The organism is Bradyrhizobium sp. 142, assembly GCF_023074015.1.
Lineage (GTDB): Bacteria > Pseudomonadota > Alphaproteobacteria > Rhizobiales > Xanthobacteraceae > Bradyrhizobium.
In genome coordinates this window covers 1-55,485 of record NZ_JADPKQ010000222.1, presented here as the reverse complement: position 1 = coordinate 55,485, position 55,485 = coordinate 1, and the positions used below count along the sequence as shown (strand labels likewise).

Genomic DNA, 55,485 nt, shown 5'->3' with positions numbered 1-55,485 from the left:
CCAAGTCCATCGAGCACACTGCCGCGCCGACCGCGGCACGGTCCGACGTCGGCAGCAAGGCCGTCTGAGCCAAAGGGTAGGCGGACGCGGGCGGTCCCGATCCCGTGTGGAGAGGATTGGGCCGGTCGCGGCTGGCCTGAACGGAAGACCTCATGTTCGACATCGGGTGGAGTGAACTGGTCCTCATCGGGGTCGTTGCCCTGATCGCCATCGGCCCGAAAGAGCTGCCGGGCGTGTTGCGCATGGTCGGACAATGGATGGGCAAGGCCCGCAAGATGGCCGCCGAATTCCAGGGCCAGTTCCAGGAAGCGATGCGCGAGGCCGAGATGGCCGACCTCAAGAAGAGCTTTGACGAGGTCAAGGAAGCGGCCACCGGCTTCGCCGGCAACAATCTGATGACCTCGCTCCAGAAGGATGTCAGCGACGCCTTGCGCGTCGATGCGCTCGACAAGCCCGCAGAGACTTCCGTGGCCGCCGCTGTCGAAGCGCCGGCGACTTCGAGCGAAGCGCCGGCGACTTCGAGCGAAGCGCTGGCAACTTCAACGGAAGCGCCGGTCATTCCAACGACTCCGGAAGCCCCGACGCCCGCGACATTCGTCGAGGCGGAGACACATGCGGCGGCGAGCGAACCGCTTACCATCACCCGCGAGGTCGAGCAGGCGCAGGTTACCCAGGACACCGCGCCAGCCGAGGCGATCAAGGACGCCAAAGCGTCATGAGCGACGCCGATATCGAGGCGAGCAAAGCCCCGCTCATGGACCATTTGATCGAGCTGCGCTCGCGGCTGATCAAAGCGCTGCTCGGCTTCGGCATCGCCTTCATCTTCTGCTTCTTCTTCGCCAAGCAGATCTACAACGTGCTGGTCTGGCCGTTCGTCTGGGTCGCAGGGCCGGAGAATTCGAAGTTCATCTACACGGCGCTGCTGGAATATTTCATCACCCAGCTCAAGCTCGCGCTGTTCGGCGCCGGATTCATCTCGTTCCCGATCATTGCGACGCAGATCTACAAGTTCGTGGCGCCGGGGCTCTACAAGCACGAGAAGCAGGCCTTCCTGCCCTATCTGGTGGCGACCCCGTTCTTCTTCGTGCTGGGCGCGGCACTGGTCTATTTCGTCGTGCTGCCGATGCTGGTCCGCTTCTCTCTCGGCATGCAGCAGGCCGGCAGCGACGAGACCGCGCAGATTCAATTGCTACCCAAGGTCGGCGAATATCTGTCGCTGATGATGTCGCTGATCTTTGCCTTCGGCATTGCCTTCCAGCTTCCGGTGATCCTGACGCTGCTGGGGCGCATCGGCATCATCACCGCGAAGATGCTGCGCGAGAAGCGCCGCTACTTCATCGTGGTCGCCTTTGTCATCGCGGCAGTGCTGACGCCGCCGGACGTGCTGAGCCAGTGCTCGCTCGCGATCCCCTTGCTCGCGCTCTACGAGGGCTCGATCATCGCGGTGGGTATGGTGGAGAAGAAGGCGGCGGCTTCGCAGGCTGCCGCCGGCACCGACGCGTCATCGAGCACCAATCCGGCGGAGTAGGGGCCGCACTCCCGGTGTCATTCCCCGCGAAGGCGGGGAATCCAGCACGCCGTGGTCCCTCGGAGAATCACCATCGTCTCTCGAATACTGGATCGCCCGCTTTCGCGGGCGATGACAGCCGTGCTAGGAGACGCGGCGGTGCAAAGCGTTGACATACAACGTTTGTCGTTGCACCCCGACGCAGGACCACCGCCATGCACGACATCAAATCGATCCGCGACAATCCGCAAGCTTTCGACGCCGGGCTTGTTCGGCGCGGCCTGAAGCCGTTGTCGGCCTTCCTGCTCGCGATCGACGAGAAGCGGCGCGCGGCGATCCTGGCCTTCGAGCAGGCACAGGCGCGGCGTAATGCCGCCTCGAAGGAGATCGGCGACGCCAAGAAGGCAAAGGACGAGGCGCGCGCGGCCAAGCTGATGGCCGAGGTGGCAGAGCTGAAAACCACGATGCCCCAGCTCGAGGCCGCCGCCAAGGCAGCCGACGAAGAGCTCACGAAAGAGCTCTCGGCGATCCCGAACCTGCCCTTCGACGAAGTGCCCGATGGCGTCGATGAGCACGGCAACGTGCAGCACCACGTGTTCGGCAACAAGCGCAATTACAGTTTCGCGCCGAAGCTGCACGACGATCTCGGCACGGCCCTCGGCTACATGGATTTCGAGGCGGCGGCAAAGCTCTCCGGTGCGCGCTTCGTCGTGCTGAAGAAGGGGCTCGCACGGCTCGAGCGCGCGATCGGCCAGTTCATGCTCGACCTTCACACCACCGAGCATGGCTATGCCGAGATTAATCCGCCGCTGCTGGTGCGCAACGAGGTGATGTTCGGCACCGGGCAGTTGCCGAAATTCGAGGACGATCAGTTCTGGGCGATCAGGGGCGAACTGCTGGAGGCGCCCGACCACATGCGGTTGCGCACCGAGCGCCTTGGCCTCATCCCGACTGCCGAAGTGTCGCTCACCAACCTCGTGCGCGAGTCCATTCTCGACGAGAAACAATTGCCGATGCGGCTGACCGCATTGACGCCGTGCTTCCGCGCCGAGGCCGGCGCTGCCGGGCGCGACACCCGCGGCATGATCCGCCAGCACCAGTTCACCAAGGTCGAACTGGTCTCGATCACGACGCCCGAGGCCAGCATGGACGAGCTGGAGCGGATGCTGGCTTGTGCCGAGGAGGTGCTGCGTCGGCTCGACCTGCACTACCGAGTGATGACGCTGTGCGCAGGAGATATGGGCTTTTCGGCGCAAAAAACCTACGACATCGAGGTCTGGATGCCCGGGCAGGGCGACGGCGGCGCGTTCCGCGAGATCTCGAGCTGCTCGGTCTGCGGCGATTTCCAGGCGCGGCGCATGGATGCGCGCTCGCGCGGACCGGACGGCAAGCCGCGCTTCGTGCATACGCTGAACGGCTCCGGCACCGCTGTCGGCCGCGCGCTGATCGCGGTGATGGAGACCTATCAGCAGGAGGACGGCTCGATCGCCGTGCCGGACGTGCTCCAGTCCTATATGGGCGGGCTGAAGGTGGTCGCGCGCGAATAGGGCGCAATTGCCCGGCCATAGCGCAGAACGGTTGGTTGCGAAGATCGGACGGCCGGTTATCTTGTCGGCCGTCCGGCAACTCGAAACCACCATTCATGGCCTTGCACCACGAGATCTTCTGGGTCGGCAGACAATGGGCGGTGACAGGTGCCGGCATCCAGGCCGTCGACCCGCGCCTGCGTGGCGTGCTCGATATCGAGATCGCGCGGCTCTGGGATGATGACCTGGTGCAGAGCCGGCGGGCCAAGCCAGGGGTCAACACCGAGGATTTTGACCGGGCATTGACGACGGCCCGCACGCGATTTCCACGTGAGCCGGCTCCCGTGGTGGCCGAACCGCTGCCGGCGCCGCCCGCTGCGATGGAGCCGCTCCCGGCCCGGCAGCCGGTTCCGCCGGCCTTCGCGCTGCGCGCGGAGGGCAGGCTTGCGCGATTCTTGCCACAGTGGCGGATTCGCCGCTGAGAGGCCCGATTGATCAGGGCCGCGCCAGTTTGCCTGATCGGTCATACCCGGATAAGACCAGCTTGAAGACGATCCACGGAATCGAGCTGGGATATGCGTATTCTCTGCACCAATGACGACGGCATCCACGCCCCCGGCCTCAAGGTCGTCGAGGAGATCGCACGGGCGCTGTCCGACGACGTCTGGGTGGTCGCGCCGGAGCTCGACCAGTCTGGTGTGTCGCATTCGCTGTCGCTGAACGATCCCCTGCGCCTGCGCGAAGTCGGCCCGCGGCACTTCGCCGTTCGCGGCACGCCGACCGACTGCGTGATCATGGGGGCGCGTCATATCCTCGGCGCCAAGCTGCCCGATGTCGTGCTGTCCGGCGTCAACAAGGGCCGTAACGTCGCCGAGGACGTTGTCTATTCCGGCACCATCGCCGGCGCGCTGGAGGGTACCATCCTGGGTCTGCCCTCGTTCGCGCTGTCGCAGGAGTTCAGCGTCGAGACGCGCGAGCGGCCGCCGTGGGATACCGCGCGCAAGTTCGGGCCTGACATCTTGCGCAAGGTGATCGCCGCAGGCATCCCGAAGGATACCGTCATCAACGTCAACTTCCCGTCGTGCGCGCCGGAGGATGTCCTGGGCATCCGCGTGACGCGGCAGGGCAAGCGCAATCTCGGCTTCCTCAGGATCGACGAGCGCAGGGACGGCCGCGGCAATCCCTATTTCTGGATCGGCTTCGAGCGCGCGGCGATGATGGACACGCCCGCCGACGGCACCGATCTCGCTGCGCTCCGCGACCGCTACGTCTCGGTCACGCCGCTCAGGCTCGATCGCACCGATGTTGCGTTTTCCGAAGCGCTGGGCGAGACGTTGAAGTAGGGACTGCTTGGAAGTAGGGACCGTTTGGAAGTAGCGGCTAGTCGCCGCGAAGCGCGGCTTCAATGGTCCTGCCGAGCGCGTCGAGCTGGAACGGCTTCTGGAGCGCCGGACGGTCGCGATATTGCTCGGGCAGGCCCGAGGAGCCGTAACCGGTCGCGAAGATGAAGGGGCAGCCCTTTGCCTTGATCAGGTCGGCAACGGGGGAGATGACCTTGCCGTTGACGTTGACGTCGAGGATGGCGATGTCGAATTCGGTCGCCTGGGCAAGCCGGATCGCTTCGGTGATATCGCCGGCTTCAGCTGCGACCTTGTAGCCGAGCTCTTCGAGCATGTCCGCGACCATCATCCTGATCATGACCTCGTCCTCGACGAGGAATACAGAACGGCCCGAAAGCCCTGTCGCAGTCATAATTGAGTCCTTGCCCGTGCCGTTAAACGTTCGCAGATAACGCCAGAGGACGCAATGTGCGTTTCGGCAAACGGAAACTGCGAATGATGATCGCGGCTGCTCCGTCGCAAGCCATTTTGTGGTCAAATGCTGCGCCGAAAGGCTATCATGGGTTCCTGAGCCGGAACAATATTCCGGCGCAGATATTTGCGCCGTAGAACTTCGATCCGGATCTCTGACCAGACGAATACCGACAGCTATGACCTCCGATCAGCACTCGCAGGAAAAGATGATGTTTCAGCTTACGCTGAGGCGTCGAGGCATTAGCGATCAAGCGGTGCTGCGCGCCATGGAGGCGGTGCCGCGCGAGCTGTTCGTCGACCAAGCCGATCGCGACGGCGCCTACCGCGACAGCGCGCTGCCGATCGCCTGCGGGCAGACCATCAGCCAGCCCTTCGTCGTCGCCTACATGACCGAGCAGCTCCAACTCCAGAAACGGCATCGCGTGCTCGAGATCGGCGCCGGCTCCGGCTATCAGGCCGCCGTGCTGTCACGGCTCGCAGGCCAGGTGTTGACGGTCGAGCGCTACCGCAAGCTCGCGGACGCCGCACGCGCCAGGCTCGAGAAGCTCGACTATCACAATGTCGAGGTGATGCTCGGCGACGGGCTCAACCTGCCCGCCAATATCGGGCCGTTTGACCGCATCATCGTCACGGCCGCGGTGGAGCAGATTCCGGACAACCTGGTCGAGCGGCTCGAGGTCGGCGGCATCCTGATCGCACCGGTCGGCCCCCATCAGGGCGTGCAGACGCTGGTCCGCCTCAGCCGCAGCGAAGCCGGGATCGAGCGCAAGGAACTCGTCGACGTTCGCTTCGTGCCAGCGCTGCCCGGCGTGGCGCGGGAGCTGTAAAATTCCGGATCGGCTGTGCTGCCAACATCTTATTGGGAGGGTTAAGCCGTTATTTACTCGGCGCGTGTTTACTTAAAACACCAGTTCTGTTGCGTACGAGTGAGTAACCATGTCCGCTGTCGCCGAGTTGCTTTACTCGCGCCGCGTACCGCAGGTCGCGGTGCTGGCGCTGATCTCCTTCAGCTTCGCAGGGTGCAGCGCCGACATGTCGTCGCGGCTGTCCCAGTCGAATTTTTCCAATCCCTTCGCGTCGGAATCGACCGGCTCGGTGCAGCCGGCGCCGCCGCCGCAGCGTGAGCTGCCGCAATATTCGCGGCCGCAGACGCAGCCTGGCTACTATCAGTCTCAGCCGCTTCCGCCGCCGGCAGTTTCCGCACCGCAATCCTATCCCGTTGCGGCGGGAGGTGGAGTGTCTGGAGGCGGTCGCGGCATGGGGTCCTATGCGCCCCCGGCGCAGCCGCATCTTGAGACCACGGCCACCGTGCCGCCGCGGTCGGTCGCAGCCACCCAGCCCGCTGGCGGGACCAAGATCATCGTCGGCACAAGCGACACGCTCGACGTGCTCGCCAAGCGCTATCGTGTCACGCCGCAGGCGATCATGGCCGCTAACGGTTACAAGGGGCCACGCACGCTCTCGCCCGGCCAGCAACTGATCATCCCGCATTCCGGCGTGACCGCCGCTGCACCCGCGCCAGCGATGGCTCCGGTCGCCGCTGCTCCGGCGACGGCGCCCGCCGCCAAGCCGCTTGCGGCCGTCGCCGCGCCGCCGAGCATGCACTTCGTCAATCGCGGCGACACGCTCGCCAGCATCGCGCGCAAGAACCATATCTCGCCGGCTGAGCTCGCCCGCGCCAATGGCCTTGAGCCGTCGGCAAAACTCAAGCTCGGCACCAAGCTGACCGTGCCCGGCGCAAAGACCGCAGCGCTCGCGGCGCCGGTTGCTCCGGTCACGGCCGCTCCTGTCGCGGGCACGCTGCAACCCGTTGCGGCCGCTCCCGCGCCCGCAACCAAGATGGCCGCCGTTGCCGCGCCGGTGCAGAGCGCCCGTCTGGCCCAGGCCACCGCCAATGTCGAAGAGAAGGCGGCCGAGACGCCGACGAAAGCTGCGGAAGTCACAAGCGCGCTGCCGACCTTCCGCTGGCCGGTGCGCGGCAAGGTGATCACGAGCTACGGCGCCAAGACCAACGGCAAGTCCAATGACGGCATCAATCTTGCGGTGCCCGAGGGTACGCCGGTCAAGGCGGCTGAAGATGGCGTCGTTGCCTACTCCGGCAACGAGCTGAAGGGTTACGGCAATCTGGTCCTAGTTCGGCACTCCAATGGCTACGTCACCGCATATGCCCATGCGAGTGAGCTAATGGTGAAGCGCGGCGATACCATCAAGCGCGGTCAGGTCATTGCCAAGTCGGGTCAATCCGGGGAGGTGGCATCGCCGCAGCTCCATTTCGAGATCCGTAAGGGGTCCAGTCCGGTTGATCCGCTTCAATTCCTGAACGGGGCGTGAGGCGCTCAACGCGCTGTCATCGCCCGGCTCGACCGTGCGATCCAGTACGCCGCGGCCTCTCGATGGATCACAATCGTCTCTGGAATACTTGATCGCCCGCTTTCGCGGGCGATGACACTTGAGAACGTGGCGACGTGCGACGCCTCACATCGCCGTCAACTTGACGCCAAGCCGTCCTGCAAGCTCCTGCACGAATTGCCAGGCGACGCGGCCCGAGCGCGAGCCTCGCGTCGTCGACCATTCCAGCGCCTCGCGTTCCAGCGCGGCGTCGTCGAGCTTGACGCCGAAATGGCTGCAATAGCCGCGCACCATGGCGAGATATTCGTCCTGGCTGCAACGATGGAAGCCGAGCCAGAGGCCGAAGCGGTCCGACAGCGAGACTTTCTCCTCGACCGCTTCGCCGGGATTGATCGCGGTAGAGCGCTCGTTCTCGATCATCTCGCGTGCGAGCAGGTGGCGGCGGTTGGAGGTGGCATACAGGATGACGTTCTCGGGCCGGCCCTCGATGCCGCCTTCGAGCACCGCCTTGAGCGATTTGTACGAGGCATCATTGCCGTCGAAGGAGAGGTCGTCGCAGAACACGATGAAGCGGAAGGAGGACGCCCGCAACTGCTCCATCAGCGCCGGCAGGGTCTCGATGTCCTCGCGGTGGATCTCGATCAGCTTGAGCTTGTCCGCAGGCTTGCGCTCCACATTGATGCTGGCATGGGCTGCCTTCACCAGCGACGACTTGCCCATGCCGCGCGCGCCCCAGAGCAGTGCGTTGTTGGCGGGCAGGCCGCCCGCGAAGCGCTCGGTGTTCTCGATCAGGATGTCGCGCACCCGGTCGACGCCCTTCAACAGGAACAGCTCGACGCGGCTGACCCGCGGCACCGCCGACAGGCGGCCGTCCGGGTGCCAGACAAAGGCATCCGCGCGCTCGAACGATTCGGACGCTGCGGCCGGCTTTCCCTGGGCGGACAGGTGCGCCGCAATGGTCTCCAGCGCGCGCACGATGCGCTCTTGGGAGAGGTCGCCGGGCGCTCCCGTGGGGCGTTTTGCCGCGACGCGGGCTGGCTCTCTGGCAGGTGTACGGGGGCCTTTGCCGGCCGGGCTTTTGCTTGATTTTCTGGGCATGTCCGAAGTTCCTGAGAATGCAGCCTTATCGGGCCGGAAGGCTCGCCGCAAGGTGGCCAAAAGGGCGGTCTGGCAGCGTTGCAATTGGGGCGGTGGCCGCTATAGTCCGCGCGAATTTGACCGAACCGGTCGCCCTGAGGGCCTGACCGGCTTTCCCCCGTTCTCACGAGGATTGTCCGAATGCTGATTACCCCTGCGTATGCCCAGGCTGCGGGCGCCGGCGACACCAACAGCATGTTGATGTCGCTGCTGCCGTTCGCCCTGATCTTCGTGATCATGTACTTCCTGATTCTGCGCCCGCAGCAGAAGAAGGTGAAGGATCACGCCGAACTCGTGAAGAACATCCGCCGCGGCGACACCGTGGTGACCTCTGGCGGCCTCGTCGGCAAGGTCACCAAGGTCGTCGACGACGACCAGATCGAGTTCGAGATTTCCGACGGTGTCCGCGTGCGGCAGATGCGCCAGATGATCTCCGGCGTCCGCGCCAAAGGCGAGCCGGCCAAAGAAAAAGAAAGCTCCAAGGAGAGCGCCAAGGACGACACCTCGGCGAGCTGATCGCTCGCGCGAGGATATCAAGTCTCCTGATCTGACAGGTCCAGTCGATGTTGTATTTCACGCGGTGGAGGGCGCTCGGGATTGTCCTGACGGCGCTGATCGTGTGCCTCTGCGCGGTCCCGAACTTCTTTCCCGAGGCTCAGGTGAAGACCTGGCCCGCCTGGGCGCAGCGCCGTCTCGTGCTCGGCCTCGACCTTCAGGGCGGCTCCTATCTGCTACTCGAAGTCGACGGCAATTACGTGAAGAAGGAGAGGCTCGACCAGATCCGCGACGAGGGTCGTCGGGTGCTGCGCGATAACAAGATCGGCTTTACCGGTGGCCTCACTGTGCGCAATGACGCGGTCGAGGTTCGCATTTCCAAGGAATCCGACGTGCCGACTGCGCTGTCCAAGCTGCGGGAGTTGGCCCAGCCGCTCGGCGGCCTCATAGGGTCCAGTGGCCAGCGCGACCTCGACGTAACCGATGCCGGCGGCGGCCTGATCCGTCTGAGCCCACCGCAGGCCGCGATGATCGAGCGCATGCGCAAGACCATCGAGCAGTCGATCCAGATCGTCGAACGCCGCGTCAACGAACTCGGCACCGTCGAGCCTGTGATCCAGCGCCAGGGCAACGACCGCATCCTGGTGCAGGTCCCCGGGCTTCAGGATCCGACCCGTCTGAAGGAATTGCTGGGCAAGACGGCGAAGATGGAATTTCGGATGGTCGACACGTCCGTACCGCCCGATCAGGCGCAGCAGGGCAGGCTGCCGCCGGAATCCGAACTGCTGATGAGCGCGTCGCCGCCGCCGACACCCTATGTGGTCAAGAAGCAGGTGCTGGTCGCGGGCGGCGATCTGACCGACGCCCAGGCCAGCTTCGACCAGCGCACGAACGAGCCGGTCGTCAGCTTCAAGTTCAATACGTCGGGTGCGCGCAAGTTCTCGCAGGCCACGCAGGAAAACGTCGGGCTGCCCTTTGCGATCGTCCTCGACAACAAGGTGATCTCGGCGCCCGTCATTCGCGAGCCGATCACCGGCGGTCAGGGCCAAATCTCCGGCAGCTTCACCGTGCAATCGGCCAACGATCTCGCGATCCTGCTGCGCGCCGGTGCGTTGCCGGCACCACTCACTGTGGTCGAAGAGCGCACGGTCGGGCCGGGGCTCGGCCAGGACTCGATCGAGAAGGGCGAGCTTGCCGCCTATGTCGGCTCGATCCTCGTCATCATCTTCATGCTGCTGACCTATCGGCTGTTCGGCGTGTTCGCCAACATCGCGGTGGCGATCAACGTGGCCATGATCTTTGGCCTGTTGTCGCTGCTTAATGCCACGCTGACGCTGCCCGGCATCGCCGGTATCGTGCTGACCGTCGGCATCGCGGTCGATTCCAACGTGCTGATCTACGAGCGCATCCGCGAGGAGCTGCGCGGCGGCCGCAATGCGATCTCGGCAATCGATGCCGGCTTCAAGCGGGCGCTGGCGACCATCCTCGATTCCAACATCACGACGTTCATTGCCGCTGCAGTGCTGTTCTACATCGGCACTGGTCCGGTGCGCGGCTTCGCCGTGACGCTCGGCATCGGCATCATCACCACGGTGTTCACCGCCTTCACGCTGACCCGGCTGATCGTGGCCGGGTGGGTGCGGTGGAAGCGGCCGCAGAGCGTGCCGATCTAGGAGCTAAGACCGTGACGCACTATGTTCTCATCGGGCTTGGCATTCTCATTGCCGTCCTCACCGTGGTGGCCGCGCTTGGCCTGCTGCCGTCGCTGCGCATCGTCCCGGACGATACGCATTTCGACTTCACGCGCTTCCGCCGCATCAGCTTTCCGATATCGGCGGCGCTGTCGATCGTCGCGATCACGCTGTTCTTCACCCATGGCCTGAATTTCGGCATCGACTTCCGCGGCGGCACGCTGCTCGAGGTGCAGGCCAAATCCGGCTCAGCCGATATTGCGGCAATGCGCACCGCGCTCGATGCGCTGCGTCTCGGCGAAGTCCAGTTGCAGCAGTTCGGCGGGCCGGCCGACGTCTTGATTCGGGTGGCGGAGCAGCCCGGCGGCGACGCCGCCCAGCAGGAGGCCGTGCAGAAGGTCCGCGGCGCGCTCGGCGATTCGGTCGAGTATCGCCGCGTCGAGGTGGTGGGCCCCCGTGTCTCCGGCGAGTTGCTGGCCTACGGCATGCTCGGCCTGATGCTGGCGATCGTCTCGATCCTGATCTATCTCTGGTTCCGCTTCGAGTGGCAGTTCGCGCTTGGCGCCATGATCGCCAACGTGCACGACATCGTGCTGACGATCGGATTCATGTCGATCAGCCAGGTTGATTTCGACCTGACCAGCATCGCCGCACTTCTGACCATCCTCGGCTATTCGCTCAACGACACCGTTGTCATCTACGACCGCATCCGTGAAATGCTGCGGCGCTACAAGAAGATGCCGATGCCGCAGCTCCTCAACGAGTCCATCAACTCGACGCTGTCACGCTCGATCATCACCCACTTCACGGTGACGCTGGCGCTGCTGGCTCTGCTGCTGTTCGGCGGTCATGCCATCCATAGCTTCACCGCGGTGATGATGTTCGGCGTGGTGCTGGTCGGCACCTATACCTCGATCTTCATCGCGGCGCCGGTCCTGATCTATCTCGGCGTCGGCGAGCATCGCGAAGATGCGGCGGAAGCCGCTACGCCGGCGAAGAAAAGCAAGGCATGATCCGAACCGCGTGCCCTCGCAGGCGTTTGCGAGGGCAAGAAGCCCATTCGGATGAAGCTCATGGCCGGCGATCCCAACGCACCGCATTTCCCACGCTCGGCGCCGATTGAAGCCTACGGCAAGGGCGGCTTTGCCTTTGCCGGCATGTCGCACCGGGGCTCGCTGCTCTGCCTGCCGGACGCGATCTGGGCCTGGGACGTGACGGATCCCACCAGGATCGACCGCTATTCGCTGGAGCGGGTCTTCACTTCTGCCAATAGCATCGACACGCTCCTGATCGGCACCGGAACCGGGGTCTGGCTGCCGCCGCCGGAACTGCGCCAGGCGCTGAAGGCCGTGAGGGTGGTGCTGGACACGATGCAGACCGGTCCCGCCGTGCGCACCTACAACATCATGATCGGCGAGCGGCGTCGCGTCGCGGCGGCGCTGATCGCCGTGCCATGAGTGACGCTGCACCGCCGTCCGATGCCGTTGCCTTCTGCGCTGATCTCGTGCGCAGCCATGATTTTCCGCGCTATGCGGCGACGCTGTTCGCGCCCGCCACCGAGCGCCGCGCGCTGCTGGCGCTCTATGCCTTCAACGTCGAGATCGTCCGCGTCCGCGATCAGGTGAGCCAGCCCTTGCCCGGCGAAATCCGCCTGCAATGGTGGACCGACATGCTCTCGGGCCATGTCCATGGCAGCGCCGAGGGCAATCCGGTCGCGGCCGAGCTGCTGCGCGCGATCCGCGATTTCGACCTGCCGACCGAGCCCTTGTCGGTGCTCGCCGACGAGCACCAGTTCGATCTCTACAATGATCCGATGCCGACAATGGCGGCGCTGGAAGGCTATCTGGACGCGACCTGTTCGGCGTTGTTTGCGCTTGCGGCCCGGATCATGGCGCCGCCTTCGCCTGCAATCGAGCATTTGGCAAGGCATGCCGGGCTGGCTCAAGGGATCGTGCAGGTCATCACGTATCTGCCGCGCGATGCCGCCCATCGGCAATTGTTCCTGCCGCAACAGCTTCTGACCAGCCATGGCTGCGGCATGGAGGATGTCTTTGCCGGCAAGGAGACGCCCAGCCTGCGAGCCGTGCTGGATCAGCTCTCGGGCGAAGCCCGGCAACATCTGGCTACGGCCTCATCGTTGCTCGCGGATGTGCCGGCACCGGCGCGATCCGCGTTTCTGCCGATGGGCCAGACGCGGGCCGACCTCAAGCGGTTGTCGCGACCGGGGCGCAATCCCTTCGCGCCGCAGCCGGCGTCGCGCTTACGCACTCTGTGGACGCTGTGGCGGGCCTCGCGGTCGCGGGAATTTACCAAATAGCGGCTGGCTTATCGCCTGTGCCGGTCAAATGCTCTATGTTGTCCTATGGCTGACTTGTCCCAAACTGCGTCCACCGATCTGGCCGGCTTTCCGGTCGTGCCGGCCGATATTCACGCAGCCGCCGATACGATCCGGGGCGCGGTTGTCGAGACCCCCTGTGGCTACAGTCGCACGCTGAGCAGTATCTGTGGCTGCGACATCTGGCTCAAATTCGAGAACCTCCAGTTCACGTCCTCGTTCAAGGAGCGGGGCGCTCTCAACCGGCTTACCGCGCTGTCGGCCGAGGAGCGTGCGCGCGGCGTGATCGCCATGTCGGCGGGAAACCACGCGCAGGGCGTCGCCTATCACGCCAAGCGGCTTGGCATTCCCGCCACCATCGTCATGCCGGTCGGCACGCCGATGGTGAAGGTCGAAAACACCAGGCACCACGGTGCCGAGGTGGTTGTCACAGGCGCGACTCTGGAAGAGGCGGCCGCGTTCGCACGAAGCCACGGCAAAGACCGCGGCATGATCTTTGTCCATCCCTACGACGATCCGCTCGTCATCGCCGGGCAGGGCACGGTTGGACTGGAGATGCTGAAGGCGGTGCCGGAGCTGGATACGCTGGTCGTTCCGATCGGCGGCGGCGGCCTGATCAGCGGCATCGCCATTGCGGCGAAATCGCTGAAGCCGTCGTTGCGGATAGTGGGTGTCGAAGCCTGGCTCTATCCTTCTATGTACAATGCCATCCACGGCAGCAACCTGCCGGCGCGCGGCGATACGCTGGCCGAAGGCATCGCGGTCAAATCTCCGGGCAAGATCACGACCGAGATCGTCCGCCGCCTCGTCGACGACATCGCGCTCGTCAACGAAGCCGAACTCGAGCGTGCGGTTGCGTCCCTGATCTCGATCGAGAAGACTGTCGTCGAGGGCGCCGGCGCCGCCGGCCTCGCCGCGCTGATGTCCGATCCCACCCGCTTTGCCGGCCAGAAGGTTGGCCTGATCCTGAGCGGCGGCAACATCGACACCAGGCTGATCGCGTCTGTCCTCACGCGAGAGCTCGCGCGCGAGGGGCGACTGACGCAGTTGTCGCTCGACATTCCCGACCGGCCGGGCCAGTTGGCTGCGGTTGCGGCGCTGCTGGCCGAGGCCGGTGCCAACATCATCGAGGTCTCGCATCAGCGGACGTTCTCCGAGCTTCCGGCCAAGGCGACGCTGCTGCAACTGGTCATCGAGACCCGCGATAGCGCGCATCTCGACGAGGTCATGGCCAGGCTCAGCGCATCCGGGTTGAGCGCGCGCTGCACATGACGCTTGCGCGCTGGTCGTTATCGCGGTGCCAAACCCGCGAGATGGCCGATCAACCGATCGATCTCGGCTTCCGTATTGTAGTAATGTGGGGAGGTGCGCACCACCGGCGGCAGCGAGCGAATCTCGGCATCGATGCGGGTACTCGACGGATCTGAGGCGCCGATCGTGATGCCGGCCGCGGATGCGCTGCGGACAATGGCTTCCGCCTCATACCCCTCCATCGTGAAGCTGATAATGGCGCCCGGAGCGCGTCCAAGGTCGCGAATTCTGATGCCCCGAATGGACGTGAGGCCGCCCCGGAGGCGGTCTGCCAGCATGCGGCAGCGCTGTTCGATGGGGCCTATTCCGATATCGATGGCGTAATTGACGGCAGCGCCCAGCCCAAGCCGGGCTGCGTAATTGTTCTCCCAGGTCTCGAAACGGCGCGCATCGTCGCGAAGCCGATATTCGTGTCGCGAGACCCAGGGCGCTGCGAAGTGGTCGATCATCGGCGGTTCGAGCTGTTGCAGCATCGCTCGTCGCACGTAGAGAAATCCGGCGCCGCGCGGGCCGCGGAGGAATTTGCGGCCGGTGGCTGACAGCATATCACAGCCGATAGCTTCGACGTCGACCGCCATCTGGCCGACCGCCTGGCAAGCGTCGAGCAGATAGGGAATGCCTCGCGCTCGCGCGATCTTGCCGACGGCCGCTGCTGGATTGACCAGCCCGCCATTGGTCGGAACCCAGGTGATCGCGATGAGCTTCACGCGCTCATCGACCATGCGCTCGAGCGCCTCAGTATCGAGCTCGCCCCTGGCATCACTTGGCACGACATCGATGATCGCGCCTGTTCTCTTGGCGACCTGGAGAAACGCGACATAGTTTGCGGCATATTCCGCCTCGGCGGTCAGAATGCGGTCGCCCCCGCAAAACCGGAGCGCGTAGAACGCCATTTGCCAGGCAACAGTTGCGTTCTCCGTGAGGGCTATTTCATCGGGTGCGGCATTCAGCAACCGGGCCACCGAGCCATAGACCGCCTCCAGGCGATCGGATTCCCGGTCGGCAGCGGCATAGCCTCCGATCTCACTCTCCAGATCGATATGCCGTTTCATGGTCTCCGCAACCGGTGTCGGCATGAGACCTGCTCCCGCATTGTGGAGATAAGCAAGCCGCGAGGCGGAAGGTGTGTCGGCACGTATTCGGTCGATGTCGATCAACAGCACCTCCGCCCTCGCGATCTCCGGCATGAATTAGACGCGTCCATGGATGCGGGCAAGACGGCCGGCAGCAATGCCTGGCTTCGCCTCAGATACAGAGGCCAAGCAGCTTGATGTGGCAGTTGCCGGATTTGGGCTTGCTTGCAGGAGTGGCCTCGCGTTTCACGGCCACCAGCGGCTCCTTGCCCTTCTTGCCCTTGCCCGGCTTGGGCTCGTAGTCGCCTGCGATCACCATCGCCCAATAAGTACGCTTGCCGCTGGCATTTTTGGCGTTCGCGATGCCGACGCGGGAGGCGTTGTGCAGCAGCAGGTTCTTGCGATGCCCGGAGGAGTCGATCCACTGGCCGAGGGTCTTCTCGAAATTGTCGTAGCCATAGGCGATGTTCTCGGCGGCGCGGCCCGCGCCAGCCGGTCCGACGCGGCGGTTGAACGGGCCGAGGGCGTCGTGACTGAGATCATCCTTGGCCGCCATTGCGCGCGCCTGGTCCATGGCGATGCGGTCGAGAGTGGCATCGCGCACGACGCGGACCTCACCGTGCTTGAGACGGAAGCTGGAGATCAGCTCGGCCGGGGATTCGGCTAGCGCCGGCGTGGCGGCTAGCAGCAGGCCGACCATCAGTCCGCCAGCCACACGATTTGTCATCGTCCCCCAGCTATTCATCGCCACGACGCCATCGAATATCGGGCCGCTTCTCCACCGGCAATGTGGATGCTTCAAGGCGCGGGTCCATGGTTAGCTCGCCGGCAGGTCCGCCTCGAAATTGAAGCGGTCGCGCAGGTTCTTGCGTTGCTCCAGGATGTCCTTGAGGAAGGCGCGGTCCTGGTCGTTCTTCATCATCGGCTCAATCAGGTCGAGCTGGTTCATGGCGACCAGTTGCAGGATCTCGGTGCGGGGCTTGCCGCTGGGATCGCGCGGCAGCGCATGCACGACCTGGATGTGCTCCGGTGGCTTTGGTCCCTTGGCTGCAGTCAGTTCGTTGCGAAGCTGGCCTTCGAGCGTAGCCTGATCGCCTTCAACGAACGCATAGAGCCCGACGCCCGAGCGACGGTCGGCAAACGCGACGATGGCGGTGTCGCGCACCGCCGGGTTCTTGCGGATCAGGTCGGCGAGCATCGGCGCGTCGTTGACGAGCCTGCGGCCGCCGCCTTCGCGGTCGGTGAAATTGAACAGGCCGCGGGTGATGGCGCGATAAACCTTCTTGCCGGTGGCGAGCCACAGGCTTGCGGCGAAGGATTTTTTGGCGAGGATTTTTCGTTCCCGCGGCGTCAACGCCTCCGGAGCATAGGAACGCTTGTGCTTGAGCAGATGCCGGAGGTCTTCGTAGGCCAGGATGCGATAGAGCCAGCCGCGGCGCTCGAAGCAGGCGGCGAGTTGGAAGTCGGTCACATAGGCGCGGCCGTTGCGGCCGACAAGCCAGTTCTGCTCCTTGGCGAGATCGTTGTGGCAGATGCCGGCGCGGCGCAGCCGGCGCAGCGCGGCCTTGGCCGAGCGGAAATAGGCGAGGTCGCCATGCGGCTTCGCCAGATGCAGCGTGACGCCGTCGACGAAGCCGCGGACCAACGCCCGGCGACCGGACCAGAGCAGTTCGGGACCAACATCGAGGCCTTTGGTCCAGGCCAGCGCACGCTTTTCGCGCGCGAACAGGTGGCTTGCCAGCAGGAACGACCACCACGGCACCTCGTCGAGCCGGCGCAGGACCGCGTCGACCTCGACGTTGTCACCACGGAAGCGGCCGCGCTCGACGGTTGAAAACACGTCGCGCTTGAGCAGCACGCCCTCGGTCCAGCGCGCCGAGAGCAGCGCGGCGTCGTTTTTGGGAAGATTCATCGAAAACTCACGCCGCGGCGGCAATGTTCAGGTGATCGGCGATCCAGCGATCGAGATCGGCGAGCGCCCGTGCACTCATCGCCTGCTTCTTGGCTACCGTCTTCTCGTTGCCGCGCAGCCGGCTGCCGTCGGGCTTTTTCGTCGGCGCGCTGGCGAGCGGCGGGAACAGGCCGAAATTGATGTTCATCGGCTGGAACGACCGCGTGCCTGGCTCGATAGTCTCGATGTGACCACCGGTGATGTGGCCAAGCAGCGATCCCAGGGCCGTCGTGGCAGGCGGGCTTGCGAGCCGCTCGCCGCGCACGTCAGCTGCCGCATAAAGGCCGGCAATCAGGCCAACGCTAGCGGATTCCACATAGCCTTCGCAGCCCGTCATCTGGCCGGCAAAGCGCAATCGAGGCTGCGCACGCAGGCGCAACTGGGTGTCGAGCAGTTTTGGCGAGTTGAGAAAGGTGTTGCGGTGCAGGCCGCCGAGCCGGGCGAATTCGGCTTTCTCCAGACCCGGAATGGTGCGGAAGATGCGCTGCTGCTCGCCGTATTTCAGTTTCGTCTGAAAGCCGACGATGTTGTAGAGCGTGCCGAGCTTGTTGTCCTGGCGCAGCTGCACGATTGCATAGGCTTTCGTCGCAGGATCGTGCGGGTTGGTGAGACCGACCGGCTTCATCGGGCCGTGACGCAGCGTTTCGGGCCCGCGCTCCGCCATCACTTCGATCGGAAGGCAGCCGTCGAAATAGGGCGTGTTGGTCTCCCACTCCTTGAATTCGGTCTTCTCGCCGGCGATGAGCGCAGCGACGAAGCCGTCGTACTGCTCCTTGGTCATCGGGCAGTTGATGTAATCGGCGCCGTTGCCGCCGGGACCGACCTTGTCGTAGCGCGACTGGAACCAGGCTACCGACATGTCGATGGACTCGCGGTGCACGATCGGTGCAATCGCGTCGAAGAAGGCGAGCGCGCCCTCGTCGGTCAGTTCGCGGATGGCCTCGGCGAGAGGCGCGGAGGTGAGGGGACCGGTGGCAACGATGACGTTGCTCCAGTCGGTCGGTGGCAGGCCCGCGACCTCGTTGCGGGCGATCTCGATCAGCGGGTGCTCGTTGAGTGCCTTGGTGACGGCGGCGGAAAACCCCTCGCGATCGACCGCCAGCGCGCCGCCAGCAGGCACCTGGTTGGCGTCGGCCGCGTGCATGATCAGCGAGCCGAGTCGACGCATCTCCGCATGCAACAGGCCTACGGCATTGTTGGCGGCATCATCCGAGCGGAATGAATTGGAGCAGACCAGCTCGGCGAGGCCGTCGGTGCGGTGCGCCTCCGTCATGCGCGTCGGCCGCATCTCGTGCAGCACCACAGGAACGCCTGATCTGGCCACCTGCCAGGCAGCTTCGGAGCCGGCAAGGCCTGCGCCGATCACGTGCACAATGTTGGATTGGGGTCCTGTCATGGGGGGACAGGTAGCGCTTTTCGGCGGCGAGTGGAATCACCGAGATCGAGTTTTCTGCCTTCAGATACGACAGCGCCCGCGCGAGGCGGGCGTTATCGTATCGTCCGGTGAGGGCTGAACGAAGTCAGCCCTGATATTCACCGGCGGCAACGCGCGGGATGTCCGAGCGATCGAGGCCGATATCGGCCAATTCGCGATCGCTGAGCTGGGACAGCTCGGCAACATTGCGCTGATAGTCCCGGAAAGCCTGGATCATGCGGATGAGCGAGAGCAGCATTGGTAGTCTCCTGTAGTTCGATTCAGCCCTTGCCCGGGCCTCATCGTTGAAATGAATATAGATGGGAGTGGTGCAGTGCGGAAGTTCCGATGTTGCGATGCAGCTAAGCGGAGGGTGCATGGCACAGATAACGGACGATTAACCTGGCGGCAGACCCGCTCAATAGCTGGGCGAAAGCAGCCGCAATTGCTTATAAACACCCGGAAAATCACGGGTTTATTAAGTTCCACTTGTGGCCGGAATAGGTTGCGTTGCTGTCATCTGCAAGAGAATCAGCAGCGTCTATGCCCAAGCCCTGCATGCGCGATTCGCATGTGTCGGGAAGGCGTAGATATGAATATAAGTTCATATCGGATTGGAGGGCGAGCACACTTCAAGCGCGTCTGACAACGCAGGTCTGCAGGTGTAATGAAAATCAGTGTCCTAAGGGGCGTGCGCGAGCTGGGTGGCGAAATAGGCGACCGTCTTGGAATAGACCTCGCTCTTGTTCCACTGCTGGAGCACCGTGAAGTTCGAGCTGCCCGGCTGCCAATCCTTGCCGCGCTGCCAGCCATAGCCGGCGAGATAGTTGGCGGTGGACGCGAGGACGTCCGGCGCGCTGTGCAGGAGATCGCGCTTGCCATTGGCATCGAAGTCGACGGCGTATTTCATCCAGGACGATGGCATAAACTGGGTCTGGCCGAGTTCGCCGGCCCAGGCGCCGCGCATGTCGCCGGGTGCAAGATCGCCGCGCTGGACGATGCGTAAGGCATCCATCAGTTCGGCGCGAAACTGCTCGGCGCGCCGGCAGTCATAGGCCAGCGTCGCAAGCGAGCGGATGGTTGCGAACTTGCCGGTGTTGACGCCGAAATCGGTTTCGAGCCCCCAGATCGCGACCAGAACCTCCCCCTGCACGCCGTAAGTTTGCTCGATGCGCGACAGCACCGAGCCATACTGCTTCATCATGTTGGAGCCGCGCTGCATGCGCGGCGGCACCATGCGGCCGGAAAATTCCTCAAAGGTCTGGTTGAAGACCTTTTGCGAGCGGTCGCGATTAAGCACGGCCTGATCCAGCGTTACGCCGGCAAGCCCCGATGCAATGGCCTGCTGCGAGATGCCTTTGGCCGCAGCTTCGGTTTTGAAGTCCGCAAGCCAGGCGTCGAAATTGCCCGAACCGCAGGCAACGGCGGCGAGCGCGGGCTCGGCGGACATGATTGACACGGAGAGGGCGAAAGCTGCGAGGGCGAGACGAGAAATCGTCGGAGTCATTCGACTAAATTGAGTCCATAAATTGGCATGACCGGCGGCTGCAATCTCGATTGAAACCGCGGCCAAAGCAAGGCGTATGGCATCATCCGGTCCTGCCCGGACCCGAGCAGGATCGGATGTCGCGATATCGTCAGACGTCCGGCCGATTCCGCCACGGGAAGAGGTTGGCGGGGAAGTCTGCGGCCGGCTTGCGCGGACGATGCGGCGGAGGCGGCACTGGCTGCGCGCCGGCATCGGCGACGATCACCTTGCGATAAAGATGCCAGGTGGCGTGGCCGAGCAGGGGGATGACGATCGCGAGGCCGAGGAAGGCCGGAATCGTGCCGAGCGCCAGCAGCACCGCGACGATCAGGCCCCAGGCTGCCATCGGCACGGGATTCCTGGCGACGACGCGGAGCGAGGTGACCATCGCGTCGAACGCACCGGCGTGCCGGTCAAGCATCAGGGGAAACGACACGGCGCTGAGACACAGCGCGGCCAGTGCGAACAGGAAGCCTGCGCCGCAGCCGACCACGATCAGCCACCAGCCCTGTGGCGTCGTCAGCACGCGGGTCAGAAAATCCGAGATGCCGGTCGCACCCTCATAGCCGAAGGCTGCGACGTAAATTGCCTGCGCCGTCGCGACCCAGGTCACGAACAACGCGAGCAGCAGCGTGCCGAGGCCGAGCATGGCGCCGAAGGAGCGCGAACGCAGCACTTCTATGGCGTCCCAGGCGCTGGCCTCTTCATGGCGTTCGCGCCGGCTGGAGAGTTCATAGAGGCCGAGTGCGGCGAACGGGCCGATCAGAGCGAAGCCCGCAGCGAGCGGAAACAACAGCGGCAGCACTGAGTAGCCCAGCACCGCGCGGGCGAGCACGAGGCCCAGCACCGGATAGATCACGCAGAGGATGATGGCATGGCTCGGCACCGCCTTGAAATCTTCCCAGCCGCGGCGGAGTGCGTCGTGCAGGTCGGACAGATGGATGGTCCGGATGGTTGGTCCAGTCGCATCGGACTGGGCTATCGTGGGCACATTGCCCTGATAGAGAGAGGCCATCGTTGCTTGCTCCCCTTGGCGGCCGAATCCGGCGCCGCCAAACGACGCAAGCGGCCGCTTTTCTTGGATGATCGCGATCCCGACCTGACGCGAATTCCGGATGGCATCGCGAGCTGAACAGGAATCGTACTCCCAATTCTCCGTCCTGTCCCTCACGCTTGGGTGAGATTCGATGTCGCGGTGCAACCTCGATGATGTCGTTCGGCCGTCATTTCGCCGCAGATAAGCTGATGCTGCTTGCCGGTTCGCAGAACTCTGCGGGCGCAACACAGAAACTTCGTTTATAAGTGCCACTCAAGGTCCAACGGATCCTTTTCGGGGAGCAGATATGAGCATTTTCGGTAAAATCATGGGCGCGATCTTCGGCAGCCATCCGGCTTCCGTCGCGCCCGCCGGTGGCGCAGCTTCGGGCAGCGCGCCTGCAGGGGCCGCTCCCGGCAATTCGGCGCCGGCAGGGGCGCCGATGGCAACCGTCGACGTCGCGGCGATCGTCGACGCGGCCGTCGCTGCGCACAAGGGCGAGAAGCTGGAATGGCGCACCTCGATCGTCGACCTCATGAAGGCGCTCGACATCGATTCCAGCCTTGCAGCTCGCAAGGACCTCGCCAAGGAGCTCGGCTACAGCGGCGACACTAACGATTCGGCGAGCATGAATGTCTGGCTGCACAAGCAGGTGATGTCCAAGCTCGCCGCCAATGGTGGCAAGCTGCCGCCTGAGATCAAGCACTGACCGATCGCCCGGTCGCTGCAAGGGCCCGCGATTTCGCGGGCCCTCTGTTTCAGGCAACCAGATCCGCGTCCTCTGGATGCTTGTCGAGATAGTCCACGACGAAGCCGCAGCCGGCGATTACTTTCCTGCCATCGCGGCGGATCAATTCAAGTGCGCCCTTGACCAGCTCCGAGGCGATGCCGCGGCCGCGCAGCGCACGCGGCGTCTCGGTGTGGGTGATGATCACAGCGGAGGGCGTCAGCCGGTAATTGGCGAAGGCGATCTCGCTGCCGACGTAGAGCTCGAAGCGGCTCCTGTCCTTGTTGTCGCGCACCGATGCCGCCATGCCAAATCCTTCCGAGTTGTCGTCCGTCGACTGATCTAGGCGCCTGCCCCCGACCTTGCCAAGATGCGACCAAAAGAAGTCGGCCGCAGGGGAGACATCTGCAAAATGCGTGTCCTACTCAGCCTCATGGCCGTTGCTCGCCGCGCTGCTCTCGACGGCGCCGATTCCGGATGGGCCTCATTGGCGAACAACATTGGTGGTCTTGCAATCGCGCGCCGGTTCCCTACGTATTGTTTCAGGACATACGCCCGAATGCGGCCGGCATGGTCGCCAGACGTTCGGAGTGTCTGATCGCCAGCCGCAGACGTATGCCTCTTTTGGAGGAGGGTACGATGTCGGACTTTGGTTTCTTGAATACTCATCGAACATGGGAAGACTGGTGCGGGATGCTGCTCGGTGCGCTGATTGCTGCATCGCCGTGGTTTCCCATCCAGGATCAGTCGGGGATCGTCGGACGCGAGATCATGGTCCTGAACGCGGTCGCGATCGGCCTCGTCATATTTGGGCTCAGCCAGCTCGAATATGTCGCCTTGCAGCGATGGCAGGAGGTGGCGACAATCGTGATTGGGCTGTGGCTCATGGTCTCGCCCTACGTGCTCGGCTATTCCGGTGAAGGTTTTCTCCGGGTCTACCATACAAGTCTGGGAGCTGTGGCGGTGGTCCTCGGCGTCCTCCAACTGTGGCAGGACTGGGATCTGAGTGACCAGGATATGCTGAAGCACGGGCAATAGGCCGGTAGATGTCAGCAGGCCCGCTGCAAGATCGGCGGGCCTGCTCTCGCTCATCTTTTTACCAGATCCTGATAGTCCGGGTGCTTCTCGATCCACGCTTTCACGAATGGGCATTGCGGGATCAGTTTCAATCCGGCCGCGCGGACCTGGTCGAGTGCGCCTTGCACTAGCTTTGAGCCGACGCCCTTGCCCCCAAGTTCCTTCGGCACGTCGGTATGCTCGAATGTGATGACGCTGCCATCGAGCTTGTAATGTTCGGTCGCAAGATGGCCTTCCATCTCCAGCTCGAAACGGTGATGGGCCTTGTTGTCGATGACGTCGCTCATGGTGTCTCCGGTCAGCTCTTTAGCGAGTCCGTCAGCATCTTGCGGATCGACCAGACCTCGCCCTCCGACGAGCCCTTGATGTCGTCGATCTTCCAGCTGCCAGCCTCGCGCACGAAATCATAACGCACGACCTGGTCGGCGGGTTTGCGGTCAATGAGGTGGTCGGCGATGGTCGCCTTGTCGGCCCGGTCTTCTCGGCGTCAACCTTGACCGATCTCACGTCCGGTTCCTGCGACTTGGTGACGGGATCGAAATCGAACGACCCGACGTCGCCCTTGGGCGTGTATCTCTGTAGACCGATATGCGGGGCGGTTCGGTTCAATCGGTCGTTTTGGCGAGCCGTGAATCCTCCGGCTGTTGCTGCAGGCGCAGGCAGCCCTGGCAGATGACCAGCGAGCGGTTGACCCTGGCCTCCTGCTCGACCTCGACGCCGTCCTGCGCCTGCCACCATTCCTTCGAATAGGGCTGGACCGCTTGCGACCTGTTGCGCTCGGATCGGGCCGCGGTCCGTCTCGGCTCGGAGCCAGCACGTGGATGGTTGGGATCCTCGCCGGCGCCATCCCAGGCGTAGCGCGCAGGCTTGAAGGCGGGATCCGAGGCCAAATGGGCTTGCGGTCCCATGGCACATCCGGCAAGCGCCAGCGACAACAGGAGGAGGGCGGGCGCTTTGACCATGATGCGGCACTCTGTACGCGAGAACTGCCCGAGGTTGCGCCGATCGGGTTTAAAATTTCCTGAACGACCGCCGCTCTGCCGACGACCGAGGCGAATGCGTCACGTAACTCTCCTGCTCACACTGCACGCAATCCCGCGCGGCCGGCGGCCTTGCGGGGGCGCGGGCGATGGCGATAAATGGGCTGCAAGGAGCGGGCGGCCAGCGCGCCGTCCGCCGTCGAAGAGGAAGCCCCATGCAGCCCCTGCGCATGTCCCGCCGCGTCATGAATCTTGCTTACATGCTGACCCAGAACGCGCGGCGGCATGGATCGCGCCCAGGCTTCGTCTGGGGTGACAAGTCCTGGAGCTGGAGCGAGATCGATAAGCAGGTCTCGGCGCTGGCTGCCGCGCTCGCCGTGCGTGGCATCAAGAAAGGAGATCGCATCCTCGTTCATTCCAAGAACGGCGACGAGATGTTCTTTTCGATGTTTGCCGCGTTCAGGCTCGGCGCGATCTGGGTTCCCACCAATTTCCGTCTGATGCCCGACGAGGTCACCTATCTCGCGCAGGCCTCCGGGGCGAAGGCGTTTTTGTGCCACGCCGATTTTCCCGAGCACGCTGCGGCCGTCAGCGGCGGCGCGCTGGAGTTCACCTGGAGCATCGACGGCAAGGCGTCGTTCGGCGAGACGTCGGTCGCGGATGCCATCGCCTCGCAGGCAGGCGCCGCAGTCGAGCACGTCGCAGTCGAGCACGACGATCCCTGCTGGTTCTTCTTCACCTCCGGCACCACGGGTCGCTCCAAGGCCGCGGTGCTGACCCACGGCCAGATGGGTTTTGTGATCACCAATCATCTCGCCGATCTCACGCCCGGCACGACGGAAGCCGATGCATCGCTGGTGGTGGCGCCGCTCTCGCACGGCGCCGGCGTGCACCAGCTGATGCAGACTGCGCGCGGCGCACGCACAGTGCTGTTGCCGACCGAGAGGTTCGACATCAACGAGGCGTTCCGCCTGATCGAGGCGCATCGCGTCAGCAATCTCTTCGTGGTGCCGACCATCCTGAAGATGATGGTCGAGCATCCCGCGGTCGACAAGTACGACCATTCCTCGCTGCGCCAGGTAATCTATGCCGGCGCACCGATGTATCGCGAGGACCAGAAGACCGCGCTGAAGAAGCTCGGCAAGGTCATCGTGCAATATTTCGGCCTTGGCGAGGTCACCGGCAACATCACCGTGCTGCCGGCGGCGCTGCACGATGCCGAGGACGGTCCGCATGTGAAGCTCGGCACCTGCGGCTTCGAGCGCACCGGCATGCAGGTCTCGATCCAGGACGACGAGGGCCGTGAGCTGGGCGCCAACCAGAGCGGCGAGATCTGCGTGATCGGCCCCGCAGTGTTCGCCGGCTATTACAACAACCCCGAGGCCAACGCGAAGGCGTTCCGCAACGGCTGGTTCCGCACCGGCGATCTCGGTCACATGGACGAGGAGGGGTTCGTCTATATCACCGGCCGCGCCTCCGACATGTACATCTCGGGCGGCTCCAACATCTATCCGCGCGAGATCGAGGAGAAGATCCTGACCCATCCGTGCGTCGGAGAGGTCGCCGTGCTCGGCGTGCCCGATCCGACCTGGGGCGAGGTCGGCGTCGCCGTCTGCGTTGCGCGCGAAGGCGAGAAGCCCGTGAGCGAAGCGGAGATGGCGGCGTTCCTTTCGCCGAAGGTGCCGCGCTACAAGATGCCGAAGCGATTCTTTTTCTGGGACGCCTTGCCGAAGTCCGGATATGGCAAAATCCCAAAACGCATGGTGCGCGACGAGCTCGAGGCACGCGGGCTGCTCGATCTCGACAAGACGAAAGCGGGCTGAGCGGTCGTCATGCGCAGCATCAAGCAGCCGGGCACGCCGATTCCCGAGCGCATCCAATGGGTGGAGGCGAGGGGACGTGCCTTCTCGTTCACGCTTCAACCAGGTTTGCCGCTGCTGGAGGCTGCGCGCCGCGGCTTTGCGGCAGAGGGATTTGCCGGCGGCGTGCTGAACTTTGGCAGCGGCGCGCTCGGGCCGTTCGCCTATGTGATGCCGGCGCTGTCCAAGACCGGTGAGAACGCCGCGTTCTACAGCGACACGTTTCGGCCCGCGGGCGTGACGCGCACGAAGCTCGGCAGCATGACGCTCGGCACACGGGACGGCGCGCCGTTCTTTCATTGCCACGGGCTCTGGACCGAGGCCGATGGCAAGGCGAGCGGCGGCCACATGCTGCCGGACGCGACGATCGTCGCCGAGCCGTTTTTGGTCGAGGCTTTTGGGATTGACGGAGCGACGTTCACTGCTGAGGCGGATTCTGAGACGAACTTCAAGCTGTTCGGACCGGTCGTAGCGGCAAGCGGTGGCGCACGTACGACGAGTCGCGCTTTCGCGCTGCGGCTGCGCCCCAACCAAGATTTTGCCGGCTGCCTCGAAGGCTTCTGCCGTGCGCAGGGCATATCGCGAGCGAAGCTCCATGGCGGCGTCGGCTCGACCATCGGCGCACGCTTCACCCAGGGCGGCATCACCGAGCCATTCGCCACTGAGCTCGCCATCATGGCCGGCACGATAGCGCCCGGGAGCTCTGGCGCTCTGGAAGCGACCCTCGATATCGCATTGATCGACTACACCGGTGGAATCGCCGAGGGACGCTTGGTTCGCGGCGACAATCCCGTGCTGATGACCATGGAGTTGGTGCTGGAGGCGCTGGGCTAGGCCTCGACCGGTGCTGGCAGTAGTGCTCGAATGCCACTTCCATGAAATGATTGTTCCTGATACGTTCCTGGTGTGAATTTTAGCGGGGACAGGAACATGGGCCGGAAAGGACGCCGTCAGACCACGTTGCGAGCGCCGTATCTCAAGCGTGTCTGGCTCGATCGTTCGCAGGTCGAGGATTGGGAGGCCTATCCGTTCTGTCTTCCCGTATTTAGGGACGAGTTCGATCTGAGCTTCGATACCGCCGTGACGATCATCGTCGGCGAGAACGGGACCGGCAAATCGACCATCCTCGAAGGCATCGCGGGGATGGCCGGATTTGCCAGCACCGGCGGCCGCAAGGGCTTTCAGGAGATCGATGGCGGCATGGAAGTCACCGGCGTAGAGCTGTCTGCCGCCTTGAAGGCTGCCTGGGTGCCGAAGGTAACCGACGGCTGGTTCTTCCGGGCCGAGACATTCTTTTCTGTTGGGCGCTATCTGGATCGCTCGGCCGGGAGTGCTGCGCAACTCATGGAAGGTGTGTTTGGCGCGAGCGTTGAGGAAGCGCCGGACTATCTCTCCTTTTCCCACGGGGAGGGCTTTCTGGTTTTTCGAGGAACGCTGCCAGAAGCAGGGCATCTATATCTTCGATGAGCCGGAATCAGCATTGTCGCCGGCGCGGCAGATGGACTTCCTCAACCTCCTGCATCGGATGGATCGCTCCGGCAATTGCCAGGTCATCATGGCGACCCATGCGCCTCTGCTGATGGCTTATCCAAATGCGCAGCTGCTTCGGCTCGGGAAATACGGCCTGGAGCCGACGACGGTGGAGCAAACCGATCATTACCGGGTGATGCGCGAATTCTGTGACGATCCGCGGGGGTTCGTCGAGGCGACGTTGACGGAGTAGGGGAGCCGGTTGACGGTCGCTCTGTCGTCATTGCGAGGAGCTCTTGCGACGAAGCAATCCAGAATCTTTCCGGGGAGGCACTCTGGATTGCTCCGCTGCGCTCGCAATGACGGTGTATGCGGCATCGGCTCAGTACCGATTGAGGTTCAAGTCCGGAGACAGCTTCGCATCCTCCTATTCGATAATCAGAAATGCGGATAAGGAGAAATATCTCTGCTTGCAGTCGTAGACCTTCCCATGGGTGTTTTGCCCGCCGAGCCACGCAACACGTTGTGGCCTGCGCGAACGCTCCGCCGCAGCGACACCACGAACAGGTCTCCCCCCGGCCCCAAAATGCGCTACGATGATCGGAGCGCGCTTCGAAGTCGCGCACGATCAACGAGACGCATGAGGAAACGAGATGAGGGTGACGATTGGACGGCGCACGGCCGTGGCTGCGGCGCTGGCGGCGGTGGGAGCGGCGGCATTGACTGCGGCTTTTACACCGGCCTGGGCCCATGGGCCGACCCGGCAGAAGGTGCGGGAATCCATCGAGATCAACGCAGCCCCGGCCAAGGTGTGGGCCGCGATCGGAAACTTCCAGGACATGAGCTGGCTACCGCCCGTCACCAAGACTGAGGGCGAGAAAGGCAATGAGATCGGCGCGACGCGCCGTCTGACGCTGACCGGCGGCGCCACCGTCGACGAGGAGCTCTACAAGTTCGAGGCCGCAGGGATGACCTATTCCTACCGCATCACCACCGTCGATGTGAAGGTGCTACCGGTGACCAACTATTCCTCGACGCTGACGGTGGCGCCGAGCGCCGACGGCAAAGGCTCGACGCTGGAATGGACCGGCGCGTTCTACCGCGGCTTTCCCAACAACGATCCGCCGCCGGAGCTGAGCGACGAGGCCGCCGTCAAAGCGGTGAAGGGGCTTTATCAGGCCGGGCTCGAGTCGCTGAAGAAGAAGATCGAAAGCGGAAGCTGAGCGTGCGGGCTCTGGTTCTGGCGGCGCTTGCCGCCAGCATCGCGCATGCGTCCGCTGAAGAGGCCTTCGTCACCAACCAGCTCAGCGACGACCTGATGGTCGTGGACCTCGCCACCGCACGTGCGGTGGCAACCATCCCGATCGGCGGCAAGCCGGCCGGCGTAGCCGTCAGCGCGGATGGGCGCTTTGCCTATGTGACGAGCCCGGATGCCAAGGCCGTGACGGTGGTGGACGCAGCAACGCGGAAGGTCGCCGGCCGGATCGAGGTCGGCGGTGGGCCGCTCGGCATCGCCGTCGCGCCTGATGGCAAGACGATCTACGTCGCCGACTGGTACGCCGCCGCGGTGCGCGTGATCGATGCGGCGACGCGCAGCGTCACGGCCAGCGTCGCGGTCGGTGCTTCGCCGTCGGGCCTCGCCGTGACGCCCGACGGCCGCTGGCTGCTTTCGGCGGACCGCGACGACGACAGTCTCTCAGTGGTCGATACCGCGACACGCGAGCGCAAGGCGAGCATCAAGGTCGGCACGCGTCCTTTCGGCGTCACCATCGACGCCGATGGCAGGCGCGCCTACACCGCCAATGTGGGCTCGAACGACGTCTCCGTGATCGACATCGCGGCGGGCGGCGAGATCGGCCGCGTGCCGGTCGGGATGCGGCCCTATGCGGTGGCGCTGGCGCAAGGGCGCGGCTTCGTTACCGACCAATATGGCGGCACTGTCAGCGTGTTCGATCTGGCGACGCTGAAGCCGGTGAAACGCATCACCGTCGGCGACTACCCGGAAGGTATCGCCGCCACCGCGGACGGCAAGCGCATCATCGTGGCCAATTGGGAGAGCAACACGCTCAGTATCATCGATGCGGCCGAACTGAAGGTCGTGGGCGAGGTCAAGACCGGCGACGGCCCGCGGGCGTTCGGGACGTTTTTGCGGAGGACGGAGTAGGGCGGGTTGCGCACCAATGCCTCCGCGCCAACTTACGATCTCCGGTCGTCTCCCGGACGCGGTTGCCGCTTCTGCTGATGTTCGGATGAGTGCTCGTCTCGGATCGCCTTTGCAATCATCTCGTCCTTGTCCCGCGCGATATCCGTCTCACGACCACTATCAGCAAGGTCGAAGACGGCGGAAATATCTGCTTTCAGTTTTGAGGCGGCCGGCATGGTCGCTTCTCCGTCACGCGAACCCCGCTTTAAACAGGTGTGCAGGATATCTTCAATTTGGTGAAAGAGAAAATCCGGTTCGCGCGCCCGCAGCGCCGCCGGTGCGGCGTAACCCCAGCACACGGCGCCGCAGGCAATCCCGACAGCCCGCGCCGCCTCGATGTCGCGTACCTCGTCGCCGATCGCAATCACGTGGCTTGGGTCCACGCCGGCGCGCCGGATGACACGGCGGAATTTCGCGGGCTTGCCGAACAGCGACGCGGCGCAGTCGAAATGTGAAAACAGCGCCGCGGCTTTGCCGAGCTTCTCGCGCGCATTGGCCTCGCTGTCCGATGTCACCAGCGCAAGCTGCACGCCATCCTCAGTCAACGCCCGCAACATCGCCTCGACGCCCGCAAACAGCGGAATCTCCGCCGCCGCCTCCGCTTTCAGCCGCCGCGCATGCCGCGCGATCGCCGGCAGCTTCCACAAGGGCACCTCGAGCCGGCTGAGGATCTCGCGCGTTGAGGCATGCCGCAGCCCCTCGACATCCTCATCCGCAACGCGGCGGAAGCCGAAGCGGTCGGCGACATCGTTGATGGTGCGCAGGAACCACGGAAAGCTGTCGGCCAGCGTGCCGTCGAGATCGAAGATGGCGAGGGAGTAGGGCATGTATGCAGGAATGACCGTCGAGTTAAAATGATGGGCGACCAGGGCCTCAATTAGGTAGTCTTGCCAACTATCGTTGTGAATTCGAATTTCCGGGTATCTAGAGCGATCGTCTCCTGCAGCAGCGCAAAGAGAATACCAACGGCAAATAGCAAGCTATGGTATTCTTCATAAAAGCGAGATTTCACGTCATCTTCATCGGCTCGAAACGCTGAGCGGATCTGTCGATCACCGTGGATCATCCGCGAACGGAAATTGTATACGTCCGAAATCCATTTATGCAGCCACTTAGAGCTGCCCCTTGATTGAAAGATGGCAGTCAATTTGTCCTTTAGCTGCCCAACTGAAGATCGCCCGCCCTCGACTAGAAGTGCCTCAATTCCGGCAACTGCCCATACAAAGTCTGAAAGTTCATCGTTGCGGTAGTCAGTGACAAATAGCCTAGTAAAGAAATTCAGGGAACGCGAAGCAGGTGAGTCACTGTAGCCATCAAAAATGCCATTGTTCCTAAATATCCAATTGATTGTCGTCTCCGGCTTAACGTCATTTCTTAGTTCAAACTTTTCTTCATACAGAAATTCAAGAGCCTCGTTGATATGAGACTTATAGTATTTCCGGTAACGGTGCGGGCTTGCCTCCGAGCCACCACGCGTTGTCGATGGGGCGCACAGACCCGGGAAAAGCAAAGGTCAGGGAAAACAGATAGGACTGGATTGAAAGGTCGAGCTCAACCGGCAGAATATCCGCCCAAATTGCTTTGAGCTCGCTGGCGGACATTTTGACGAGCCTGCCGGAGTGATCTCTCTTCCCAAACCGCTTGGCGCCAGGGAATTTGAACGAGCCTGAGAATTCCAACGTCCATCGAACGGGGATGATGAATTTGAGGTTCAGATATTTTTCCTCTGTTCGTGTCAGCTTCCTGCTTCGTACGAACAGTTTTTCGCCGTCATCGACGTATCCCCTCGGATCCTCATTTCGCGCCCGGGTTGGAGATACTCAATTAAATTCTTGATATGCTCGCGCGAAATGTCCGAGTCGGTCGCGAACGGGGCGACGATTTGGTAGACCGACTTGACCTTCATTGAGGAGGCGTCATGGAGGAGTGGCTCTTAGCGCTGCTGCGCGTCGTTGACAGACCTCACTCCGCCGCCTCGCTCGCCGTCCTTCGCCGCTTCGGCTTCCTTGCCTTCGCCAGCACCGGCGCCAGAAACTTCCCCGTATAGCTCCGCGGCGCTTTCGCGATGTCTTCCGGCGGGCCCCAGGCGACGATCTCGCCGCCGCCGTCGCCGCCTTCGGGGCCTAAGTCGATGACCCAGTCGGCGGTCTTGATGACTTCCAGATTGTGCTCGATCACGACGACCGTGTTGCCCTGCGCGACCAGCTCGTGCAGCACCTCCAGCAGCTTCTTGACGTCGTGGAAGTGCAGGCCGGTGGTCGGCTCGTCCAGGATGTAGAGCGTGCGGCCGGTGGCGCGCTTCGAGAGTTCTTTCGCCAGCTTGACGCGCTGGGCTTCACCGCCCGACAGGGTCGTCGCCTGCTGGCCGACGTGGATGTAATCGAGGCCGACGCGGTGCAGGGTCTGAAAGGTCTCGCGCACGCGCGGCACCGCCTTGAAGAACTCGGCAGCTTCCTCGACGGTCATGTCGAGGACGTCGGCGATGCTCTTGCCTTTGAAGAGCACTTCGAGCGTCTCGCGGTTGTAGCGCTTACCCTTGCAGACGTCGCAGGTGACGTAGACGTCGGGCAGGAAGTGCATCTCGATCTTGATGACGCCGTCGCCCTGGCAGGCTTCGCAGCGGCCGCCCTTGACGTTGAACGAGAAACGGCCGGGCTCGTAGCCGCGCGCCTTGGATTCGGGCAAGCCGGCGAACCACTCGCGGATCGGCGTGAAGGCGCCGGTGTAGGTCGCAGGATTCGAGCGCGGGGTGCGGCCGATCGGCGACTGGTCGATGTCGATGATCTTGTCGATGTGCTCGAGGCCTTCGATGCGATCGTGGGGCGCGGCGCCTTCGCTGGCGTTGTTCAGTTTGCGGGCGATGGCGCGGTACAACGTGTCGATCAGCAGCGTTGACTTGCCGCCGCCGGAAACGCCGGTGACGCAGGTGAACAGGCCGAGCGGAATCTCCGCGGTGACGTTCTTGAGGTTATTGCCGCGCGCGTTCACCACCTTGATGGTGCGGCGATGGTTTGGCGGGCGCCGCTCCGGCACCTCGACCTCGAGCTCGCCGGTGAGATATTTGCCGGTGAGCGATTTCGGGTTGCGCATGATCTCGGCAGGCGTACCCTCGGCGATGATGTTGCCGCCATGCATGCCGGCGCCGGGACCGATGTCCAGGACATGGTCGGCGAGCAGGATGGCATCTTCGTCATGCTCGACGACGATCACGGTATTGCCGAGATCGCGCAGGCGCTTGAGCGTATCGAGCAGGCGCGCGTTGTCGCGCTGATGCAGCCCGATCGACGGCTCGTCCAGCACGTATAGCACGCCGGTCAGGCCCGAGCCGATCTGCGAGGCGAGGCGGATGCGCTGGCTCTCGCCGCCGGACAGCGTGCCGGAGGAGCGCGAGAGGGTGAGATAGTTGAGGCCGACGTCGAGCAGGAAGGTCAGGCGCTCGCGGATCTCCTTGAGGATGCGGCCGGCGATCTCGTTCTGCTGGGTGTTCAGCGCCTCCGGCACGGTCTCGAACCAGGCGCCGGCGCCCTTGACCGACAGCTCCGAGATGTCGCCGATATGCTTGCCACCGATCTTGACGCAGAGCGCCTCGGGCTTCAGCCGAAAGCCCTTGCAGGCCTCGCAGCGCACGTCGTGGAAATACTTCGCGAGCTCCTCGCGCGCCCACTCGCTCTCGGTCTCGCGATAGCGGCGGTTGATGTTGGTGATGACGCCCTCGAACGGCTTCTTGGTGTCATAGGAGCGCACCCCGTCCTCGTAGGAGAACTTGATCTCGTCCTCGCCGGAGCCATAGAGGATCGCGTCTTTCGTCTTCTTCGCAAGATCCTTCCACTTGGTGTCGAGCGTGAACTTGTAGTGCTTGCCGAGCGCGGTCAGCGTCTGCACGTAATAGGGCGATGACGACTTGGCCCAGGGCGCGATCGCGCCCTTGCGCAACGTTACATCCTTGTCGGGGACGACGAGATCCTCGTCGACATGCTGCTCGACGCCGAGCCCGCCGCAGGCGGGGCAGGCGCCGTAGGGGTTGTTGAAGGAAAACAGTCGGGGCTCGATCTCCGGAATGGTGAAGCCGGAAACCGGGCAGGCGAACTTTTCCGAGAACAGCATGCGCTCGGGACCGCTCTTGTCGTGGATCTTTGCGGTCTTCTTTTTCTCTTCCGCAGGCGCCGCCGCTCCCGGCGCCTCGGCGAACTCGACGACGGCGAGGCCTTCGGCGAGCTTCAGCGCGGTCTCAAAGCTTTCGGCGAGGCGCTGGCCGATGTCGGGCCGCACCACGATGCGGTCGACGACGACGTCGATGTCATGCGGGAATTTCTTGTCGAGCGTCGGCGCCTCGGCGAGCTCGTAGAAGGTGCCGTCGATCTTGACGCGCTGAAAGCCCTTCTTGAGCCATTCGGCGAGTTCTTTCCGGTATTCGCCCTTGCGGCCGCGCACGACCGGCGCGAGCAGATAGAGGCGGGTACCCTCGGGCAGCGCCAGCACGCGGTCGACCATCTGCGACACGGTCTGGCTTTCGATCGGCAGGCCTGTGGCGGGCGAGTAGGGCACGCCGACGCGCGCCCACAACAGGCGCATGTAGTCGTAGATCTCTGTCACCGTGCCGACGGTCGAGCGCGGGTTCTTCGAGGTCGTCTTCTGCTCGATCGAGATCGCCGGCGACAGGCCGTCGATTTGGTCGACGTCCGGCTTCTGCATCATCTCAAGGAACTGGCGGGCATAGGCCGAGAGCGATTCGACGTAGCGGCGCTGGCCCTCGGCATAGATGGTGTCGAAGGCGAGCGAGGATTTGCCGGAGCCGGAGAGGCCGGTGAACACCACGAGCTTGTCGCGGGGAATCTCGACGTCGACATTCTTGAGGTTGTGCTCGCGCGCGCCACGGATCGTAATTGCGCGCAGGCTTGAGCCCGCGTTCTGCTGTTGGCGCTTCGCCTTGATCACTTCATCCATCCTGGTGGTCCTCAAGGAATCCCAAAGGCGCGCGATCGCGCCAACGAAAAAGGCGCGCTTCGCCCGGAACCGGGATCGGCGCCGATGGGTATGGTCAGCGAACGTAGGAAGAACGGCGACGGATTTCCAGTGGGGTTTGCGAATCGTCAACGGATTGTTGGCGCGCTGGCGGCATCTGGCAGCAGCAGGGCCTGGAACAGTCCCGAAGAGCCGCTGCGGCGCCGCGCGAAAACAAAAAGGCCGGCGCAAGGCCGGCCTTTCGTAACGCGATGGCGTTGGAAGCGAAGATCAGTACTTCGCGACCACCGGGCCCCCGAAGTGATAGTTCACGCCGACCTGCACGGTGTGGAAGTTGAGCGTGCCGGTGGGCAGGGCGCCAGAGAAGTAGGTCTCGCCGCCGAGGCTGCGATAGAGGTACTCGCCCTTGACCGACCACTGCGGAGCGAAGAACGCTTCGACGCCCGCACCGACGGTCCAGCCGGAGTGCCACTTGCTGTCCGAGGCGGTCACGCCGAGCGCGGAGAGGCTGAGCTTGTTGTCGATCCAGGCGTAACCGCCGGTGCCGTAGAACAGGACCTGATTGACGGCGTAGCCGATGCGGCCGCGCACGGTGCCCATGGCATCGGTCTTCGAGCTCAGTGTGGTGGAGACAACACCGAAGCCGGGGACAGCGACGGGGCCGGTCGCCGAAGCGCTGACGTCAGCCCAGGCGCCATCAGCCTCGACACCGAACACGACGTTGCCGGTCTGCCAGTTGTAGCCGGCAGTGCCGCCGACGAAGCCGCCCTTCATCTTCGGGTCGCCCGAGCCGTTCTCCCAGGCGCCGCCGCCGACGATACCGAGGTAGAAGCCGGTCCAGTTGTAGACCGAGGCCACAGCCACCGGAGCCTTGGTGTAGGGGCGAGCCGCGAGATCGGCCGCCGAAGCCGGAGCGGCGAGTGCGAACAAACAGGCCGAAGCCAACAAAACTTTTTTCATTTTCAACTTAATCCCAGTCCCAGTTTCTATTGTTGCCTTCCGCGAGCGGAAAGACATCGGACGCTGTGGTCCAACTGAGGTCGTGCATACACCGTTGAAGCCGCAAGTTGTGTACCCGAAAAGCCACGGTATGCTGAAAGGTAGTGCTGGCTGCCCTATTCGTGCCGCCTGTGCAGCAAAAAGGCCGGCGCGAGGCCGGCCTTTGATCGTGAGCAGTATCAGAGGGATCTCAGTACTTCGCGATCACCGGACCACCCCAGCGATAGTTGACGCGGATGAGGCCCATGTCGACGTCCTGACGGATACGCTCGGTCTGAACGAACGCACCGCCAAACGTGAAGTCGACGTTACGATTGCCGAGGAAAATGTGATTGTACTCGAAGCCTACAGACCAGTTCGGAGCGAAGCCGAACTCGAGGCCCGCACCAACGGTGCCGCCCCAGCGGGTTTCGCGAGCCGAGCCGAACACCGTACCGGCACCTACGAACCCTGGTGCGACGAGAAGGTCATATTTGTCGTTAACCACCGCAGCGCCGCCCTTCACGTAGAGCAACACATTGTTCCAGGCATAGCCAACCTGGCCGGTTATCAGGCCGAAAGCATCGATTCGCGTACGATCCTGCTGAAACGCTAGAGTCGGGCTGATGTTGTCTCCGCGGAAGTCAGCCCAGTTGCCTTGGCCTTCGACACCGAACACCCAATTCGCGGACTGCCAGCGGTACCCGATCTGGCCACCGACTGTGCCGCCGGTCGCGTCATGGCAGCCATCGGTGACGAGAGCGCCGCCTGCGGGAGGCACAAAGTCCCAGCAGTTGCGGCTCGAGCCGCCACCGCCGTTGATGCCGATGTAGAAGCCGCTCCAGTCATAGATGGTGGCGACCATCGGCGCCGGAGCCTTGGTGTAGGGACGCGCGGCGAGATCCGCCGCGCTGGCGGGAGCCGACAGCCCCAACGCCACCGCACCGATTGCACCAAGTAAAATCTTGTTCATTGCAAGTCTCCCCATTGTCGTCCGCTTCTCGAGACCCTCGAAGCGGCGGATCAGGCGCAACGCCCATGAATTAACTGCGAGGCAAGGCTAACCCAATCGAGTGGCAGAGTCCGTTCCCGAAATGCAACAGTCGTGGGACATTAGAGACACCTCTAACTTGATGAATGTTAAGTTGTTTTGCTCGTTTGCGGGAACCCAAAAAGGTTCCATTCGGCGCCGTGAATTTTTTCGGTCACGGGGCAGCCATAGCGTCCTGCATTCGCGCATCAACCTCCGAAGAACAAATCTGGAACAGAATTCAGATCGGTGCTATATGTGGGGATAACCTGAGGGGATACGGGCTGATCGGCCCCTGCGAAGCGTATAGGGTCCACGACAGGGTAGCGGCGGAGCGCGGGCGCGCGGCCCGGCCTTTTGAATTCAGTGGCATTCGGAGTGGAGAGCGGCGATGGCGGGAAGCGTCAACAAGGTCATTCTGGTCGGTAACCTCGGCAAGGATCCGGAGATCCGGCGCACTCAGGACGGGCGGCCGATTGCGAATTTGAGCGTTGCGACCTCGGAGACTTGGCGCGACAAGGCGACCGGCGAGCGCAAGGAAAAGACCGAGTGGCACCGTGTCGTGATCTTCAATGAAGGTCTGTGCAAGGTTGCCGAACAGTACCTGAAGAAGGGCGCCAAGATTTACGTCGAGGGCGCGCTTCAGACCCGCAAATGGACCGACCAGAGCGGTGTGGAGAAATACTCGACCGAGGTGGTGCTTCAGGGCTTCAACTCGACCCTCACGATGCTCGACGGCCGCAGCGGTGGCGGAGGCGGCAGCTTTGGCGATGAGCCGGGCGGCGATTTCGGCTCCTCTGGTCCCGTCAGCAGCGCGCTGCGCCGCCCGGTGGCCGCCGCTGGAGGTGGCCGCAACAGCGACATGGACGACGATATCCCGTTCTGAGGCTAACGCAGGGGCATTCCTCCTCCGGCTGCCGCGCGTAGAACGACAGGAGTTCGCACCAATTCGCGGGTGAGGTGTGGTTTTCGGGCTAGCCTCATCCCTTGCCTCAGTTTGACGCTGGATGAGGCTTGTGCCCGCTGCCTGAGGCCGCTGGGCCACAGCGCCATTCGCCATAGCTCCATCCGCGGCGTGAGCGCGACCATCACCGGATCATGATCTTGCTCGCGTTTGGTGGTGGCGGGCCTGGCCGCGCCGGGGCCACGGCCCATCATGCACGGCGTGATTTTCAGGGTGTGCCGGGCAGCTCCGGACGATCCGTTCCAGCCCGCTGAATGCCGTGGCGGGGAGCGCGTAAGTCTCTGGAAAAACAGTCGGAAAAAGCGCTTCCCTGAACTTCGCAAGGGTGGTTATGAGGGCTTCGATGCGCTATATGATTCCCAGATAAATACTCACCGGATTCCCCTTTGGCTGACGACGACAAGAAGCCCGGCGACCAGCTGGCGCAACCCTCGGACATTCGCCCCGTCTCCATCTTCGAGGAGATGAAAAAGTCCTACCTCGATTACGCCATGAGCGTGATCGTGGCGCGTGCGCTGCCCGATGCCCGCGACGGACTGAAGCCGGTGCACCGCCGCATCCTGTACTCGATGCACGAGCAAGGGCACACGCCAGATAAGAAGTACGTCAAGTCCGCCCGCGTGGTCGGCGACGTCATCGGTAAGTATCATCCGCACGGCGACCAGTCGATTTACGACGCGATGGTCCGCATGGCGCAGGACTTCTCGATGCGCGTGCCGCTGATCGACGGTCAGGGCAATTTCGGCTCGGTCGATGGCGATCCGCCTGCCGCCTATCGTTACACCGAAGCGCGTCTCACGCGATCCGCGCTGGCTCTGTTGGCCGATATCGACAAGGACACCGTCGATTTCCAGCCGAACTACGATAACAACGAGACCGAGCCGTCGGTTCTTCCGGCCAAGTTCCCGAACCTTCTGGTCAACGGCGCGGGCGGCATCGCAGTCGGAATGGCCACGAACATTCCGCCGCATAATCTCGGCGAGGTCATCGATGCCTGCGTGGCGCTGATCGACAATCCCGCGCTCACCATTGACGAGCTGATCAACATCGTTCCCGGACCGGATTTTCCAACTGGCGGCGTCATTCTCGGACGCGCCGGCATCCGCGCCGGTTATCACCTCGGCCGCGGCTCGGTGATGATGCGCGGCAAGGTCACGATCGATACCATTCGCAAGGAGCGTGAGGCGCTCATCGTCACCGAAATTCCGTACCAGGTGAACAAGGCGACGATGGTGGAGCGCATCGCCGAGCTGGTCAAGGAGAAGAAGATCGAGGGCATCGCCGATCTGCGCGATGAATCCGACCGCGACGGCTTCCGCGTCGTCATCGAGCTGAAACGCGACGCCGTGCCCGACGTGGTGCTGAACCAGCTCTACAGATTTACGCCGCTGCAGACGAGCTTCGGCGTCAACATGGTTGCGCTCGACAGCGGTCGGCCGCGGATCATGAATCTGAAAGACCTGCTCGCCATCTTCGTCGACTTCCGTGAGCGGGTCGTCACGCGGCGGACCAAGTTCCTTCTGGGCAAGGCGCGCGACCGCGCGCATATCCTGGTCGGCCTGGCGATCGCTGTCGCCAATATCGACGAAATGATTCGTGTCATCCGTACCTCACCGGACCCGACCACAGCACGCGACACCCTGATGTCGCGCGACTGGCCGGCCCGGGACGTCGAGGACATGCTGACCCTGATCGATGACCCGCGCCACCGCATCAGCGAGGACGGCACGATCCGGCTGTCGATGGAGCAGGCCAGGGCTATTCTCGATCTGCGCCTGCAGCGCCTCACAGCACTCGGCCGCGACGAGATCCGCGAAGAGCTCGACACGCTCGCCGGCGAAATTGCCGATTATCTCGACATCCTGCGCTCACGCGCTCGCGTGCTTGATATCGTCAAGACCGAGCTTGCCGAGGTGAAGGCCGAGTTCGCGACCCCGCGCCGGACCGTGATCATCGAGCAGGAGGGCGAGGTCGAGGACGAGGACCTGATCCAGCGCGAGGACATGGTGGTCACCGTGTCGCACGCCGGCTACGTCAAGCGCGTGCCGCTTTCGGCCTATCGGGCGCAGCGCCGCGGTGGCAAGGGCCGCGCCGGCATGCAGACCCGCGACGAGGATTTTGTCTCGCGCCTGTTCGTGGCCTCCACGCATACGCCGGTGCTGTTCTTCTCCTCGCGCGGCCAGGTCTACAAGGAAAAGGTCTGGCGGCTGCCGATGGCCGCGCCGAACGCGCGCGGCAAGGCGCTGATCAACATCCTGCCGCTGGAGCAGGGCGAGCGCATCACCACCATCATGCCGTTGCCGGAGGACGAATCGACCTGGGGCAACCTCGACGTGATGTTCGCGACTACCGGCGGCAATGTCCGCCGCAACAAGCTGTCCGACTTCGTTGACGTCCGCCGCTCCGGCATCATCGCCATGAAGCTCGACGACAACGAAGCGATCGTCGACGTGCAGATCTGCACCGAGCACGACGACGTGCTGCTCACTGGCGCCGGCGGCCAGTGCATCCGCTTCCCCGTCACCGACGTGCGCGTGTTCACCGGGCGCACCTCGATGGGCGTGCGCGGCATTGCGCTGGCTGAGGGCGACAAGGTGATTTCGCTGGCGATTTTGCGCCATGTCGAGACAACTTCGGACGAACGCTCGGCCTATCTGAAGATGCGCCGCGCCGTGGCCGGCGAGGCGGCGACGGAGGAGCCTGCGGCGGATGTCGAGGCCGAGGAGACCTCGGGCAGCTTCCAGCTCGCCCAGGAACGCTATATCGAGATGTCGGCGCAGGAGCAGGTCGTGCTGACCGTCTCCGTCAACGGCTTCGGCAAGCGGACCTCGTCCTACGAGTACCGCACCACGGGCCGCGGCGGCAAAGGCATCGTCGCCATGAACGTCAACAACCGCAACGGCAACCTTGTGGCCTCGTTCCCGGTCGAGGACGCCGACCAGATCATGCTGGTCACCGACAAGGGCCAGCTGATCCGCTGCCCGGTCGAAGATATCCGCATCGCCGGCCGCTCGACGCAAGGCGTGATCGTGTTCGACACCGCCGAGGACGAGCATGTCGTCTCGGTCGAGCACATCACGGAAGAGGCGGAGAGCAACGGCGCGAATGGCGATTGACGATCTGAAGAGCCGCCGATTGATGCATTCCGTCTAGGCTCTTCGCGGCACCGTCCGCCTCTTGTCCGAGTGAAGCGCCGCACGACGTCGCTTCCGGTTCAGCCCGGAAGCGACGTCGCGCGTAAGACGTCCCTGAAAACCCCGTACTGCACTTGAAAGGCTCGCGGACTGTAGTCCTGGTAGTGTCCCGTAGTGACTACGACAACGAGATCGAGCTCCGGGACAATGCGGATCGACTGCCCGCCTCGACCAAGCGCGCCAACCCAGTGAATATCACGGCCGTTGAGCCGGGAGCGACCGAGCCACCACAAATATCCATACAACTGATCGTCGGTGGCCTTGAGCTTCGGTGCCGTCGATGTTTCGATCCATGCCTTCGAAACGATCTGGCGGTCGTTCCAGCGGCCGCCCGCTAGGATGAACTGTCCGATCTTCGCCATGTCGCGCGGTCTTAGACGCAAGCCGCCGCCGGCATCGGTATCGCCTCTGACCCTCGCCCACTGTGTGTTGGTTATTCCCAAAGGCTCGAACAGCGTCGCGCGCGCAAATTCGTCGAGAGGGCGTCCCGTTGCCTTACGGACAATGGCCGATACCAGCGTGAGCGCACCAGTACTGTAGAAGAACTCTTGCCCTGCCGCGGCCGTCACCGAGCGGCCAAGCACGTAACGACATGGGTCCCAAGCCATGTGCATGCGCGCCTCATCGTTGTTGTAATCTCCAGTGGCCGGAGTTGCCTCCACCCACTCCAGACCCATCGACATGCTGAGCACGTGCAATAGCTGGATGCGGTCCTTTTCGGGCGAACGCAAGTCAGACAATTCGGGGAAGAAGCTGAAGATCGGTTCATTGACACTGCGTATGAGTCCCCGATCGATCGCGATCCCGACTGCAAGGGATGCCACGCTCTTCGAGACCGACTTCATATTGTGGAGCGTACCGGCGTCAAAGGTGACGTTTTCCACCCGATGGCCATAAAAACGGCCGGGAATCTCATCGTCACCCCTGAAGTAGCGCTCGAAAACAAGCTTGCCGCTGCGCGCGACCACAGCGGCGTGCATGGTGGTGTTGGCCGCGAGTCGATCAGTCATCCTGCAGAGCGCAGGGCGATCAATGAGCTTGTCCTCGTTGACGGGGGCGACCGGCCAACCATCGTCTTGCGAGACCGGAACACCGCAGCCGTCGGGCATATCGGCGCACACACGCCAGGCGGTGGTGGTGCCAGCGCAGCTCCACCGAGGAGGGAAATAAAGTGGCGCCGTTTCATTGGAACTTCGCGCTCGACCTTTTCGATGGTCTCGACATCCGCAGGAGCGGATTCGCGCCTGCACGCTCGTTGGCGAGAATCCCGGATTACGCTGGCGCTCCATCCAGGCTACACACTCTAGCTAAATCTCCAGCTCCGTTCCGAACTCCACCACCTGCTTGGTCGGCACGCCGAAGAAGGCAGCCGAGCGTTCGGCGTTGCGCTGGAGGAAGGCGAACAGGGTTTCGCGCCAGACCCACATGCCCGGCACGTCCTCGCGCGGGATGATGGTCTCGCGGCCGACGTAATAGGTGATGTCGGAAAGGTCGATGCCGGGCAGCTTGCCCTGCCGGCAGGTGAGCGTCAGCCCCTCATAGATGGTCGGGTTCTGCATGAAGCCGTAATGCAGTATGACGCGGGTGATGCCGGGGATGATCTCGATCACCTCGGCGCGTTCCTCGTCGGCGATGTGCGGCAATTCCTCGATCAGGACGGTGACGAGGACGACACGCTCGTGCAGAACGTGGTTGTGCTTGACGAATTGCGTCAACGCCAGCGGCACGCCTTTCGGTGCCGAGGCGAGGAACACGGCGGTGCCGGGGAGGCGGGCACTGCACTTGTTGACTGCAGTTTCGATCAGGTCCTCCTCAGGCTGTCGCAGCTTGCCGCGGGCGGCCTCGACGAGCTTCACGCCAGCGCGCCAGGTCAGCATCAGGAACGCGACGAGGGCCGCCAGCAGCAGCGGAAACCAGCCGCCTTCGAACAGCTTGATCGAATTGGCCGAGAAGAAGATCACGTCGATCACAAAGAAGAAGCCGTTTACCGCGACCACGAGCCACGGCGAATAACCCCACTGGATCGCGACCAGGGCGGCGAGCAGCGTGGTGATCGCCATCAGCAGCGACACTGCGATGCCATAGGCGCCTGCAAGCGCATCCGAGGTGCCGAAGCTGAGCACCGCCCCTAACGTTGCGGCCGCCAGCAGCCAGTTCACCAAGGGCACGTAGATCTGGCCGATCGCAGCGCTCGTGGTGTGACGGATCAGCATGCGCGGCAGGAAGCCGAGCTGGATCGACTGCTGCGTTAGCGAGAACACGCCGGAGATGATCGCCTGCGAGGCGATCACCGTCGCGACTGCGGAGAAGGCGACCAGCGGATAGTGCAGGGCATCGGGGCAGAGCTGGAAGAACGGATTCTCGATCATCGTGGGATCGGTGATCAGGAGCGCAGCCTGGCCGAAATAGTTCAGCACCAGCGCAGGCAGGCAGACCGCGAACCAGGCGAGCCGGATCGGCAGGCGCCCGAAATGCCCCATGTCGGCATACATCGCCTCGCCGCCGGTCACCGCCAGGAATGCGGCGCCCAGGATCGCGAAGGAGACATGGAAATCCTGGTGGATCAGGAAGTCGAAGGCATAGAGCGGGCTGAGCGCGGCCAGCACCGCCGGCGCCTTGACGATGCCGTGGATGCCGAGCGCGGCGAGCACGATGAACCAGGCCATCATCACCGGCCCGAAGATGCGGCCGATGAATCCCGTGCCCTGCTTCTGCATCATGAACAGGCCGATCAGGATGGCGACGGTCACTGGCACCACGACCGGTGCGAGCGAGGGCGCATCCACCTTGAGACCTTCGATCGCGCTCAGCACCGAGATGGCAGGCGTGATCGCGCCGTCGCCATAGAGCAGGGCGGCGCCGACGAGGCCGACAACCAACAGATGGGCGCGCCATGTGCCGGGCTGGGCATGGCGGGCATGCAGCAGCGCCAGCAGCGCGACGATGCCGCCTTCGCCGCGATTGTCCGCGCGCAGGATCAACAGCGCATATTTCAGCGAGATGATCAGCAGCAGCGCCCAGAGGATCAGCGAGGCAATCCCCAGGACAGCTTCGGGAGCGAGGGTGGCGCCATGGGCGGCCGCCTTGGCGGCTTCCTTCAGGGCGTAGAGGGGGCTGGTGCCGATATCGCCATAGACCACCCCGAGGGCGCCCATGGTCATGGCAAGCGGCAGCGGATCAGGATGATGGCCGGAAGCGACAGCGGGCGTACTGGACAAAAGCGAACCCCCCAAGGGTTCGCGCCCAACGGGCCATTCCGCCGGGCGCGAGCATCAGCCAGTCTGCGACGAGACGTCGCAAATATCCATGGGGTTCATACTGGGATGAGATGACGCGAAGCTGACAGACCCGACTACGGGGTGCGGTCGGCGCTCACGAGGCGAGCCTCGCGGACATTGGTCTTGGTGCCGGCGCGGCGCAGGCAGGAGGCTTCAAAGTTCGGCCAGGCCTGCTGCGAGCAGTCCTTGCCGATGGTGCGGATGTCGAGGCGGTCGCTTTTAGCGAGTACTTGCGGCACGCTGGCTTCGACGGTCGGAGCAAAGCCGGGCAGAAGGGTGAGGGCTGCGGCAACACACGCGGAGAGTGCGATCGCTGAAAGAGCCTTGATCATTGACGGTCCCCTGTAATGTGGCCACTACGCCCAGCGTGCGGCCTGTCATTTGTTGGCCGGATTAGTAACCATGGCCAGTTTCCGGACGTCTTCGCGGGCGCGTGAAATGGTTTCGTTTGCGCTTCCTTTGTTTCGTCGCCGCTCCCAGGACGAAACAAAGGAAGGGGATTCCGACATGGTTTTGCGGGAAAACGGGCAGAAAACCTGCCCGGCTTGCCGGGCCGGGCCGGGCGCGGTAGGAGGAAGCCATGCCGCGCATCGCCTTCTATCCGGGTTCCTTCGACCCCATCACCAACGGCCATCTGGATGTGGTCCGGCATGCCGTTCCCCTCTGCGACAGGCTGGTGGTCGCGATCGGGGTCCATCCCGGCAAGAAGCCGCTGTTCTCGACCGAGGAGCGCCTGCAGATGCTCCACGATATCTGCGGGCCGCTGGCGGCCGCGGCCGGCTGTGCTCTCGAGGCCACCACCTTTGACGACCTTTCCGTGACCGCCGCGCGCAAGCATGGCGCGACCATCATGATTCGCGGTTTGCGCGACGGCACCGATCTCGACTACGAGATGCAGCTCGCCGGCATGAACGAGGCCATGGCGCCGGAGGTGCACACGGTCTTCCTGCCGGCTTCCCCCATGGTCCGCCCGATCACCGCCACACTAGTGCGCCAGATCGCAGCCATGGGCGGAGATGTTTCGACATTCGTGCCGCCGCTCGTCACAAGCCTGCTCAAGGCCAAATTCGCCGGGTAACGGCGCTTCTTCATCTCACCTGATCCGGAGTTTTCATGATCCGTCGTCTCGCAATCCTTGCCACGATGTTTGCCGCGCTCCTCGGCGTGGTCCCGGCCGGCGCACAGACCCTGCCGGCGGGTCTCGACAAGGCTAACGCCATTGTTATCGACACCACCAAGGGGCGCATCGTCATCAAGCTGCGGACCGATCTTGCGCCCCAACACGCCGAGCGTATCAAGCAGCTCGCGCGCGAGGGTTATTACAACAACGTGCCGTTCCATCGCGTGATGGACGGCTTCATGGCGCAGACCGGCGACGGCCAGAACTTCAACGGCACCGGCGGCTCGAAATATCCGAACCTGAAGCAGGAATTCTCCAAGGTGCATTTCGCACGCGGCATCGTCGGCATGGCCCGGCGCGGCGACAGCGTCGATACCGCCAACTCGCAGTTCTTCATCATGTTCGCCGACGGCGGCAGCCTCGACAATCAATACACCGTGGTCGGCGAAGTCGTGCAGGGCATGGACGTCGTCGACAAGCTGAAGAAGGCTCCTCCCGGTTCGAGCGGCGGCACAGTCACCGATCCCGACAAGATGGTGAAGGTGCAGGTCGCTTCCGACATTAAATAGGAGAGGCGATGGCGCGTTGCGGCGACAAGCTGCTGGTAGCTGCCGCGGCGCTTCTGCTCGGCACCTTCGGCGCGGCCGCCGAGGACGCGCGGGTCAATACTATCCAGGAGATATTCCAGCATCTGCGCACCTGCTGGAAGCCCCCCCCGGTGGCCAAGGCTCGCCCCATCGACATCACCGTCGTCGTGAGCTTCAACCGGGACGGAAACATTCTGGGCCATCCGAGGATTAGTTATGAATCCGCTGAGGCCTCCGACGATGACCGGCTGCAATACCGGATCGCGGTGATGGAGGCATTGCAACGCTGCACGCCGATGCCATTTACCGATGCGATGGCCGGCGCCGCTGCGGGGCGTCCATTCGCGATCCAGTTTCGCAACCGGAAGAGTTCACCCCCAACCCAAGAGAGACGAGTATGAGCGCCACCGAAAACACCCTGATCCTCGAAACCACGCAGGGCCCCGTCACCATCGAGATGCGGCCCGACCTCGCTCCCGGCCACGTTGCTCGCATCAAAGAGCTCGTGCGCGAAGGCTTTTACGACGGCATCGTGTTCCACCGTGTCATCGACGGCTTCATGGCGCAGACCGGCTGCCCGCACGGCACCGGCACCGGCGGCTCGGGTAAGAAGCTGAAGGCCGAGTTCAACAAGGAACCGCATGTGCGCGGCGTTACCTCGATGGCCCGTGCGGCGAGCCCCGACTCCGCCGACAGCCAGTTCTTCATCGTTTTCGACGACGCCCGCTTCCTCGACAACCAGTACACGGTGTGGGGCAAAGTCACCGAGGGCATGGAGAACGTCGACAAGATCAAGCGCGGCGAGCCGGTGCAGAACCCCGACAAGATCGTCAAGGCGCGGATGGCGGCGGACGCGGCATAGCCGCTCGACCCTCATCCTGAGGAGTGCGGAACGCGCGTCTCGAAGGATGAAGGCCCCCGCTGCTGCAGTTCGGCCTTCATGGTTCGAGACGGCGCTACGCGCCTCCTCACCATGAGGGCTGACTGTGTTGCGCCAGGCACCAATCATGCGCACCGATCTCTTCGACTTCGATTTGCCCGCTGAGCGCATCGCCCTGCGCCCGGCGCATCCGCGCGACTCCGCAAAGATGCTGGTCGTGGAGAACGGCATGCTATGCGATCAGGCCATCTCGGACCTGCCGCAATGGCTCAAGCCGGGCGACCAGCTCGTCGTCAACGACACCAAGGTGATCGCGGCGCAGCTCAAGGGCCGCCGCATCGGCCGCGAGACCGAGCGGAAGATCGAGGCGACGCTGATCAAGCGCCTCGACGGTTCGCGCTGGCAGGCGCTAGTGAAGCCCGCCAAGAAACTAGTTGCCGGCGACCGCATCCGCTTCGGCAATGAAGGCAAGGTGTGCCTGCTCGGTCATCTCGATGCCGAGGTCGAGGCCAAGGGCGCGGAAGGTGAGGTGACGCTGTCGTTCTCGTTCCACGGCCCGGCGCTCGACCAGGCGATATCAGATCTCGGCAGCCCGCCGCTGCCGCCCTACATTGCCTCCAAGCGCACGCCTGACGATCAGGATCTCACCGACTACCAGACGATGTTCGCGGCGCATGAAGGCGCTGTCGCCGCGCCGACCGCGGGCCTGCATTTCACGCCTGCGCTGGAACAGGCGGTGCGCGACCGCGGCGTCGATATCAGCCGCGTCACGCTGCATGTCGGGGCAGGGACGTTCCTGCCCGTGAAGGTGGACGACACCGAAGGCCACAAGATGCACGCCGAGTGGGGGACGATCTCGGCGGAGACGGCGGAGAGGCTCAACACCGCGCGGAAGAACGGCGGCCGCATCGTCGCTGTCGGCACCACGTCGCTGCGGGTCTTGGAAAGCGCCGCCGCCGCGGATGGCGCCATCCAACCCTTTGCGGCCGAGACGTCGATCTTCATCACGCCGGGCTATCGCTTTCGCGCGGTCGATATTTTGCTGACCAATTTCCACCTGCCGAAGTCGACGCTTTTCATGCTGGTGTCGGCGTTCTCCGGGCTCGAGACGATGAAGCAGGCGTATGCGCACGCGATCGCGAACGGCTACCGGTTCTATTCGTATGGCGATGCGTGCCTGCTGTTCCGGGCGGAGAAATTGGCGGCAATCGTAAATACATAACCGTCACCCCCGCGCAATGGCGAAGCCATTGTCGCTGGAGGTGCTCGCCCCTTCGGCGAGCCTCGAAGGGCGACGGCCACAGGCGGGGCCTCCATCCTTCGAGGCTCGCTCTGCGGCGCAATTGCGCCGCAGAGTTCGCACCTAAGGATGACGGATCGGGAATTCGTCCGCGCTACGCCATGACCCGCTGCGGCAGCAGCTCGGCGATCTGCACCGCGTTCAGCGCCGCGCCCTTGAGCAGCTGATCCGCCGCCACGAACATCGAGATCGAATGCCCGGAGGGATCGCTGAGGTCCTTGCGGATGCGGCCGACCAGGACGTCGTCCTGACCCGAGGCGTCGATCGGCATCGGGAAGTAGTTCTTGGCGCGGTCGTCGACGATCTTCACGCCGGGTGCCTGCGCCATGATGGCGCGGACCTGGTCCTCGGTGATTGGCTTTTCGCATTCGAAGGTGATGGCCTCGCAATGGGCTCGCAGCACCGGCACGCGGACGCAGGTGACACCGATCGCGATCTTGTCGTCCTCGAAGATCTTGCGGGTCTCGTTGATGACCTTGGTCTCCTCATCATTGTAGCCGGTCTCGGGATCGACCGCGGTGTTGTGGTTGAAGAGGTTGAAGGCATAGGGGTGCGGCATCACCTTGGGCGTATAAACCTGACCGTTGAGATTGGCGCGGGTGGACTCCACAAGCTCGTCCATGGCAGCGGCGCCGGCGCCGCTGGCGGCCTGGTAGGTCGAGATGATCACGCGCTTGATGCGGTTGTTCTGGTGGATCGGCCAGAGCGGCACCAGCGCGGTGATCGCGGCGCAGTTCGGGTTGGCGATGATGCCCTTGTGGTCGCGGATGCGGTTCGCGTTGATCTCGGGGATCACCAGCGGCACGTTCGGATCCATCCGGAAGGCGGAGGAGTTGTCGACCACGACCGCGCCAGCCTTGACCGCGATCGGCGCGTACGTCTTCGATATGCCGCCACCGGCGGAGAACAGCGCAATGTCGACGCCGTCAAAGGCGCGCTCGGTCAGCTCCTCGATCACGACGTTCTGGCCGCGGAACGATACCGTCTTGCCGGCCGAGCGGGCGCTGGCCAGCGCCTTGAGCTTGCCGATGCGAAAGCCGCGCTTGTCCATGGTGGCGATGAATTCGGCGCCCACCGCACCGGTGACGCCGACAATCGCGACGACGGGATCGTTACTCACATTCTCCTCCATTCAAGTTGAGCATGATCTTGTCGGAAAACCGGATTCCACCTTTCCGGATCATGCTGTGAGCTGAAGACAACAAAAAAGCCCCGGACCATCGTGGGCGGGGCTTCGGTAGAGCTGATGCGTTTTAGTCGACGACTACGCGCGCACGCCTCCCCGGGCCCCGAAGGCCGTGGTGGTTTTGGTCGTGCGTTTGGTGGTTGCGAACATGGCGGCGACTTATGCGGGAGAGTTTTGCGCCCGTCAACGGCTTTTCGGCGGGATTGTGGGCGACGGACCCCGACGCTATTTTGCCCGGGCGCCCGGCGGCTCGAGGATGACTTCCTTGAGGTCGTCGCCGCTGATGACGACGATCGCGAAGTTGAGCCGTCCGCGTTCGCGCACCAGACCGCCGCTGATGGCCTTGCCGGATGCTGCTTGCTCGGCGACGCGCACCGCATCCGCGAGGCGGTGCCTGATGGCGCCGAGCGCCGCGAGATTGCTGCGATCGTCCAGATCGAGCTCGGTCAGGGGGAGGGCGGCTTCCCCGCCGACGAGCTCGCCGGTCGAGGCATTGATGGTATGGCGCCAGATCCGATCATTGTGCAGGGTCTTCACCCTGTAGACCGGCACACCTGCGCCGCCGTCGAAACTCACATCCGCAGTGGTGGCGCCAGCATGCCGCGCCTCGGCAATGGCCATGGCCTGGCGCAGCGAGATCGACGAGCTGCGGAAGCGTTCGATCTCGCGGCTCACTGTCTGGCGGTCGGTCTCGGCATCACCATCTGTCTGGCTGTTGAGAGTGGTAGGCGTGCCGTCGGCCGTGCCGATCGCGCGCGCCGGAGCTGCGATCAGCAGCCCCGACAGGGCGATCGCGAGCAACTTCCAGGAGCGTAATCGTACCGCCTTCATGCTCGATATATCTGGCATGTTCAAAACCTTTGGCCGGCAGATGGCCGGACGATCGCAAAGAAGTCGCGGCCGACCATGGGCAGCGGCCGGCCGCGCATCGTAGCAACGGGTTGTACCCCGTCGCGGCGACCTAAGTCTGAAAGGCGGTCCGCACCGCTTTGGGGCTGGTGAAAAAGGGCCCGGACCCGGTGTTATAACAAAACCATACCGTATCGTTTTATTTCGGTCAACGGCGCAACCGTGAGCCCCGTGGGATAGATCGCAAGCTCACGGAATTGTTAGCGGGTGGGGCGGCGCCGCCGCGTAGCTTTGGCTGCATCCTGGACGCGGTCCGCAGGCCCGAGCGCACCGGCCAGGAACAGCCTGATTGCCGCGCGCATCCGCTTTTCGGCGGATTTGATTTCCGTCGGCATTCCAAACGTCGCCATACGGTGGGTGTGGCCGACGACGACGTCGAGAAACACTTCGGCTGCAATGGTGGTGTCCTCGACGTCGAGGGCGCCTTGCGCCACCAGATGATCGAAGAAGCGCGCGGTCGTGGCGACAGCCTTGAGCCAACCTTCTTCCTTGCCGAGCTTGGCGATGTCGGGAAAATTGATGGCCTGTGACGTCATCATGCGGCTGAAGGCCATGGCGTCGGATCCGCAGGTAAAGGTCAGCATCTCCCGCCCGATCTCCACCAGGCGCTGTTCGGCCGAGACACTGGACGAACTGCCGAGCTGCATCTCGGCGGCTGCGGACAGCGGCGCAAGCCAACGCTCGATCTCGCGCCTGAATACGGCGGCAAACAATCCGCGCTTGTCGCCGTAACGGGCATAGACTGTGGGCTTGCTGACCCGGGCCGCTTCAGCGACCGCATCGAGTGAGGTCGCGTCGAAGCCGCGATCCAGGAACAGGCGGGTGGCGACCTCGATCAACCGCTGATCACGCTCGATCGCGGCGCTTTTCGTCGGCCGGCCGCCGCGAGATTTCGGCACTTCGCGCCGCGGCGCGGCTGGCCTTGTCCTGGTCGCGGTCAATCCCATGCCCGATGATTCCTGCGCGTTCCTGACAATCGTCATTGCTCTATAACGCGCGGCAGCCGGGGCGTCATGGCGAATCTGGCCGAATTGGCCGTATCGTCAACGGTCTCGGTACGGCGTCGTTCCCCTGGCGCCATCTCAAGGGAGCGTCGAAGTCCAGGCCTGGCCGGCTGCGGCTTTCTCGTAGCCGTACTGATAGAGCGCCCGCATATAGGCGGTATCGAATCCTTCCGAGGCCGGTGCCGGATAGTCGCGCGCGATGTAGGAAAGGTGGAAGCCCAGCTGGTTGCGCTTGGCGAAATCGTAGGTCGAGAAGATGATGGAGCGCGTCTGCGACTGCGTGATCGAGGACAGGCTGCGTGAGGCGACGTCGATCGTGCCGTTTGCGACGAGCTCGAAGTTGCGCTCGATCTTCTTGTTGACCAGGATGTAGATGTCCATCTTCGCGTTGCCGGGCAGGCGCCCCTGGAACAGCAGGGCCTCCGGCAGCGTCAGCACCGGGGCCGTCACGCCGCCGTCGACATGCATCTCCTGAAACCTGTGTCCCTGGCCTTCAGCCTCAATCAGGATCGGCGGAAACACCAGCGGAATGCTGGCGGAGGCCGCCATAACATCGCGAAACAGCTTGAGCGCCTCGGGCGTGCCGACCGCGGCGATCTTGCCCATGTCCCAGATCGCGGTCCGCTGGGTGTCGAGATCGGTGGTGACCACCAGCAGCCTTCGGCCCTTGCCATATTCGCGCGCGACCTGCGCCAGGATCTCCGGCCCGACATAGCGCGCCACCAGCTCGCGCAGCCGCGTATTGCCGAACAGGCCGGATCCGAACAGCACCCGCATGATGCTCGGGTCGTTCAGCAGGCTCTCCGCGATGCCACTGGTGTAGACGTCCTTCAGCGTGTCGTCGTATTGCGGCCCGAGAAACGCAAAGGGCGCAATCAGGCCGCCGGTGCTCACGCCCGAGACGACCGAGAAGGTCGGTCGCGTGCCCGCCGCGGTCCAGCCGTTCAGCACGCCGACGCCATAGGCGCCATCGGCCCCGCCGCCGGAGAGCGCCAGATAGCTCCTCGTCGCCGGGAAGTTGAACTTCGTGATGGGCTCGTCGGTGTAGCGTCTCAAACCGTCGATATCGAGCACGCGTGAACTGCTGGCATCGGCCGCGGTGTAGGGCGTCCGCGGCAGCGACGTGCAGGCGCCCAGCGCAAGGCTGTACGCGAGCACGGCGGATCCGAGCAGGCGAAGGCCGGTTCTCGAGAGGATCGAGTCAGTCTGGGCACAAGGGGAAGGCATCCGCCGTCAATCACCGTCTACGCTACGCCGCCGGGCGTTTCCGCCAAACGCTGGGCATTCCCCCATTTTGGCCCCGCTGATAGAACTATACCGTATCGTTTTGTTTAACAAGCGGTCATGTGCGGGCGCTTGCACGGTTCAATTGTGTCCGGCCTCGGGCGGATAGGACCGCCGCGGCTCAAGAACTGGGCGGTTGATTGGCCTCTCCCGACACGCAATAAGCACCGTCATGAGTCTTCCCGCTGACAGTCTTCCCAATGATTTCGAACTGCTCGCCACCAATGGCGCCGCGCGCGCCGGGCGCCTGACCACGCCGCACGGTGTGGTGCGGACGCCCGCCTTCATGCCGGTCGGCACCGCCGGTGCGATGAAGGGCATGCACTGGCGCGAGGTGCGCGAGGCCGGCGCGGATATCGTGCTCGGCAACACCTATCATTTGATGCTGCGTCCGGGCGCCGAGCGGATCGCGGCGCTCGGCGGCTTGCAGCGGTTCACCGGCTGGAACGGGCCGATGCTCACGGATTCCGGCGGCTTCCAGGTGATGTCGCTGTCGGACCTGCGCAAGGTCAGCGAGCATGCCGTGACCTTCCGCTCGCATATCGACGGCGCCAAGGTCGAGCTATCGCCGGAGCGCTCGATCGAGGTGCAGCGTTTCCTTGGCTCCGACATCGCCATGCAGATGGACGAATGCGTGCGGCTGCCGGCCGAGCGCGACGACATTGAGCGCGCGATGCGGCTGTCGCTGCGCTGGGCCGAGCGAAGCAAGCGCGCGTTCGAGAGCGCGCCCGCGGGCTACATGCTGTTCGGCATCGTGCAGGGCGGCGACGTGCCGCAGCTTCGTCATGCCAGCGCCCAAGGCCTCGTCGAGATCGGCTTCCACGGTTATGCCATCGGCGGCCTTGCCGTCGGCGAGCCGCAAGCCGTGATGCTGGCGATGATCGACGAGACCGCGCCGGCGCTGCCGTCCAACCGACCCCGCTACCTCATGGGCGTCGGCACGCCCGACGACATCCTCGAGGCAGTGAAGCGCGGCGTCGACATGTTCGATTGCGTGATGCCGACGCGCAATGGCCGGCATGGCGTTGCCTTCACCCGGTTCGGCCAGGTCAACCTGCGCAATGCGCGGCATGCCGACGATCCGCGTCCCCTCGACGACGAGAGCGCATGGCCCTCGACGCGCAACTGCGCGCGCGCGTACCTGCACCATCTGGTCAAGGCCGGCGAAACGCTGGGCGCGATGCTGCTGTCCGAGATCAATATCGCTTACTACCAGTTCCTGATGCAAGGCATCAGGGACGCGATCGCACACGGAAAGTTCGAGGAGTTCTATCAGCGCACGCGCGAAGACTGGGCGAGCGGCGACATCGCCCCGCGCTAGACATGATCCGGAAAGGTGTGGAGCGGTTTTCCCCCGCGACAAACGTGGAACGTGTTTGCGCGGAGATCATGCTCAAACCGCAAAGATCAGTTGCAGAGGAATCGCTGCTTGACGGCGTGTTTGGTCACAAAGCCGTAGCCGCAGGTATCGCAGGTCCAGAGATAGCTGATCACGTGGTCGGAAACATACGCAGAGGCTTCGGCTGCGACCATGGAGTCGGCGCAGACGGGACAAGTCGGCAACTCGCTGCAACGCGGATCGCGACTCGGTGCGATGGTCGACAACACTTCAGCGACAGCTGACATCGTGGTGACCTCTCTGCTTTAAGACGTAAGTCTAACATAAGCAGAATCAGTTGACGAGGTCGCAACACAAATGCGTCGATTTCTGATAATTACAGCTCACGCGATTTTGCGATGCAGCGTACTTAACATGTGCCGCATTGCTGCTTGCGTGTCGTCACAGGCTGTCTGCAACTGCATAAAGCTGCAATCAGCGCGCCGATTGTTGCCACAGGGAGTTCATCATGGACGCATCGTCCAACGCGGGTGCAGCGCACCAACCCGGCCGTGGCCGGATCTATGACTCGATCGTCGAGGCTTTTGGCGACACGCCGATCGTACGCTTGCGCCGGCTGCCGGGCATGCACGGCGTGAACGCGACCATTTTGGCAAAACTTGAATATTTCAATCCGGCTGCAAGCGTGAAGGATCGCATCGGGGCAGCCATGATCATCGCCATGGAGAAGGCGGGGATTATCAAGCCGGATACCGTGCTGATCGAGCCGACCTCGGGCAACACCGGTATCGCGCTGGCCTTCGTGGCCGCCTCGCGCGGCTATCGGCTCAAGCTGGTGATGCCGGAATCCATGTCGATAGAGCGGCGCAAGATGCTGGCGTTTCTCGGCGCCGAACTGGTGCTGACGCCGGCAGCGCAGGGCATGAATGGCGCAATCGCCGCGGCCGAGGAGCTCTTGAAGACGACGTCAAACTCGGTAATGCCACAACAGTTCAAGAACCTCGCCAATCCCGAGGTGCATCGCCGCACCACCGCCGAGGAGATCTGGAACGACACTGGCGGCAACATCGATTTCTTCGTCGCCGGCGTCGGCACCGGCGGCACCATCACCGGCGTCGGCCAGGTACTCAAGCCGCGCAAGGCCTCGTTGCGGGTGGTGGCGGTCGAGCCGGAGGAAAGCCCCGTGCTCTCGGGCGGGCAGCACACCCCGCACAAGATCCAGGGCATCGGCGCCGGCTTCGTGCCCGACATTCTCGATCGCTCCGTGATCGACGAGATCGTCAAGATCAACTCGACGACCGCGATCGAGTTCTCGCGGTCGCTGGCGCGCCACGAGGGCATTCCGGGCGGCATCTCCTCGGGCGCCGCGATCGCTGCGGCCCTCCAGATCGGCAAACGGCCGGAAGCTGAGGGAAAGACCATCCTGGCTATAGTGCCGTCCTTCTCCGAGCGTTATCTTTCGACCGCTCTGTTTGAAGGAATCTAGCACATGGTGGATCAACCGAGGCGGCCGCGGACGTTGGGCGATGCGCGCTCCGAAGCCGAGGCAGCGTTCAAGAAGGTGACGGCCAAGGTCGCCGAAGCGCCAGTGAAAAAGACTATCGTACCCGGCGTTAAGGAGCAGGTCAGCTTGCGGATCGACCAGGACGTGCTGGAGCATTTCCAGGCGGGCGGGCCCGGCTGGCAGGATCGCATCAACGACGCGCTGCGCAAGGCGGCGGGCAAGTAGGCGCTTCGTGCAGCCTCAAACGCGGTCCTCGTTCTAAGGAGACCGCTGAGCGGTCGTCTCGAAGGATGGCCACTGGAGGAACAGGGGCCTTTGTGGTTCGACGCCTCTCACCATGAGGAGCGGAAAAAGGAAAGGCCCGGCGCGAGCCGGGCTTTTGTATTGGTGTGCCGAGCATGTTCGACAGCTTGGAGGTGGAAGTCCTTTACCCAGCCTGATGGCGGCGAAGGGTTAGCGAAGCGCAAGGGCGTCATCGCGAGA

General features: G+C 63.6%; 54 protein-coding genes and 3 pseudogenes (1 of these 57 only partly in view). 31 read left to right on the top strand and 26 right to left on the bottom strand.

Going from position 1 to position 55,485, the window contains the following annotated elements; translation table 11 throughout:
- The 6 genes from IVA82_RS20485 to surE all read left to right on the top strand — a co-directional run.
- A protein-coding gene (locus IVA82_RS20485; RefSeq protein ID WP_148739762.1) for a twin-arginine translocase TatA/TatE family subunit crosses the window boundary here: on the top strand, window positions 1-68 show its final stretch. 166 nt of this gene lie to the left of the window's left edge; only the last 68 of its 234 coding nucleotides appear in the window; the start codon falls outside the window, past its left edge; its stop codon occupies window positions 66-68.
- Between the two features lie 84 nt (window positions 69-152).
- Window positions 153-719 (top strand): Sec-independent protein translocase protein TatB, encoded by a 567-nt coding sequence (gene tatB / locus IVA82_RS20480; protein WP_247388077.1) that lies wholly within the window; start codon window positions 153-155, stop codon window positions 717-719.
- Window positions 716-1,528, top strand: coding sequence for a twin-arginine translocase subunit TatC (tatC, locus tag IVA82_RS20475; protein WP_247388076.1), 813 nt, complete (start codon window positions 716-718; stop codon window positions 1,526-1,528). Before tatB ends, tatC begins: the two co-directional genes overlap by 4 nt.
- Before the next feature lie 194 nt (window positions 1,529-1,722).
- Window positions 1,723-3,054: a serine--tRNA ligase gene (gene serS, locus IVA82_RS20470; protein WP_247388075.1), complete on the top strand. Its 1,332-nt coding sequence runs from the start codon at window positions 1,723-1,725 to the stop codon at window positions 3,052-3,054.
- 95 nt (window positions 3,055-3,149) lie between these two features.
- Window positions 3,150-3,515, top strand: coding sequence for a hypothetical protein (locus tag IVA82_RS20465; RefSeq protein ID WP_247388074.1), 366 nt, complete (start codon window positions 3,150-3,152; stop codon window positions 3,513-3,515).
- A 93-nt stretch (window positions 3,516-3,608) separates the two neighbouring features.
- Window positions 3,609-4,376 (top strand): 5'/3'-nucleotidase SurE, encoded by a 768-nt coding sequence (surE, locus tag IVA82_RS20460; RefSeq protein WP_247388072.1) that lies wholly within the window; start codon window positions 3,609-3,611, stop codon window positions 4,374-4,376.
- A 37-nt stretch (window positions 4,377-4,413) separates the two neighbouring features.
- Here surE and IVA82_RS20455 read toward each other — a convergent pair whose 3' ends face one another.
- Window positions 4,414-4,785, bottom strand: a complete 372-nt coding sequence (locus tag IVA82_RS20455) for a response regulator (RefSeq protein ID WP_247388071.1) — start codon at window positions 4,783-4,785, stop codon at window positions 4,414-4,416.
- A 238-nt stretch (window positions 4,786-5,023) separates the two neighbouring features.
- Between IVA82_RS20455 and IVA82_RS20450 the strand changes: the two genes are divergently transcribed.
- Complete coding sequence (locus IVA82_RS20450; RefSeq protein WP_247388070.1) at window positions 5,024-5,674, top strand: protein-L-isoaspartate(D-aspartate) O-methyltransferase; 651 nt, start codon at window positions 5,024-5,026, stop codon at window positions 5,672-5,674.
- Window positions 5,675-5,783: 109 nt separating this feature from the next.
- Complete coding sequence (locus IVA82_RS20445; RefSeq protein WP_247388069.1) at window positions 5,784-7,178, top strand: LysM peptidoglycan-binding domain-containing M23 family metallopeptidase; 1,395 nt, start codon at window positions 5,784-5,786, stop codon at window positions 7,176-7,178.
- A 144-nt stretch (window positions 7,179-7,322) separates the two neighbouring features.
- On the opposite strand, the gene IVA82_RS20440 is transcribed toward IVA82_RS20445, so the two are convergent.
- On the bottom strand, window positions 7,323-8,294 hold the full coding sequence (locus IVA82_RS20440; protein WP_247388067.1) for an ATP-binding protein: 972 nt from the start codon (window positions 8,292-8,294) through the stop codon (window positions 7,323-7,325).
- 180 nt (window positions 8,295-8,474) lie between these two features.
- Between IVA82_RS20440 and yajC the strand changes: the two genes are divergently transcribed.
- Genes yajC through IVA82_RS20410 form a run of 6 tightly spaced genes read left to right on the top strand, consistent with a single transcriptional unit; the run spans window position 8,475 to window position 14,126 of the window.
- Entirely contained in the window at window positions 8,475-8,849 is a 375-nt protein-coding gene (gene yajC, locus IVA82_RS20435) for a preprotein translocase subunit YajC (protein WP_148739740.1), read from the top strand.
- A 47-nt stretch (window positions 8,850-8,896) separates the two neighbouring features.
- Window positions 8,897-10,501 (top strand): protein translocase subunit SecD, encoded by a 1,605-nt coding sequence (secD, locus tag IVA82_RS20430; RefSeq protein ID WP_247388066.1) that lies wholly within the window; start codon window positions 8,897-8,899, stop codon window positions 10,499-10,501.
- An 11-nt stretch (window positions 10,502-10,512) separates the two neighbouring features.
- Window positions 10,513-11,532: a protein translocase subunit SecF gene (gene secF, locus IVA82_RS20425; RefSeq protein ID WP_247388065.1), complete on the top strand. Its 1,020-nt coding sequence runs from the start codon at window positions 10,513-10,515 to the stop codon at window positions 11,530-11,532.
- A gap of 60 nt (window positions 11,533-11,592) precedes the next feature.
- Window positions 11,593-11,976, top strand: a complete 384-nt coding sequence (locus IVA82_RS20420) for an MTH938/NDUFAF3 family protein (protein WP_247388089.1) — start codon at window positions 11,593-11,595, stop codon at window positions 11,974-11,976.
- A complete protein-coding gene (locus IVA82_RS20415; RefSeq protein ID WP_247388063.1) occupies window positions 11,973-12,836 on the top strand; it encodes a phytoene/squalene synthase family protein in 864 nt (287 codons plus the stop codon). The genes IVA82_RS20420 and IVA82_RS20415 overlap by 4 nt, the downstream gene beginning before the upstream one ends.
- A gap of 45 nt (window positions 12,837-12,881) precedes the next feature.
- The gene (locus IVA82_RS20410) at window positions 12,882-14,126 is read left to right on the top strand and encodes a threonine ammonia-lyase (RefSeq protein WP_247388061.1); all 1,245 of its coding nucleotides are present in this window, start codon (window positions 12,882-12,884) and stop codon (window positions 14,124-14,126) included.
- Window positions 14,127-14,143: 17 nt separating this feature from the next.
- Here IVA82_RS20410 and IVA82_RS20405 read toward each other — a convergent pair whose 3' ends face one another.
- The 7 genes from IVA82_RS20405 to IVA82_RS20375 all read right to left on the bottom strand — a co-directional run bounded on the left by IVA82_RS20405 (window position 14,144) and on the right by IVA82_RS20375 (window position 21,146).
- Window positions 14,144-15,322 (bottom strand): aminotransferase class V-fold PLP-dependent enzyme, encoded by a 1,179-nt coding sequence (locus IVA82_RS20405; protein WP_247388088.1) that lies wholly within the window; start codon window positions 15,320-15,322, stop codon window positions 14,144-14,146.
- Between the two features lie 88 nt (window positions 15,323-15,410).
- Entirely contained in the window at window positions 15,411-15,983 is a 573-nt protein-coding gene (locus IVA82_RS20400; RefSeq protein ID WP_247388087.1) for a CAP domain-containing protein, read from the bottom strand.
- A 72-nt stretch (window positions 15,984-16,055) separates the two neighbouring features.
- On the bottom strand, window positions 16,056-17,150 hold the full coding sequence (locus tag IVA82_RS20395; protein WP_247388059.1) for a serine/threonine protein kinase: 1,095 nt from the start codon (window positions 17,148-17,150) through the stop codon (window positions 16,056-16,058).
- Between the two features lie 7 nt (window positions 17,151-17,157).
- Window positions 17,158-18,585, bottom strand: coding sequence for a methylenetetrahydrofolate--tRNA-(uracil(54)-C(5))-methyltransferase (FADH(2)-oxidizing) TrmFO (gene trmFO, locus IVA82_RS20390; RefSeq protein ID WP_247388058.1), 1,428 nt, complete (start codon window positions 18,583-18,585; stop codon window positions 17,158-17,160).
- A gap of 124 nt (window positions 18,586-18,709) precedes the next feature.
- On the bottom strand, window positions 18,710-18,862 hold the full coding sequence (locus IVA82_RS20385) for a DUF1127 domain-containing protein (RefSeq protein ID WP_148739724.1): 153 nt from the start codon (window positions 18,860-18,862) through the stop codon (window positions 18,710-18,712).
- Between the two features lie 423 nt (window positions 18,863-19,285).
- Entirely contained in the window at window positions 19,286-20,110 is an 825-nt protein-coding gene (locus tag IVA82_RS20380; RefSeq protein WP_247388056.1) for a lytic murein transglycosylase, read from the bottom strand.
- A 130-nt stretch (window positions 20,111-20,240) separates the two neighbouring features.
- On the bottom strand, window positions 20,241-21,146 hold the full coding sequence (locus IVA82_RS20375) for a DUF2189 domain-containing protein (RefSeq protein WP_247388055.1): 906 nt from the start codon (window positions 21,144-21,146) through the stop codon (window positions 20,241-20,243).
- Between the two features lie 328 nt (window positions 21,147-21,474).
- Here IVA82_RS20375 and IVA82_RS20370 point away from each other — a divergent pair, with 328 nt between their 5' ends.
- Window positions 21,475-21,876, top strand: a complete 402-nt coding sequence (locus tag IVA82_RS20370; RefSeq protein WP_247388054.1) for a DUF3597 domain-containing protein — start codon at window positions 21,475-21,477, stop codon at window positions 21,874-21,876.
- 49 nt (window positions 21,877-21,925) lie between these two features.
- Here IVA82_RS20370 and IVA82_RS20365 read toward each other — a convergent pair whose 3' ends face one another.
- Window positions 21,926-22,201 carry a GNAT family N-acetyltransferase gene (locus tag IVA82_RS20365; protein ID WP_247388053.1) on the bottom strand — a complete coding sequence of 92 codons (276 nt, stop codon included), beginning with the start codon at window positions 22,199-22,201 and terminating at the stop codon, window positions 21,926-21,928.
- Window positions 22,202-22,533: 332 nt separating this feature from the next.
- Between IVA82_RS20365 and IVA82_RS20360 the strand changes: the two genes are divergently transcribed.
- On the top strand, window positions 22,534-22,932 hold the full coding sequence (locus tag IVA82_RS20360) for an SPW repeat protein (RefSeq protein WP_148739719.1): 399 nt from the start codon (window positions 22,534-22,536) through the stop codon (window positions 22,930-22,932).
- A 50-nt stretch (window positions 22,933-22,982) separates the two neighbouring features.
- Here the strand turns inward: IVA82_RS20360 and IVA82_RS20355 are convergent, their stop codons facing one another.
- The 3 genes and pseudogenes from IVA82_RS20355 to IVA82_RS20345 all read right to left on the bottom strand — a co-directional run bounded on the left by IVA82_RS20355 (window position 22,983) and on the right by IVA82_RS20345 (window position 23,933).
- The gene (locus IVA82_RS20355) at window positions 22,983-23,258 is read right to left on the bottom strand and encodes a GNAT family N-acetyltransferase (RefSeq protein WP_247388052.1); all 276 of its coding nucleotides are present in this window, start codon (window positions 23,256-23,258) and stop codon (window positions 22,983-22,985) included.
- 11 nt (window positions 23,259-23,269) lie between these two features.
- Window positions 23,270-23,544: pseudogene (locus tag IVA82_RS20350) on the bottom strand (DUF3828 domain-containing protein); the annotation flags it as partial.
- A gap of 32 nt (window positions 23,545-23,576) precedes the next feature.
- Complete coding sequence (locus IVA82_RS20345) at window positions 23,577-23,933, bottom strand: hypothetical protein (RefSeq protein ID WP_247388051.1); 357 nt, start codon at window positions 23,931-23,933, stop codon at window positions 23,577-23,579.
- A 233-nt stretch (window positions 23,934-24,166) separates the two neighbouring features.
- Here IVA82_RS20345 and IVA82_RS20340 point away from each other — a divergent pair, with 233 nt between their 5' ends.
- From IVA82_RS20340 to IVA82_RS20320, 5 genes and pseudogenes are all read left to right on the top strand, one after another.
- Window positions 24,167-25,774, top strand: a complete 1,608-nt coding sequence (locus IVA82_RS20340) for an acyl-CoA synthetase (protein WP_247388050.1) — start codon at window positions 24,167-24,169, stop codon at window positions 25,772-25,774.
- Window positions 25,775-25,783: 9 nt separating this feature from the next.
- The gene (locus IVA82_RS20335; RefSeq protein WP_247388049.1) at window positions 25,784-26,644 is read left to right on the top strand and encodes a DUF296 domain-containing protein; all 861 of its coding nucleotides are present in this window, start codon (window positions 25,784-25,786) and stop codon (window positions 26,642-26,644) included.
- A gap of 96 nt (window positions 26,645-26,740) precedes the next feature.
- Window positions 26,741-27,533, top strand: a pseudogene (locus IVA82_RS20330) (AAA family ATPase).
- A 400-nt stretch (window positions 27,534-27,933) separates the two neighbouring features.
- Window positions 27,934-28,503 (top strand): SRPBCC family protein, encoded by a 570-nt coding sequence (locus tag IVA82_RS20325; protein WP_247388047.1) that lies wholly within the window; start codon window positions 27,934-27,936, stop codon window positions 28,501-28,503.
- 2 nt (window positions 28,504-28,505) lie between these two features.
- Entirely contained in the window at window positions 28,506-29,444 is a 939-nt protein-coding gene (locus IVA82_RS20320; RefSeq protein ID WP_247388046.1) for a cytochrome D1 domain-containing protein, read from the top strand.
- A 260-nt stretch (window positions 29,445-29,704) separates the two neighbouring features.
- On the opposite strand, the pseudogene IVA82_RS20315 reads toward IVA82_RS20320, so the two are convergent.
- From IVA82_RS20315 to IVA82_RS20295, 5 genes and pseudogenes are all read right to left on the bottom strand, one after another.
- A pseudogene (locus IVA82_RS20315) lies at window positions 29,705-30,310 on the bottom strand (HAD-IA family hydrolase); the annotation flags it as partial.
- Window positions 30,311-30,910: 600 nt separating this feature from the next.
- Window positions 30,911-31,084, bottom strand: coding sequence for a hypothetical protein (locus IVA82_RS20310; protein ID WP_247388045.1), 174 nt, complete (start codon window positions 31,082-31,084; stop codon window positions 30,911-30,913).
- 361 nt (window positions 31,085-31,445) lie between these two features.
- Window positions 31,446-34,427 (bottom strand): excinuclease ABC subunit UvrA, encoded by a 2,982-nt coding sequence (gene uvrA / locus IVA82_RS20305; RefSeq protein WP_247388044.1) that lies wholly within the window; start codon window positions 34,425-34,427, stop codon window positions 31,446-31,448.
- Window positions 34,428-34,715: 288 nt separating this feature from the next.
- Window positions 34,716-35,405 carry an outer membrane protein gene (locus IVA82_RS20300; protein WP_247388042.1) on the bottom strand — a complete coding sequence of 230 codons (690 nt, stop codon included), beginning with the start codon at window positions 35,403-35,405 and terminating at the stop codon, window positions 34,716-34,718.
- A gap of 229 nt (window positions 35,406-35,634) precedes the next feature.
- Complete coding sequence (locus IVA82_RS20295; protein ID WP_247388040.1) at window positions 35,635-36,396, bottom strand: outer membrane beta-barrel protein; 762 nt, start codon at window positions 36,394-36,396, stop codon at window positions 35,635-35,637.
- A gap of 448 nt (window positions 36,397-36,844) precedes the next feature.
- Between IVA82_RS20295 and IVA82_RS20290 the strand changes: the two genes are divergently transcribed.
- On the top strand, window positions 36,845-37,339 hold the full coding sequence (locus IVA82_RS20290; protein WP_247388037.1) for a single-stranded DNA-binding protein: 495 nt from the start codon (window positions 36,845-36,847) through the stop codon (window positions 37,337-37,339).
- Window positions 37,340-37,803: 464 nt separating this feature from the next.
- Window positions 37,804-40,533: a DNA gyrase subunit A gene (gene gyrA, locus IVA82_RS20285; RefSeq protein WP_247493487.1), complete on the top strand. Its 2,730-nt coding sequence runs from the start codon at window positions 37,804-37,806 to the stop codon at window positions 40,531-40,533.
- Between the two features lie 98 nt (window positions 40,534-40,631).
- Here the strand turns inward: gyrA and IVA82_RS20280 are convergent, their stop codons facing one another.
- The 3 genes from IVA82_RS20280 to IVA82_RS20270 all read right to left on the bottom strand — a co-directional run bounded on the left by IVA82_RS20280 (window position 40,632) and on the right by IVA82_RS20270 (window position 44,221).
- Window positions 40,632-41,720, bottom strand: a complete 1,089-nt coding sequence (locus tag IVA82_RS20280) for a serine hydrolase (RefSeq protein ID WP_247388017.1) — start codon at window positions 41,718-41,720, stop codon at window positions 40,632-40,634.
- Between the two features lie 198 nt (window positions 41,721-41,918).
- Window positions 41,919-43,772, bottom strand: a complete 1,854-nt coding sequence (locus IVA82_RS20275) for a KUP/HAK/KT family potassium transporter (RefSeq protein ID WP_247388086.1) — start codon at window positions 43,770-43,772, stop codon at window positions 41,919-41,921.
- Window positions 43,773-43,963: 191 nt separating this feature from the next.
- Window positions 43,964-44,221 (bottom strand): hypothetical protein, encoded by a 258-nt coding sequence (locus tag IVA82_RS20270; RefSeq protein WP_247388016.1) that lies wholly within the window; start codon window positions 44,219-44,221, stop codon window positions 43,964-43,966.
- Between the two features lie 248 nt (window positions 44,222-44,469).
- Here IVA82_RS20270 and coaD point away from each other — a divergent pair, with 248 nt between their 5' ends.
- The 5 genes from coaD to queA all read left to right on the top strand — a co-directional run bounded on the left by coaD (window position 44,470) and on the right by queA (window position 47,698).
- Window positions 44,470-44,967, top strand: coding sequence for a pantetheine-phosphate adenylyltransferase (coaD, locus tag IVA82_RS20265; RefSeq protein ID WP_247388013.1), 498 nt, complete (start codon window positions 44,470-44,472; stop codon window positions 44,965-44,967).
- 35 nt (window positions 44,968-45,002) lie between these two features.
- Window positions 45,003-45,578, top strand: a complete 576-nt coding sequence (locus IVA82_RS20260; RefSeq protein WP_247388011.1) for a peptidylprolyl isomerase — start codon at window positions 45,003-45,005, stop codon at window positions 45,576-45,578.
- 8 nt (window positions 45,579-45,586) lie between these two features.
- The gene (locus IVA82_RS20255; protein WP_247388008.1) at window positions 45,587-45,997 is read left to right on the top strand and encodes a TonB C-terminal domain-containing protein; all 411 of its coding nucleotides are present in this window, start codon (window positions 45,587-45,589) and stop codon (window positions 45,995-45,997) included.
- Complete coding sequence (locus IVA82_RS20250; RefSeq protein ID WP_148739690.1) at window positions 45,994-46,458, top strand: peptidylprolyl isomerase; 465 nt, start codon at window positions 45,994-45,996, stop codon at window positions 46,456-46,458. The genes IVA82_RS20255 and IVA82_RS20250 overlap by 4 nt, the downstream gene beginning before the upstream one ends.
- Before the next feature lie 145 nt (window positions 46,459-46,603).
- Window positions 46,604-47,698: a tRNA preQ1(34) S-adenosylmethionine ribosyltransferase-isomerase QueA gene (gene queA / locus IVA82_RS20245; RefSeq protein WP_247388005.1), complete on the top strand. Its 1,095-nt coding sequence runs from the start codon at window positions 46,604-46,606 to the stop codon at window positions 47,696-47,698.
- Window positions 47,699-47,870: 172 nt separating this feature from the next.
- Here the strand turns inward: queA and IVA82_RS20240 are convergent, their stop codons facing one another.
- The 4 genes from IVA82_RS20240 to IVA82_RS20225 all read right to left on the bottom strand — a co-directional run bounded on the left by IVA82_RS20240 (window position 47,871) and on the right by IVA82_RS20225 (window position 52,102).
- Window positions 47,871-48,908 carry an aspartate-semialdehyde dehydrogenase gene (locus IVA82_RS20240; RefSeq protein ID WP_247388003.1) on the bottom strand — a complete coding sequence of 346 codons (1,038 nt, stop codon included), beginning with the start codon at window positions 48,906-48,908 and terminating at the stop codon, window positions 47,871-47,873.
- Between the two features lie 279 nt (window positions 48,909-49,187).
- Window positions 49,188-49,793, bottom strand: a complete 606-nt coding sequence (locus IVA82_RS20235) for a PepSY domain-containing protein (protein ID WP_247388001.1) — start codon at window positions 49,791-49,793, stop codon at window positions 49,188-49,190.
- 278 nt (window positions 49,794-50,071) lie between these two features.
- Window positions 50,072-50,818, bottom strand: coding sequence for a TetR/AcrR family transcriptional regulator (locus tag IVA82_RS20230; protein ID WP_247387999.1), 747 nt, complete (start codon window positions 50,816-50,818; stop codon window positions 50,072-50,074).
- A gap of 135 nt (window positions 50,819-50,953) precedes the next feature.
- Window positions 50,954-52,102, bottom strand: coding sequence for a patatin-like phospholipase family protein (locus IVA82_RS20225; protein ID WP_247387995.1), 1,149 nt, complete (start codon window positions 52,100-52,102; stop codon window positions 50,954-50,956).
- 229 nt (window positions 52,103-52,331) lie between these two features.
- Here IVA82_RS20225 and tgt point away from each other — a divergent pair, with 229 nt between their 5' ends.
- Window positions 52,332-53,480 (top strand): tRNA guanosine(34) transglycosylase Tgt, encoded by a 1,149-nt coding sequence (gene tgt, locus IVA82_RS20220; RefSeq protein ID WP_247387993.1) that lies wholly within the window; start codon window positions 52,332-52,334, stop codon window positions 53,478-53,480.
- 86 nt (window positions 53,481-53,566) lie between these two features.
- Here tgt and IVA82_RS20215 read toward each other — a convergent pair whose 3' ends face one another.
- Window positions 53,567-53,785, bottom strand: a complete 219-nt coding sequence (locus IVA82_RS20215) for a hypothetical protein (protein ID WP_148739682.1) — start codon at window positions 53,783-53,785, stop codon at window positions 53,567-53,569.
- Between the two features lie 221 nt (window positions 53,786-54,006).
- On the opposite strand from IVA82_RS20215, the gene cysK reads away from it, so the two are divergent.
- The gene (gene cysK / locus IVA82_RS20210) at window positions 54,007-54,984 is read left to right on the top strand and encodes a cysteine synthase A (RefSeq protein ID WP_247387992.1); all 978 of its coding nucleotides are present in this window, start codon (window positions 54,007-54,009) and stop codon (window positions 54,982-54,984) included.
- 3 nt (window positions 54,985-54,987) lie between these two features.
- On the top strand, window positions 54,988-55,227 hold the full coding sequence (locus tag IVA82_RS20205) for a BrnA antitoxin family protein (RefSeq protein ID WP_247387991.1): 240 nt from the start codon (window positions 54,988-54,990) through the stop codon (window positions 55,225-55,227).
- The last annotated feature ends 258 nt before the right edge of the window (window positions 55,228-55,485 follow it).

Coding starts and splice junctions, on each gene's coding strand:
- tatC (WP_247388076.1), top strand. CDS start 716: ATGAGCGACGCCGATATCGAGGCGAGCAAAGCCCCGCTCATGGACCAT.
- IVA82_RS20325 (WP_247388047.1), top strand. CDS start 27,934: ATGAGGGTGACGATTGGACGGCGCACGGCCGTGGCTGCGGCGCTGGCG.
- IVA82_RS20450 (WP_247388070.1), top strand. CDS start 5,024: ATGACCTCCGATCAGCACTCGCAGGAAAAGATGATGTTTCAGCTTACG.
- IVA82_RS20250 (WP_148739690.1), top strand. CDS start 45,994: ATGAGCGCCACCGAAAACACCCTGATCCTCGAAACCACGCAGGGCCCC.
- IVA82_RS20260 (WP_247388011.1), top strand. CDS start 45,003: ATGATCCGTCGTCTCGCAATCCTTGCCACGATGTTTGCCGCGCTCCTC.
- IVA82_RS20230 (WP_247387999.1), bottom strand. CDS start 50,818: ATGGGATTGACCGCGACCAGGACAAGGCCAGCCGCGCCGCGGCGCGAA.
- secD (WP_247388066.1), top strand. CDS start 8,897: ATGTTGTATTTCACGCGGTGGAGGGCGCTCGGGATTGTCCTGACGGCG.
- IVA82_RS20380 (WP_247388056.1), bottom strand. CDS start 20,110: ATGACTCCGACGATTTCTCGTCTCGCCCTCGCAGCTTTCGCCCTCTCC.
- coaD (WP_247388013.1), top strand. CDS start 44,470: ATGCCGCGCATCGCCTTCTATCCGGGTTCCTTCGACCCCATCACCAAC.
- IVA82_RS20440 (WP_247388067.1), bottom strand. CDS start 8,294: ATGCCCAGAAAATCAAGCAAAAGCCCGGCCGGCAAAGGCCCCCGTACA.
- IVA82_RS20215 (WP_148739682.1), bottom strand. CDS start 53,785: ATGTCAGCTGTCGCTGAAGTGTTGTCGACCATCGCACCGAGTCGCGAT.
- IVA82_RS20270 (WP_247388016.1), bottom strand. CDS start 44,221: ATGATCAAGGCTCTTTCAGCGATCGCACTCTCCGCGTGTGTTGCCGCA.
- IVA82_RS20235 (WP_247388001.1), bottom strand. CDS start 49,793: ATGAAGGCGGTACGATTACGCTCCTGGAAGTTGCTCGCGATCGCCCTG.
- IVA82_RS20445 (WP_247388069.1), top strand. CDS start 5,784: ATGTCCGCTGTCGCCGAGTTGCTTTACTCGCGCCGCGTACCGCAGGTC.
- IVA82_RS20420 (WP_247388089.1), top strand. CDS start 11,593: ATGGCCGGCGATCCCAACGCACCGCATTTCCCACGCTCGGCGCCGATT.
- yajC (WP_148739740.1), top strand. CDS start 8,475: ATGCTGATTACCCCTGCGTATGCCCAGGCTGCGGGCGCCGGCGACACC.
- IVA82_RS20400 (WP_247388087.1), bottom strand. CDS start 15,983: ATGAATAGCTGGGGGACGATGACAAATCGTGTGGCTGGCGGACTGATG.
- IVA82_RS20455 (WP_247388071.1), bottom strand. CDS start 4,785: ATGACTGCGACAGGGCTTTCGGGCCGTTCTGTATTCCTCGTCGAGGAC.
- IVA82_RS20370 (WP_247388054.1), top strand. CDS start 21,475: ATGAGCATTTTCGGTAAAATCATGGGCGCGATCTTCGGCAGCCATCCG.
- IVA82_RS20355 (WP_247388052.1), bottom strand. CDS start 23,258: ATGAGCGACGTCATCGACAACAAGGCCCATCACCGTTTCGAGCTGGAG.
- IVA82_RS20310 (WP_247388045.1), bottom strand. CDS start 31,084: ATGTCCGCCAGCGAGCTCAAAGCAATTTGGGCGGATATTCTGCCGGTT.
- IVA82_RS20410 (WP_247388061.1), top strand. CDS start 12,882: ATGGCTGACTTGTCCCAAACTGCGTCCACCGATCTGGCCGGCTTTCCG.
- serS (WP_247388075.1), top strand. CDS start 1,723: ATGCACGACATCAAATCGATCCGCGACAATCCGCAAGCTTTCGACGCC.
- IVA82_RS20240 (WP_247388003.1), bottom strand. CDS start 48,908: ATGGAGGAGAATGTGAGTAACGATCCCGTCGTCGCGATTGTCGGCGTC.
- IVA82_RS20205 (WP_247387991.1), top strand. CDS start 54,988: ATGGTGGATCAACCGAGGCGGCCGCGGACGTTGGGCGATGCGCGCTCC.
- uvrA (WP_247388044.1), bottom strand. CDS start 34,427: ATGGATGAAGTGATCAAGGCGAAGCGCCAACAGCAGAACGCGGGCTCA.
- IVA82_RS20225 (WP_247387995.1), bottom strand. CDS start 52,102: ATGCCTTCCCCTTGTGCCCAGACTGACTCGATCCTCTCGAGAACCGGC.
- queA (WP_247388005.1), top strand. CDS start 46,604: ATGCGCACCGATCTCTTCGACTTCGATTTGCCCGCTGAGCGCATCGCC.
- trmFO (WP_247388058.1), bottom strand. CDS start 18,585: ATGACAGGACCCCAATCCAACATTGTGCACGTGATCGGCGCAGGCCTT.
- tgt (WP_247387993.1), top strand. CDS start 52,332: ATGAGTCTTCCCGCTGACAGTCTTCCCAATGATTTCGAACTGCTCGCC.
- IVA82_RS20290 (WP_247388037.1), top strand. CDS start 36,845: ATGGCGGGAAGCGTCAACAAGGTCATTCTGGTCGGTAACCTCGGCAAG.
- IVA82_RS20300 (WP_247388042.1), bottom strand. CDS start 35,405: ATGAAAAAAGTTTTGTTGGCTTCGGCCTGTTTGTTCGCACTCGCCGCT.
- IVA82_RS20345 (WP_247388051.1), bottom strand. CDS start 23,933: ATGGTCAAAGCGCCCGCCCTCCTCCTGTTGTCGCTGGCGCTTGCCGGA.
- IVA82_RS20415 (WP_247388063.1), top strand. CDS start 11,973: ATGAGTGACGCTGCACCGCCGTCCGATGCCGTTGCCTTCTGCGCTGAT.
- IVA82_RS20360 (WP_148739719.1), top strand. CDS start 22,534: ATGTCGGACTTTGGTTTCTTGAATACTCATCGAACATGGGAAGACTGG.
- IVA82_RS20395 (WP_247388059.1), bottom strand. CDS start 17,150: ATGAATCTTCCCAAAAACGACGCCGCGCTGCTCTCGGCGCGCTGGACC.
- cysK (WP_247387992.1), top strand. CDS start 54,007: ATGGACGCATCGTCCAACGCGGGTGCAGCGCACCAACCCGGCCGTGGC.
- surE (WP_247388072.1), top strand. CDS start 3,609: ATGCGTATTCTCTGCACCAATGACGACGGCATCCACGCCCCCGGCCTC.
- IVA82_RS20465 (WP_247388074.1), top strand. CDS start 3,150: ATGGCCTTGCACCACGAGATCTTCTGGGTCGGCAGACAATGGGCGGTG.
- IVA82_RS20365 (WP_247388053.1), bottom strand. CDS start 22,201: ATGGCGGCATCGGTGCGCGACAACAAGGACAGGAGCCGCTTCGAGCTC.
- IVA82_RS20280 (WP_247388017.1), bottom strand. CDS start 41,720: ATGCCCGACGGCTGCGGTGTTCCGGTCTCGCAAGACGATGGTTGGCCG.
- IVA82_RS20295 (WP_247388040.1), bottom strand. CDS start 36,396: ATGAACAAGATTTTACTTGGTGCAATCGGTGCGGTGGCGTTGGGGCTG.
- IVA82_RS20255 (WP_247388008.1), top strand. CDS start 45,587: ATGGCGCGTTGCGGCGACAAGCTGCTGGTAGCTGCCGCGGCGCTTCTG.
- IVA82_RS20340 (WP_247388050.1), top strand. CDS start 24,167: ATGCAGCCCCTGCGCATGTCCCGCCGCGTCATGAATCTTGCTTACATG.
- tatB (WP_247388077.1), top strand. CDS start 153: ATGTTCGACATCGGGTGGAGTGAACTGGTCCTCATCGGGGTCGTTGCC.
- IVA82_RS20275 (WP_247388086.1), bottom strand. CDS start 43,772: ATGACCATGGGCGCCCTCGGGGTGGTCTATGGCGATATCGGCACCAGC.
- IVA82_RS20375 (WP_247388055.1), bottom strand. CDS start 21,146: ATGGCCTCTCTCTATCAGGGCAATGTGCCCACGATAGCCCAGTCCGAT.
- IVA82_RS20335 (WP_247388049.1), top strand. CDS start 25,784: ATGCGCAGCATCAAGCAGCCGGGCACGCCGATTCCCGAGCGCATCCAA.
- IVA82_RS20385 (WP_148739724.1), bottom strand. CDS start 18,862: ATGCTGCTCTCGCTCATCCGCATGATCCAGGCTTTCCGGGACTATCAG.